This window comes from Acinetobacter zhairuonensis (assembly GCF_022601715.1).
Taxonomy (GTDB): domain Bacteria; phylum Pseudomonadota; class Gammaproteobacteria; order Pseudomonadales; family Moraxellaceae; genus Acinetobacter.
This window is the reverse complement of sequence record NZ_JAKVIM010000003.1, coordinates 1-57671: the sequence shown is the minus strand read 5'-3', so window position 1 is coordinate 57671 and position 57671 is coordinate 1. Positions and strand designations below refer to the sequence as shown.

Genomic DNA, 57671 nt, shown 5'->3' with positions numbered 1-57671 from the left:
ATCATCTTTTTTGCAGCCCATGAATACAGCGAATAAGTCAGCCCTGCAACCAAGCCCAGAATGACACCTAAAACTTTATGATCGGCAGATTGTTGTTGTAACTGACTAGTAGCATGTGTCTCTCCAAGCGAGAGTAATAGCACGCCTAAAACGCCAAAGAAACAACTTAAAAACCAACGCTTAGATAATGTTTTATGATCAAAAATACGCTCCAGTAATGCTGTAAATAGCGGTGCTGTACCAATAGAAACGACCGTACCAATGGTAATGCCTGCCAAATGCATGGAGCTATAAAAAGCTAAAGGATAAATGGCTACAGAAAGTGCACCAAGTAACAAGATACCTTTGTTGCTTGGAATATCTTGAAGATGCTTCGCAATTTTCTTTCTGGCTATGAGTGCTTGTAACAGTCCGCCACCACCCATTGCCAACGCCCCAATTGCCAATGGACTCAAATTGGGAGCAAAAGATGCAGCCGTACCTGTAGTTCCCCAGAGTACCGAGGCAACCAGTACCGCGATGAAGCCATAATGTGCACTTAAATCAAATTTCTGGCTCACGCGTTTAACTCCTGCTGCAAAAGGCGCTCGATCATTTGTTTCGCAGCATGTACCTTCGTGCCATTACCTTCCAGACCCGCGCGAGCAATCGAGCCCTCTAATACGAAGGAAATGAATAATGCCAATTCTTGTGCTTTATCTTGATCCTGAAACATTGCATTCAAATGCCCCGCCAAAATCTGCTCAACTTCCTCTTTATGTTTCTTTACTGCTAATCGCTCAGGACTTGCCGCTGGAAACTCTGCTGCTGCATTCAATAAACCACAGCCTCTAAACCCTTTTTCGTAGGCATATTCAGCATGGTCTTGATAAGCATCAAAGACAGCCATAATCCGCTCAAATGCTGTATGTGCATGGACTAAACGCTTGGCATACAAATCTAGCCATTCCTGATGTCTTGCTTGAATATAAGTTGCTATCAAATCAGATTTGGTCGGGAAATTATTGTAGAGCGACATTTTAGCCACACCCGCCCGATCGGTAATTGCATTGATTCCTGTATTGGCAATTCCATCGTTATAAAACAAGGTTGCTGCTGCATCTAAAATTTTTTCCTTTGCGGACTTATTACTCATGTCAATCGCCAAAATAGGTATACCGATCTACCTAATTTATAAAAATGAGCATGAAATTGCAATCTAGAATTTATGTACTAGAAAGGCATTAGCATTTTAATAGGTTAGATATGAAGGAAAAAGCTAAGAAAAAATCTCCTGCACTGTCATACAAGAGATTGTTTTTTAAACGACGAATATCATTCAAGCTGAAGTTAAGGCATGCTCTAAAAAGTGCAGATGATCAATCCCCCAGTAAATTTCATTTTGATTAAACCATGTAGGTGCCCCAAATACCCCACGCTGCACTGCTTCTTCAGTGATAGATTTTAATTGCTGCTTCACCTGCTCATCATCCAGCCATGTTTGCACCTGCTGCACGTCCAGACCTAAATCAAGCATTAGCTGTTTAAATTCTTGCGGATCATTAAGGTTTCGTGGCTCGCCAAACATGGCATGAAATACACCAGTCAATACAGTCAAAAATTGATCAGGTTGATATAACTGCACTGCCGTCACTAACCGCATTAGTTGTAAGGTGTTGATTGGGAAATAAGGATTCATTTGCATTGGAATCTGCCACAACTTCGACCAACGCTTTAAATCATTCATTGCATATTGTGCCTTGGCAGGGACCGTCATTGGACTGCTATTTCCTGTCGCTTTAAATACACCACCCAAAAGCATTGGTTTCCAGATAATTTTGGCATGCTTTTCAGCTGCTATTTTCTGAATTCGATGAAAACCCATATAACTATATGGGCTACCTAAATCAAAATAAAATTCAATGCTTTGCATTTAAAAAACTCCCTATTTATCATTTTAAAATCCTGATATTACCAACGTTCAATCCATGGTCTTAAATCTAACTCATGCGTCCACGCATCACGTGGCTGATGCGCCAAATGCCAATAATTTTCCGCAATGTGGGCTGGATTTAAGATTCCATCCTGTACTTTGAGTGCATAGATTTCGGGGAACGTTGTTTCAATAAAATCGGTATCAATTGCCCCATCCACAACCACATGTGCAACATGAATATTCTTTGGTCCCAACTCTCTAGCCATACTTTGTGCCAATGCGCGTAAAGCATGTTTCGCCCCTGCAAAAGCAGCAAAATTGGCAGCTCCGCGAACGCCTGCCGTAGCCCCTGTAAAAATAATGCTTCCCCGTTCGCGCTGTGCCATACGCTTGGCAACTTCACGCCCTACCAGAAAAGCACTAAAGCATGCCATTTCCCAAATTTTAAAATATTTACGTGCAGTTTCTTCTAAAATGCTACACGGCACATTCGCCCCTATATTAAAGACCATGACTTCAATTGGTCCTATGCTACTTTCAATCTGCTCAATTAATTCAATGACTTGATCTTCTTTACGGGCATCTGAAGCAAAACCATAAGCTTGCCCACCCATTTGCTCAATTTCGTTAATTAAAGGCTGCAACTTTTCGGCATTGCGTCGAGTCATACAGGCAATATAACCACCATGAGCAAAGCGTTTGGCAATTTCACCACCCGTTGCATCTCCTGCACCAATGATTAAAGCGACGCCTTTATTTGTGCTTCCCTGTGCATTTACTTGATTCATTGTAGTTCTCTTTTACATAACGATCGTTACTATAACGAATACTATGTTATAGTTTTCTAATCGTCAAACCTCATTAATGAGTCTACGTGATGCGATATAAGCCAGGCTACAAACAAGAAAAGCGTAAAGAACTGCTTCAGATCAGTGGTCAACTGGCCAAACAGCAAGGCTTTGCAGCCACTGGCGTTGATGGCTTTATGAAAGCTGCTGGCGTGACCAGTGGTGCCTTTTACTCACACTTTTCTTCTAAGCATGAGCTGTTGAAGGCGCTGGTAGAAACAGAAATGCAACAGAGTCTGGCGATGTGGCAAGAAAATCCACATGATGATCCTTCCGACTGGATTGAATTTGAGCTGAATCGTTATTTAAATATGTCTCACGTTCAACATGCTGACCGAGGCTGTGTATTACCAGCACTTGCCAATGAAGTTGCGCGCTCGGAACTCGATGTCAAACAGCTTTATCAGCAAGAGTTATTACGGGGTCATGCACTTTTTACTCAGCATTTAGGCTGTGAAATCAAAGCTTGGGGCGTGCTTTGCCAATTAGTGGGTGCAATCACCCTTGCACGTGGTATGGCAGATGAAAACCTACAAAAACAGATCATTGAATCAAGCAAAGCTTATTTAAAAGCCAGTTTCTTGACACAAGTTTAATTATTTCCGAATTTTGGGCGATTTGGTATATATTCAAAACCCACTCGTATTCACATAATTCAAAGTCTATGAAAAGCACTGCTCCCGATTTTCCCGAAACCATTTATGCCATTCAGCATCTTGCTTTTGAAGACTTAGGTGCATTAGAAGATACTTTTTATCAGCTTGGCTTTCGTGTGCGTTATGTCGAAGCAGGTGTCGATGACCTGAGTAAAGCCCTAGAGCATGAAGGACTCACTGTAATTTTAGGTGGTCCAATTGGGGTCTATGAAACTGAAGACTACCCATTCCTTACTCAAGAAATCGAACTACTCCAGCTGCGTCTCGCACGTAATTTACCGACGCTCGGAATCTGTTTAGGTGCACAGCTAATTGCGCATGCATTAGGCGCTAAAGTTTATGCAGGTGCACAAAAAGAAATTGGCTGGAGTAGTTTGGAGATTAAACCTGTCGCTCAAAACCCACTTGCTTCACTTCAGGATACTCCTGTTTTGCACTGGCATGGTGATACCTTCGATTTACCTGAACAAGCCGAACTTTTGGCAAGCTCTAACCTTTATCCAAATCAGGCGTTTAAAGTGGGCAATAACATTTTGGCATTACAATTCCATCTTGAGGTTGCCGCAGATGCAATGGAAAAATGGCTGATAGGTCATACCAGTGAATTACGCCATGCGAACATCAATATCCCAAGCTTACGCGCAGATAACCAACGTTTTGCACCGATGCTAGAACAGCACTCCCCACAAGTCCTACAATTTTTCATGCAACATATTGAATAAGATTAGTGGATCTCATAAATCCTGCATATCTTCAAAAATGAACAGACCTAAAAAAAGGCACTCATATGAGTGCCTTTTGCTTTCCCGAAGAAATCGTGGGGAGATTATTTCTTCGCAGGAACTGATGCTTCAGTCGTAATGTTAACTGTAATTTTATCACCTACATTCGGTACATACCCGCCTACACCAAATGCCGAACGGTCAAACGAAGTAGTCGCATTGAAGCCAATTGACTGGAGTTTCGTCATTGGATGCTCACCTTGCTTGTTCATTACTGCGTCAAGCACAATAGGTTTAGTCACATCTTTAACGGTTAAGTTACCCGTAATTTTATATTTGTCGTTACCTAAAGCTTCAACTTTAGTACTTTTGAAGGTGATGTTTGGATAATTTACTGCATCAAAGAATTCAGCTTTTTTCAAATGCTCATCTAATGCTTTGACATTGGTGTTTAGGCTTGCCAATGGAATCATCACATTCACAGAAGAGTTAGCAGGCTTATCATTGTCTACGTTGATTGTACCTTGAATATCGCTAAAGTTTGCAGATGGCGTTGAAAAGCCAAAATGACTCCAAGAGAATACCGTTGCCGTGTGTGTTGGATCAATTTGATATGCAACAGGTTTCGCCATAGAAAAAGTTGCAACTGAAGCAACTGCCAAACCCAAAGTCAATGTTTTTAAGTTCATGTGATTGTATCTCGTTTCAGAATGATTATTAGTGTATACCTTTCAAATTATAATTCACTGTTATGCATAAGACGATATGTTTCAAATTTAGAACAGTTTAAAGAATTAATATTATTATGGATTTTAGTAGAACGATTGCGACCTATTGCACATAAAATTAACATTTTGTATACCAACTTAGCATCTCTCAAATTGAACCTGATCTATTTACTTTTAGGAATATAAAATCCTCAGACTTTTAGCTGTTCGATCTAGCTCAGGTTGAGTTTTATCTGTGTTTATTATTGCGATATAAGTACCTGAATAGCATAAAAAAACGCCTCATAGTGAGGCGTTTTTTTAGTTAGAAATAACTGATTAAGCAGTCAATTCTTTTACCGCATTCACAACTGCTTCAGTAGTGATACCGAAGAATTGGAACAAGTCTTTTGCTGGTGCAGATTCACCATACGTCGTCATACCGATCACTTTGCCGTCTAGACCAACAAACTTCCACCAGTAATCAACATGCGCTGCTTCTACCGCTACACGCGCACGGATATGAGCAGGAAGAACAGCTTCACGATAAGCGGCATCTTGCTTCATGAATTCTTCAGCACATGGCATAGAAACGACACGCACACCTTCTAATTGCGCATAAGCTTCCATCGCTAAAGATACTTCTGAACCTGTTGCAATAATAATCGCTTTAAGTTCACCTTTCTCTTCAGCCAATACATAACCACCTTTCGCAACGTTCTCAATTTGCGCTTGAGTACGTGTTTGGAATGGTAAGTTTTGACGAGAGAAAATTAACGCCGAAGGACCATCTTTACGAGACAATGCAGACTTCCAAGAAACTGCCGTTTCAACGGTGTCTGCTGGGCGCCATGTATTGAGGTTTGGCGTGCCACGTAAAGAAGCAATTTGTTCGATTGGTTGGTGCGTTGGACCATCTTCACCTAAACCAATAGAGTCATGCGTATACACGTGAATTACGCGCTGTTTCATGAGTGCAGACATACGTACTGCATTACGCGCATACTCCATGAACATTAAGAATGTTGCAACGTAAGGAATAAATCCACCATGCAATGCAACGCCATTCGCCATTGCAGTCATACCAAACTCACGTACGCCATAGTGTACATAGTTACCTGCTGGATTATCTTGAACACCTTGGCAACCTTTCCAAAGCGTTAAATTAGAACCCGCTAAGTCAGCAGAGCCACCCAATAATTCAGGTAATAATGGACCAAATGCTTGTAATGTGTTTTGGCTTGCTTTACGTGTTGCAATCGTTTCTGCTTTAGCATTCGTTTCAGCAATAAAAGCATCTGCTTGAGCAATAAATTCAGCAGGTAAATCACCTTCAATACGGCGCAACAATTCAGCCGCTTCTGTAGGATATTTTGCTTGGTATTGAGCAAATACTGTATTCCAAGCTGCTTCAGATTCAGCACCTTTTGCTTTTGCATCCCAAGATGCATAAACATCAGCAGGAATTTCAAATGGACCTTCTGTCCAACCCAATGCTTCGCGAGTTAATGCAATTTCATCATTACCCAACGGCGCACCGTGACAGTCTTCTTTACCTTGCTTGTTAGGCGAACCTAAACCAATAATTGTTTTACAAATAATGATGGTCGGTTTTTGCGTTTCCGCTTTCGCTTCTAAAGTTGCAGCGCGAATCGCATCGTTATCATGACCATCTACACGAAGCACTTGCCAACCGTAAGATTTGAAACGTTGCTCTGTATCGTCAGAGAACCAACCTTCTACTTCACCATCAATTGAAATGCCATTGTCATCATAATAAGCAATTAATTTACCTAGACCTAAAGTACCTGCAAGTGAACACACTTCGTGTGAAACACCTTCCATTAAACAGCCATCACCTAAGAAACAGTAAGTGAAGTGGTCTACAACAGTCAGGTCTTCTTTGTTGAATTGCGCTGCTAAAGTTTTTTCAGCCAATGCAAAGCCTACAGCGTTGGCAATACCCTGACCCAATGGACCAGTTGTAGTTTCAATACCAGGCGCATAACCATATTCTGGGTGACCAGGTGTTCTAGAGTGAAGCTGACGGAATGCTTTTAAATCTTCAATTGAAAGATCATAACCCGTTAAATGTAACAATGCATACTGAAGCATTGAACCATGACCATTAGACAATACGAAACGGTCACGGTTAGCCCATTGTGGATTCGTTGGGTTATGATTCAAAAATTCACGCCAAACGACGTCTGCAATATCTGCCATCCCCATTGGTGCACCTGGATGTCCTGAGTTGGCTTTTTGCACAGCATCCATAGCCAATACACGAATTGCATTTGCAATACGACGTTCATTCAAAGGGGTTGTCATAGATCAGAGTCCAATTAAAACAATTTAAAGAAGATGAATATCACATTCAAAACTAGGCACTATTGTCTTAAAAAAAGTGAGGTGGGTAAAGCCTTATACACAATTTTTACCTATTAATTGATACTTATGTGGATTTGTAAACATGGTTATGTAAGTTTTGATTTTTAGGAACACTCTTATATTTCTTGATAAATCATCTAATTTAACACTATATCAATAGTACCTGATCCACGGAGAGCCAAACCACAGCTTCTACACCACCACCTTAAATTGATTTTATCTCCGCACATCGCTGCAAAATATAAATTTAAATAACGTTTTCCATGTACGTTTTAATTAACATAAATCCAAGTGTGTGCAACCACTAGCTCAAGTCAAAATAATCACCCTCGGAAAGCTCTACTCAGACAACAAGCTCAAAAAGTAAATCACAAGTAATTCAGCACCTTTCATCATCTTGCAAATCAAAATGTTTTTAGCACTTTGTAGTGTGATGAATTCATCAACACTAAGATTCTGTAGTATATTCTTTGATATATACATAATGCTCTCATCCCACTTGAGAATTAACAAGTAGCCCAATAACAATATAACATTAGAGGTTTTTTATGAGATTGACTCCCCTTTGCTCCATAGCCTTGCTGATGTTCGCGAGTAATGTAATCGCTGCTGAAGAAACAACCATGAATAATAATTCAGAAAAATTGGCAGATGACCCTACCAAAGTCACCACTAAACTGGGGGTTTCCTATGCCAACAATTTCGATTTTAACGATGATAATTATTCCTTTTCTGGCTCTTATGCTCTTGGTCAGGCAAAAAAACTCAATGCCCGTATTAATAGCGATGCCAGTGAGTGGCGCATAGGTGGCTCTTGGTTATTCCCTATCGGAATTGTGAATTTTAACTTTGGTAAAAGCGAATACACGAATGGTGCAAACCAGACCAACTACAGTATTGGCACCTTTGTACCTTTAAGCCATTTTGGCTTTCAACCTGCTGGTATTCAGATTTTCCCTACCGCGGGTTATACCTATAATGATGGTGAATCACCACGCTGTACCAACCCAAATGGGGATTGTGCGAATTTGTCAGATTTGGCTGGCATACCCAATGCTGAAAGTGGTTTTAGTATGGTTGAGGTTTCTGGAAGCAGCGGTTATTTAGGTGCCTTTGCTTTGAAACCATTTACACCAGAGCTAACAATGATGGGATTTGCCGTGGGAAGCTATGGCTCTGAAAATGATGCAGGTGAAAACTATGAAGGCTACTTTGCCGGTTTAGGTCTAGGCTATTTATTTCATAAACAGCATTCATTTAATGTGATGGCATTTATGATGGATAACAACACCTATTTAAATAGCCCAGATGAACGCTTAATTTTATCGTACACCTATCAGTTTAATTAACTCAAAGTACACTCCAATACAGCTAATCTCTTGCTCACAAACCAGACTGATCTGTTTCTAAAGCATCTCAGTCTTTTGTGAGAATGGTAGATACCTTTCATTTAATATTGCTTTACTCTGGCATATTTTGATTTATCTAAAAAAATCAGAATATTTATAGAGTCTTGAGTACTCACCATTCATAAAGATTATTCCCTCCTACATTGCAGCACCCCAAATAAATGCCTTAAATAATACTCATACCGCTTTATTTGCTGAGAAATACATTCAACATGTAACTGGCATATTTGTACTCCATATAAGCCATTTAGAATGTTTCTATTATTTAGATTCGGTTTAGTGTCGGAAAAATTAGATCAGATTGTACAATTTATCACCTATAAATATTGAGATTGCGTATATTTATCCCTTCTTTATCAGTTTTATAGATGCTTATATCAAATAAAAAGTCATTGAATTGAAATAAAATCATCCTTTTTTACACAAGTTAAGCTAGTCCTAAACTCTAACTCGATGTAACATATTGCGTCTTTAAAATTAACTGTGATAGGACTTATGCGCGAGTACGCTGTATTTACTTCGGAATCTGTAAGCGAAGGCCATCCAGATAAAATGGCTGATCAGATCAGTGATGCTATCTTGGATGCAATCTTAAAAGAAGACCCATATGCGCGGGTTGCTTGTGAAACGCTTGTAAAAACGGGTGCTGTCGTACTTGCTGGCGAAATCACAACAACTGCAAATATCGATGTTGAAGCTGTGGTACGCCAAACCGTAAATGGTATTGGTTACCACCACTCAGACCTCGGTTTTGATGGTTCGACTTGTGCAGTCATTAACATGATTGGTAAACAGTCTCCTGAAATTGCTCAGGGTGTTGACCGTCAAAAGCCTGAAGATCAAGGTGCGGGTGACCAAGGTTTAATGTTTGGTTATGCAAGCCGTGAAACTGACGTGCTTATGCCTGCTCCAATTTCATATGCGCACCGCTTAATGGAAAAACAAGCTGAATTGCGTCGCAATGGTTCACTGCCTTGGTTACGCCCAGATGCAAAAAGCCAAGTGACTTTTGCTTATGAAAATGGCAAGCCAGTACGTTTAGATGCTGTTGTTCTTTCTACACAACACGATCCGGAAATCTCACAAGCCAACTTAAAAGAAGCTGTGATTGAAGAAATTGTGAAGAAAATTATTCCTGCTGAAATGTTCCATGCAGACACCAAATTCCACATCAACCCTACTGGTATGTTTGTGATTGGCGGTCCTGTGGGTGACTGCGGTTTAACAGGTCGTAAGATTATTGTAGATACTTACGGTGGTATGGCTCGTCACGGTGGCGGTGCTTTCTCTGGTAAAGATCCATCTAAAGTTGACCGTTCTGCTGCTTATGCTGGTCGTTATGTTGCGAAAAACATTGTGGCTGCTGGCTTAGCAGACAAGTGTGAAATTCAAGTGTCTTATGCAATTGGTGTTGCTGAACCAACGTCAATTTCAATCAACACATTCAATACTGGCAAAGTGGCTGATGAACTGATTATTCAATTGGTTCGTGAACACTTCGACCTTCGCCCATACGGTATTACCCGTATGCTTGACCTGATTCAACCAATGTATAAGCAAACTGCTGCATATGGTCACTTCGGTCGTGAAGGTTCTGATACTGCATTTACTTGGGAAAAAACAGACAAAGTTGAAGCACTTAAGTCTTCCGCTGGTCTCTAATCTTCTCCATGTTAAAAAAGCTCACTTCGGTGAGCTTTTTTATTGTCCCTTAAAAATTATTTCTCAAACAAAATATTTCAAGCACTCTAACTCTTGATCAACAACCAAGTTAAACTCAAATGGTGATATTGAGTAAAAATTAAAGATAAATCCGATATTTAATTCAATACAACATCTCAAAAGCATGTCAAACCCCAACCCTGCACTCTAAATTTATTACTCAAAGTGATTTACACATCAGCATAGAAATTAGGCAAAAAAGAGCATATAAATAAAAAAATAGGTTTTTGCCCTTTAAAAAATTTAGCCTATCCCTATTAAATATTTATATGTTTACAGGAGTTGTCTCGTGAAGAAGGTTGTAAAAGCAAAAAATTTAATCGCATTTCGTATTTGGTTAGAAAAATTAGGTTATTCAGTAAAGAGCCTTGCTGATGAACGTGGTTTTACTTTTAGTTTTAAAAAAGAATATGGCTTAGTAACTTGTGATTTAGCGGGTAATTCGTTAGCAATGCAGCTTGGTGAAGAGTTTGAAGATCACTTAAAAGCTTAACAACAAAAGTAATTCAATAGCTTGTACACGTATTCATAGTTCTTCGAGTCGCTATTCCTATATTTTTAAGCCCTTCGGGGCTTTTTTTATTTATCGATGAGAAAGCCAATTTCATCAACTAAATTACAAATCTTTTAACTACAAAGACAGTAGAAAATCCAAGCTAACCACGTCTCTTCAGCTTAAAAACGAAGAAAAATAACGAAGCAAATCTTGGTGCCCTTTGATATTAAATGATTTTATTCATTTCACTTTTCTCTAGACGAAAAAAAACAAGGTTTTAACCTTGCTTTATTCTTCCCAGTTTAATAAGTGGTGGGGGCGAAGAGACTCGAACTCTTACACCTCGCGGCGCTGGAACCTAAATCCAGTGCGTCTACCAATTTCGCCACGCCCCCATACTGGGTTTCACATATAGTGAATAATTTGGCAGAGGATCAAGGACTCGAACCTTGACGAACGGTTTTGGAGACCGTCATGCTACCATTACACCAATCCTCTGTTACCTAAACACCATCAACTGATGATTAAGTGGTGGGGGCGAAGAGACTCGAACTCTTACACCTTGCGGCGCTGGAACCTAAATCCAGTGCGTCTACCAATTTCGCCACGCCCCCGATGGCTGTGTATATTATAGAGATCGCTCCCCTCTGGCAAGCCCTTTTTATGAAAAAAACTCTTGTTTGATTAAATATAAAACAAAAAATACGATTATGTACTTTTCTTAAGCAATTTCAGTCACTAAGGCATGTTTTATTGCATAAATATTGTCAAATCTAGCAGCTTTATGCTTTGCCAACATCTTCGACAAAAGCGGTTTAAATACTAAAAATTTATCAGGTAGTTCAACATTTAAACGCTGACAATGTAAATACGCCCAATCTGTATAATTTTCTGCGCTTAATTGCCGCCCAGCCAGCCATTCATAGAAAATAATACCTAAGGCATAAATATCTGTTTGTATTGTTTTGACTTCGCCATGAAACAGTTCAGGTGCCATATAGCGCGGGGTTGCATTCATTTCAGTTTGTACAGGCTGTCCTATCGACTGCACTTGCTCAAAATCAATCAATTTTAACTGCGCATCATATTTCACAAAATGTTCATGTTTTAAATCAGCATGCAACCACCCTGCTTTATGTAAAGCATCAAGTGCATCCAAAACATGTAGTAGGTGATGCTGAATAACTTGTACAGAACATGACTGCGGGCTAAATGCAAAATATGGCATAGCTTCGGGCAGAAGCAGTATCTGTGCTAAGGATTGCTCGTGTTCGACCTCTAGCCCTATTTCGCTTAACAACGCCTTAGATGTGCTTTTAGAGGGTAATGTGATCTTAGATAGTAATTCAGACGTCAGACATTGCTGATAAAATGCTAATTCACGCTGAAATCCCTTGAGGTAACTGGGATGACCCTGCTGCAACTGCATTTTTAACCAGTACATCTTTTTTTGATACTGAAATGAATAAAGCCTGCGACCATATCGCAGGCTATTGGGTTTAGTTGTTAAGGTTAAGCCTTCAATATGCTTAAAATCAGGCAATATGAGCTTGGACATGTGGCTGAGGATGTAATTGCTGATAATTAAGGAGTTCAAGTGCATGTTGAATAGTTTTGCCAATTCGAGCATGGGTTTCAATACTGGAAATTTTTGGCCACGTTGCGCGCTCACCTTCTCGTTGTAATAACTTAAACAAATGCGGACGTGGATTTTGTAGCATATAGCTATAATGGCGCAGACTGTAACGACCAATGATATTAACATCCCCATAGTAACGCTGATCAACCACACCATAACCATGATCCAGCAGACGGCGTACCGACGATATTTTTCCTACTCTTTCTCGGGTAAAATCCATCACCCCTTTAACAAAAACTTTTCCCTGACGGCGAATAACTCGCTCTGGCCAGCTCAACATATCACGGCGGAATCGTGAAATATCATCCTGCATAAACGGCACAATGTGCGGATTGACCTGACTGGCAATGCTGTAATTTAAATTATACAAGCGCGCCATTTTCTGTTGCGGAAGGTCACTACGCACACTCCCATCAACCCAACGCGTTGTCGCCATATATGGTGTATGCTCTCCATCGTAACGCTTACTGGTGAGCTTTACCGGCGGAAATAGAATCGGCACAGCACATGAAGCCAAAACAGCACTCCATACCAGCAAATCAGGAGAGGTATAGGTATTCATAATGCGAGCATCTTGCACAGCATCATAAGGTGCTACTGCAACATTCATATACAGTCCCGATTTCTTAAAGGCTTCCTCAAAAGTAAAATCACCTAAATTTTCAACAAGAAAGTTCTTCAAGTATTTGACATCTGCAACACCACCATTGCCTTTCAATAAATCTCTAAGTTTCCGAAAGTGAAAAGCCTCACTAAAAAAGTTTTCACCATTTAATATTCCAGAAACATTGGTGGGATTTGAGACACCCAGCATAGCCGTCATAATCGCACCCGAACTTGAGCCAGAAAGAACTTTGGGCATCAAATCTTGCTCAAGTAGTGCTTTACATACACCTGTATGAAAAAGCCCTAAGGTTGCACCACCAGAAAACATCAGTGCTGGTTGACCATAAGCCCTTTCACAATGCTTAAAAAAATCCAGTTTTTCGGCATAAGTAAGACATTCACATGAATCAGAAGCAATAAATGCCAAACTCGCACTCACCTCCTCCACGTAATCTTCAATGATGGTTTTCGTCCCGACTAAAGTTGCAGCGAATAGCATCGGATGGGCGATATTGGCAATATCGTAAGTTAAACCCTCACGTAACAAATACATTAAGTCGCGGGTACGGTGCTGATAACGATAACGCTTAAGTAATTTGAGGCGATACGAAATCATTTCCGCATCAAAGTATGGAGAACAATTGTCATATTTCCATTCTTGCGCCCCTGACTCTTGGTCAATCTTGAGTGCAATACTTTTCCACTCAGCATAGCTTTCCGCATGCTCTAATTGTCGTTTTAGTTTTTTTATACGATAGGCTTGATGCGGATTCATATCCTGTATGAATTCTTGAAATAACATAGCTTCCCTCAAAGACCTGCGCTTAAATATATTAACTTAACTTCTACATTTTCAATTTAACAATTTGGCTTAAGTGAATTACGATTCGATTAGCAATGATTGCCATAATACTATACAGTCTAAAACCAAGGCTGATGTTGGTCTTATTTGCTACTTTATCGTAATTATAAACTGAATGACTATGGCAACTCTCGAATTACCTGATACCATTTTACAATCCCTCACTCAAGTTCTGGCTCAATTACAACAGACACTTCCGACACTCAAGCAAGAACCTGATTTCTCAGCCCCTGCATTTAAGTGGCAAGATAAGCAACTCATTCCAATTTTTCATCCCAAGAAAATTGAACTAGATGATTTGAAAGGGATTGAACGTCAAAAAGCCAAAGTCATTCAAAACACGCTTCAGTTCCTCAATGGATTGCCAGCCAATGATGTCTTGCTAACAGGCTCACGCGGTACGGGAAAATCTTCAATTGTTCGTGCGCTATTAAGTCAATACGAAGCGCAAGGCTTACGTTTGATTGAGATTGAACGTGACGATTTGTCTGATTTACCCGAAATTCAGAAAATTATTCAAAACCGTCCTGAAAAATTTATTGTGTACTGTGATGATTTGGCATTTAACGCTGAAGATGAAAACTACCGTAGCTTAAAAAGCGTTCTAGATGGTTCATTACAGTCTGGCTCAAGTAATTTTATTATTTATGCGACCAGTAACCGTCGTCATTTATTACCTGAGTTTATGCATGAAAATACACCTGTAACGCGTGTCGATGTACCGCAATACACAGAACTGCATCCGCAAGAAGCGATTGAAGAAAAAATTTCTCTCTCTGACCGTTTTGGCTTGTGGTTGTCGTTCTACCCTATGGATCAGGCACTTTACTTAGAAATCGTAGCGCACTATTTAACGAAGTCAAATATGCCTATGACGGATGAGGCGCGTGCAGAAGCCCTTCGTTGGTGTCAGGCACGTGGACAACGTTCAGGGCGTGCAGCTTACCAATTTTCAAAACACTGGGTGGGTTCGCAACAGTTAAATCAACTCTAGTTGTATAAAGAAAGTTTATTTAACAAATACCGTGAAACAGAAATTTTTATACAAAAAGCCCAAGCCTATTAGTTTGGGCTTTTAAATTAAACTCAAACATATTTTTTACTCATAGAATTTTGATTTCGTATAAGTTGTATTCTTAAATTTAATAAAAAATATCATTCGAATGATCAATAGCCACAGTTTTTTCAGTGGCTTTACATTTGTCTGTAAAATTCCAATTTTATATTTTTATTTATGATTACTTTGTTCTTTAGTTTTCCAAAAAGAATATGCTATCCCAACAAATAAGATGATGAACGTAATGGATAATGATACAGGCGGTGGAATTTTAGCTACCCCCAATCCATCGGCTATAAAAATTTTTGACCCTATAAACACCAATAATACAGCTAATGCATATTTCAAATAATGGAAACGATCAAGCATTGCTGATAAAGCAAAATACAGAGCGCGTAGCCCTAAGATTGCAAAAACATTCGAGGTATAAACAATAAATGGATCAGTCGTAATCGCAAAAATCGCAGGAACACTATCTATCGCAAAGATCAGATCCACAAATTCAATCATAATCAGGGCTAGAAAAAGTGGTGTCATAAACCAGGCTAATTGATGAGTTTTGGGATCAATTATCTTCACCCAGAACCTATCTTCATGAAGCTGCTCAGTTACACGAAATCGTTTTCTAATAAATTTTAAAATTGGGGAATTAGCAACCTCATAGTCTTTCTCAACACTCAACCACATTTTTATCCCTGTGAATACGAGGAATGCTGCAAAAATATAGAGTACCCATGAAAATTGGTTGACTAGCGTTGCCCCCAACCCAATCATGATCCCTCTTAAAAAAATTACCCCTATAACTCCCCAAAACAAAACATGATGTTGATACATTCTCGGTATAGAAAAATATGAAAAGATCATGGCAATCACAAAGATATTGTCCATAGCCAATGATTTTTCAATGACAAAACCCGTTACATAGTTAATCCCCGCTGTTGGTCCGATATACCACCAAACCCAAGTACCGAAAAGCAAACCCAATGAGATATAAAATGCTGATAGTGCCAAACTCTCTTTAACACCGATCTCTCTCACTTTACGATGAAATACACCAAGATCTAGAAAAAGTAAGACAAGTACAATGAGGATGAAAAAAATCCACATCCAAATAGGTTTATCCAAAAAGTTCGAAAAAAGAATATCCATAGCATTACTCTTCTTATGCGTGTACTTCTATAAAAAATATGCTCTTTGCAGCCAAAACTTTTCAATACTGATTTTATATAAAGATGTATTCAAACATCATAAATCCATTCCATGTACCTAATGGTGATTAGGTTAAGTATTCTTGTTAGATAGCTTATCAATCGATAAATTAAAAATTTGAACATCAAAAAATGTCCCCAATCATTACGAATTCTTCTTTCTTCTCAACAAATTTGTCCCTATCAACGCGAAACTTAGATTAAAAAACAACCGTAAACCCAAAAAACACATAAAAATCAAGGCTTACACCCACCAGATTTATCCGCAATTTCTGTGGATAACCCTAGGGGTAACTACTTTGCAACTTTGTAATCCTAGGCTTACACGAATTAAGGAATATTACGGCTATTCCTATGTGAACAATATTTATAAGATGCTTTCATAGTGAACAGGATGTTCCAAAACATAAAACAATAATGATAAGTTCAGCACTAGGACGTGAGGTACGACAGGAGTTATACCTAGCACCACATACGAAAAAGCCCGACAGGACGTCGGGCTTTTTTACTATGAATCATTAAATCTATAAAGAGTTGATCACCCTCATAAGTTCCTAGATGTCCGCTGGATTGGTTAATTCTGTCATTGGCCAACGTGGTGTTGTGGTTACAGACAAACCATCTTGCTGACCTGCTTTTAAGCGCTGGTAGCCTGCAAATGCAATCATGGCACCATTGTCGGTACACAGTGCAGGTTCTGCATAGTAGACCTGCCCACGAATTTTGGTTAAATCTGCTTCCAGACGTTCACGTAAACGTTTATTCGCACTTACACCACCTGCAATCACCAATCGCTTCAAACCAGTTTGCTTTAATGCTTTAATCGATTTTTTAACCAAAGTATCCACAATCGCTTCTTGAAAACTTGCCGCGATATCCGCATCACGGTTTTCATCACCTAATTTTTTCATTTGTACAGATACGGCTGTTTTTAAACCACTAAATGAAAACTCCAAACCTTGATGTAACATTGGACGCGGAAAAGCAAATGCATTTGGATCACCCTGCTCTGCCAGTTTCGAAATATTTGGACCACCTGGATACGGCAAACCCATCATTTTTGCAACTTTGTCGAAGGCTTCCCCCGCAGCATCATCAATAGACTCACCGAGTAGCTCATATTGACCAATACCATAGGCTGCCATCAACTGCGAATGTCCACCAGACACCAATAATGCAACAAATGGAAACTCTGGCGGCGTTGCAGACAACAATGGTGCCAACATATGCCCTTCCATATGATGCACACCAATGGCAGGTTTATTGAGTGCAAAAGCCAATGCCCGACCAAACAATGCACCCGTCATAAGTGCGCCCATTAAACCTGGTCCACGCGTATAAGCAATCGCATCAATCTCTGACTTTTTCACACCACTGTCTGCGAGCAATTGATCTAACAAAGGAATAAGTTTACGAACATGATCACGAGAAGCCAACTCTGGCACGACGCCGCCATATTCTGCATGCAGCTTAATTTGACTATATAAAACTTGCCCGCGTAAGCCGTTTTCACTGTCATACAGTGCCAAACCTGTTTCGTCACACGATGTTTCTAAGCCTAAAACGATCATTAAACTGCCTACAACCTATATCAAATCCAAAGCGAAACCTATTATAGACTTGTGGTATGAGATGTAAATGAGTAAAATACTGACCTTCACTTGTGATCAAGGCAATCATGCCAAGATCTTATCCATAACTTAATGAGGATTCTTCATGCCACAAGTTAAATTGAAAGAAGGCGAACCAGTAGACGTAGCTATCCGTCGTTTCAAACGTTCTTGCGAAAAAGCGGGTGTTTTAGCTGACGTACGTAAGCGCGAATTCTACGAAAAACCAACTCAAGAACGTAAGCGCAAAAAAGCTGCTGCTGTTAAGCGTTACCAAAAGAAATTGGCGCGCGAATCAGTTCGTACTACACGCCTTTACTAAGATTTATTTGTGATTGATTGACTACCTGGAAAAATAAATGACTACTTTAAAAAGCCAAATAACTGAAGTTTTAAAAGCAACAATGCGTGCTAAAGAAATGGATAAGTTAACGGTCATTCGTAGTCTACAGGCAGCGATCAAGCAAATCGAAGTCGATGAGCGCAAAGAGCTTGACGATGTTCAAACTCTTGCGGTCATTGAAAAACAAATCAAGCAACGTAAAGAATCGGTTAAAGCCTTTGAAGGCGCTGGCCGAGATGATTTAGCTAGTAAGGAACAAGCCGAAATTGAAGTTTTATCTCAATTTCTACCAGAAGCTATGACTGAGGAAGAACTTGATTCCATCATTGAGCAAACTATTACTGCTCAAGAAGCTACTAGCATGAAAGATATGGGTAAGGTGATGAACTCTCTGCGTCCGCTCATAGCCGGGCGCGCCGATCCTGCTCAAGTTTCTGCAAAAATTAAAGCAAAACTCGCTTAATCTTTTTCAAATTTTTTCTTTATCGTTGAACTGCCTTAAACAAGACAGTTCTTAGATAACAGCCTTTAAGTCAAATTACACTGCACATTATATTTCTTCAAAATCATCATTTCTTTTGACGACATAACCTGCTGAATCACATCTCGCTTAGTCAGATTACGATATTGCACATCCAGTGAACTTCTATTTTTATCTGCTGCAGTATAAAGTTGATCGACATAACGCCCTACAATTCCACAATAACGTGTTTGTTGCTCAGCGCTAAAACTTGTCTGCTGTGGATTGAGTTGAGCAAAAAATTGACGAATATCCGTCTTGTATGATCGATTTATTTTATCAACCGCAACCACATAATCTTCGACACTCGCAAAAGCTGAACCACAAGAAACAGCAAGCCAAAGTGCTGCTACAAACTGGACTTTATTCTTCATTAGAACCATTAAAAATCAAAAAAAATGATTGAACATCATGATACAGCGCAGATTCATGCAAAACTAGCGCAGATTATTTTATTTGAATAAATTCAGGCTTATATTGCTTATATGCTTCCTCAGTTGGCGCAGGTATTTGCCCAATAGTTACTGTTCCCAAGCGCAATCGAATCACATCTGGCAGATCCACACGGTAGGAAAAAATAGGACTACCGCACTCCTGACAAAAAACACGTGCCTTATTGGGACTATGAAAATACTCTTTTAATACTTTCACACCACGCACAATTTCAAACAATGATTTTTGCAATGGACTATTCCACCCCGCAAAACCACCTTGCGCACGTTGACAGTGCTGACAATAACACAGAATTGTTTTTTCAATTTCCCCATGATAACGGTAACTGACCGTACCACATAAACATTGTCCTTCTATCATTTTATCTCTCCTATTCTTCTTATGTTATACAAGGAAAATTTCTATTTAACGCTCAAATTTTTAACTGGCGTTCCTTTTGCATCTGATCAATTCGCTGTTTAAGCAACTCCGACATTGCCGTATTGTCCTTGGCTAAACGTTGTGCATGCAATAGTGATTTTATAGCACCTTCTTCCAAACCACTCCAGTACTCCACTTCTGCACGATAACGCAATACATTCACTGCGCGAAGTGGTGAAGCTACATCAATATTCGCCGACTGTTGTAGCAAGCGCCATCCTGTTATATCTCGTGGATTTTGGTTAATAAAATTTTGTACCAAAGTACTGGCCTGAGCTGGTTGCTTCTGCCGAATCAAGACCTCTGCCAATTTATATACCAAGGCACGATTCTCAGGCATAATCCGCGCAGGTGAAGCAATGATCTGATAAGCATCATCTAATTTATTTTGCCCAAGATAAATATCGGTTTGAATTAAAGTCAATAAATTATGTAACTTATTTTGTTTTTTGAGTTGATCTAACTGTGACTGTGCCAACACATAATCACCCTGCTGACTATAAAATGCAGCCAAGGCCAATTGCCCTGCAAAATCCCCGCGCTTCGCCAAGTTTTGTAATTGCTGTTCTGTCGCCTGATTTGACACCACCAAGGTGTACAACTTTAATATTTCAAAATTTTCATCCCGCATACTGCTTTTCACTTGCGGCAACTGATTCGCCCTTAAACGCGCCTCACTCATACGTTCAGTCGTAAGAGGGTGTGTGAGCCAAAAATCAGGCAGAAAGCTAACTCGACTGGTGGCACGGTGCATCACTTCGAAGTAATCCGCCATACTTTGTGGGTTATAACCCGCCGCATACATGTATTGCATGCCTATACGGTCAGCCTCACGCTCCTGATTACGACTATAGGTCAGTTGCTGATCCATTAATGCGGCTTGCGAACCCATCATCACTGCAGCACCCGCATTACCATCGGCTTGTGAAGCGACCAACGCACCCACAATAATGCCTGCCAATGCCAACAGACTTTGCCCCTTAAATGCTTCCTGCGAGCGACTATAATGCCGCTGGGTCACGTGAGCGATCTCGTGCGCCATCACGCCTGCAACCTCATCCATATTGCGTGCAGAAGTAATCATCCCTGTATTTAAAGCAAATAGCCCACCAGGTACAGCAAAAGCATTAATTTGAGCATCATTGACCAATACCAAGCCAATCGGTTGTCCGAGCTGGGTCTGACTAAGAATATTTGAAAATACCAATAAAAGCTGATCTTCCAGCCATGCATTGTGCGCTATCGGTAATTGATGTTGCACTTCACGATAAACTTTTTCGCCAATCATTTTTTCATTTTGACGATCAATTAGACCTATTCCACTACCAATTTCAGGAACATTAAACTGAGGAGAAGATGAAAAATGCGTTGCATCTGCCCATGCGATATGAGCCACTACACACAAACTACCAATGACGAAAAACCGTTTCAATGTTACGTCTCAAAATCCTATTCGCTCTGAGCAGACTATAACATTGAAACAAAGAAGGATTTGCAATGATGTGTTATCAATATTTTAAAATTCAGGATTGACCAAATAACGTGGCTGACGCCCCTCTAAAGCATCCACCAAATTACGGTAAGCAAGTTCAGCCATCTTTTTCCGTGTCTCCGCAGTGGCTGACCCAACATGCGGTAAGGTCACTACATTATCCAACTGGAATAGCTCTGAGCTTTGTAATGGCTCTTTCTCATACACATCCAAACCAGCAGCAAAGATTTTTCGCTCTTTCAATGCCTGAATTAAAGCTTGCTCATCAATCACAGAACCGCGTGCAATATTCACCAACACCGCATGCGGCTGCATTAAGTCAAACTGCTCGGTAGAAAGCATAGCCTTAGATTCAGCATTCAAATCCACTGCAACCACAACAAAATCTGACTGTTGCAGTAATTCTTCGAGTGAGCGATATTGCGCATTTAGTGGCTGTGCCATTTCTAGTTTTTCACGACGGTTATGATACAGAATATTCATATTAAAACCGTAAAGACCGCGACGCGCTATCGCAGCACCAATATTACCTAGACCAATAATTCCCAGTGTTTTTCCATAGACATCTTGTCCAAATTGGGCTTGAGAAACTGTGCGCTTCCACTCACCAGTTTTGGTCCATTGATCTAAATGAGGCACTTTACGTGCGGCACTCATCAATAAGGTAAATGCCAAATCTGCAGTCGTTTCAGTTAATACATGCGGAGTATGACTTAACCAAATTTTGTTTTGACTCAAATAACCCACATCATAGTTGTCATAACCCACACTAACACTAGAAATGATTTTAAGTTGTTGTGCACCAGCGAGATTACTTTCATTTAGCAAACGCCCTGCACCAATCATGCCATCTGCATTTTGAACATGTCGCTGAATTTGTTGATTGACGTCGCCTTGCTTCGGATCAATCACCACCACATCATATTGGGCTTGTAAGCGAGTTAAAATTTCAGCATCAATTTGACTAAAAACAACAACTTTTTTATTCATCATTCATCCGTGTATTGAGTGATTTTTGCATAAACTGCCACAAACGCTTTTTCAAAATTGGTTGCTCCAGCATTTCCTGCAAGCTCGCCAAACGTTGTAGATCTACCTGTTGTAAATGAGAAATATCCCCTAGTGCAATCAGATCCTTGTCTACACCAATTGCATCGATAAAGCCCTGCACATAACTGCCAGCACCTCGTCCATCTTGCATTTCAAGCAAAGGAAATGGCCACTTTAATTCATGATATTCTGCAGGGATAGCCTGCTGAATGTTTACCCAAAGTTCTGACTGAGCCTCTGTTAACTGAGAGGCATCCAACACGATAAGGCAGGTAGCAAGACTGACTGCCTGTAATTCAAACGCTTCAATATGAATAGCAGGTTGTGGCTGCACTTCGGCTATAACTGGAGTTATCGGCTTAGGAGGTTGTTGAACAATTTCCTGCTCAACCTCAACAAACTGAGTTAATACATCATCAATATCTTGGATGTCCGGTTCACTGGATATAGGAACCACAATTTGACTTAGGGGTAACTCAGCATTAATTTCAGGTTGCGCCTGATCGCGCCATAAACCAGATGACTGAGAGTGATGCACACGCGCGACACTTCTAGGAATCCAAATATCGATTCCCATTGTTGCCAATATATCTCGCTGGTGCCCCATCATCTTTATGTTCAACATCTTAATCTTTGTCGCTATTCTAACGACATTCGCATTATTTTGCTGTGCTTTATTAAAGCACTCATTAATACCTATAAACCCTATATTTACATCTTAATCACATAATCATTAAACTATTTTTCTTCTGCATTTGCTCAACAATTTCCGAAGTTTCAAAACCAAAGCGCCAGTACAACAATTCCAAAACATCCAATTCATCTTGCGTAATGATTCGGTCATTCCATAAACACAACTCTGCAATTCCCAAAATAATCAGACGATCTCGTAACAGCAGCCCCGAAATATCATGTACGATTTCAGCAAGATCAATCGGTTCATCAGATATTTCTTCGTAGATATCTAACTCATCGATTGTCAGTATCTTTTTTAATATTCGCTCACGCACAGTGAGCTGGTTATCACTATTAATCTGCTGCACATGCAGCAATGCATCAATCAAACGTACGATTTGTGGTTTCACTTCATCCAAGGCTGTTGGGGTATGTACTGGTAACAGGTTTAATTCAAATTTAACCCGTTCCAACAACAATGCATCTAATAAGCCAATTTCCCCGTCTTCTTGAATAATTCGCGCTAGCTTAGTGACAAATTGACGTGCAATAGTTGCGGGCATACCCCCAATATTCGCACATGCTTCATGGAAAATAGATAAATGTACACGACCATCTAAATGCAGAAGTGCATCGATAATCGCACGACTAACTTCAGCTTCAGCAGGGATAAACTCACGATATTGACGAATCATTAGAATCGCCACCATCACCTCACGCGAACCGGTTGCGGTTTGTAAGGCACGCTCAATCAGCTCTGGACGCTGCATTGTTCTGCGCACTTCCGGATTTAAAGGCTTAATCGCATCTTTAATCGCGAAGCTAATCGGAGACAAACGCAGTAAAGGCAAAGGTTGTGGTGAACTCCATGGGGTGTGGTATTCCGCATTGGTTTCTTCAAATGAGCGAAAAAGACTAAATAATGGCTGATTTCTTAACCTTTTTAGGTTCTCTAATTGTAGATCTTGCACTAAACCAGGATTTAGCTCATAAATTCGTTGCTCAATATCTGGATGAATATTCATCCAGCTTTGTGGACTTAGAGAGTTCGCAAAACACATATGTGAAATCGATTCTGAGTATTCACTATGAATTTGCGAACCCGCATGATGCACATAAATACGTAATAAAGTTTGAATATTGGCATCATTCTGGATCAGACGTTTGGTCTTTAAATCGTTTCTAAAGGTTCGGCTACCCAGAGTGAGGTATTTAATGAATCTCGTCATTAACACCCCCATACTCCCGACCAGCCAAATCACCCCACCCAAGGCTACTAAAATAGTTTCAAATTTTTGTGGCTGATCATAACCCTGCCGACTAAACCCCAACTTCGCAACCTTGCTCCCCCATTGACTAAAGGTCGTAAGACCACTGTATAAAATTTTTAATCGGGTATTATCAGCTGTCTCACCAGATAAAATCTGATTAAACTCATGGCTCAACAAGCCAAACAACTCAGATTCATCTAAGTTTTGTAATGCACCCCAGGTCAAAATAATCGCAATATCGCGTGGTAAGAAACCCGCAGTCAGCGCATTTACACCCACTTCATCGGGTAACACATATACGGCTGGTGTATCAATCAAAAAACGCTCAGATAATTGTTCGGTAATTTTGAGTGCAACAAATTCTTCAGGCGTACTCTCAATCAGACTTAAACGTCTTGCGCGCAATTGTTTTGCAAGTGAATGCCCACCCGAACGAAAGACATAGAACTCATACACAATAGAAGAACCTATGATCAGCAATAATAAGCCAATGACATAGGGGCTGAGTTGATGCCATAAAATAGATTGGCTTTGATCAAAATAATAGACCAACAATCCCAAAACCGTATTGAGGATAAACATGGTCAAAAGAACAGCTACAGCACAGATACTGGCAGACCACATCATATTTTTATTTTCGATCAAAAAGCCACCCATTTCTTTCAATGTAAAGTTCCTTTATTACATTGTAATTCAGCCACATCATAAATGAAAAAGGCGGGAAATACCCACCTTTTTCACGCAAAATAATTGAAAATTATTGCTCGGTCACACCGGTTAAATCAACAGATGCCGCATCGATATTTACATCAATATAGCCATCTTTTGATTTTTTCGCTGTGTCATTACGCTTCTGTTCCAATTCATCCAGATATGCAGCATCAATGCCACCCGCCACGTAAACACCATCAAATACAGAACAGTCAAATTCTTGTAAATCGGGTACTTTGCTGGTACGGATAGCCGCTTTAAGGTCTTCCAAGTCTTGGAAAATCAAGCGATCTGCTTCAATAATTTCACGGATTTCTTCAACACTGCGTTCAGATGCAATCAGCTCCTTTTTCGCAGGCATATCAATACCATAAACGTTTGGATACTTCACCATTGGCGCTGCAGAAGCAAAGAATACTTTTTTTGCACCCGCATCACGCGCCATTTGAATGATCTCATTACAAGTGGTACCACGTACAATTGAGTCATCCACCAACAACACGTTTTTATCTTTAAACTCAAGCTCTACCGGGTTAAGTTTTTGACGAACCGATTTTTTACGCTGCTGTTGGCCTGGCATAATGAAGGTACGACCGATATAACGGTTTTTCATAAACCCTTCACGGAATTTCACACCTAACGTATTTGCCAATTCTAAGGCTGAAGTTCGCGAGGTATCTGGAATTGGAATCACCACATCAATGTCGTGCTCCTCCCCCCATTCACTCAAAATTTTGTGTGCAAGTTTTTCACCCATTTTCAAACGGGCTTTATACACCGAAATACCATCAATAATCGCATCAGGACGCGCAAAGTACACATATTCAAAAATACATGGACGGTATTGTGGGTTTTCAGCACATTGCTGCGTAAACATTTCACCATCTGCATTGATGAAAATCGCTTCACCAGGTGCAATATCACGCTCAACTTTAAAGCCAAGTGCGGTAATCGCCACAGATTCAGACGCAATGATATATTCCATCTCACCTGTTTCGGTTAAACGAGAACCGTAAATCAGTGGGCGAATACCATTCGGGTCACGGAAACCAACTAGACCTTGACCTGTAATCATGGCGACAACGCCATAAGCACCTTTACAACGCTCATGTACACGAGAAACTACGTGGAAAATATCTTCTGGCGCAGGAGCCAACTTGCCACGCTTTTGCAATTCGTGCGCAAAAACGTTGAGTAATACTTCTGAATCCGAATCGGTGTTCATGTGACGTAAATCTGTTTTAAACAGGTCATCATGAATTTCTTCAGCATTGGTTAAGTTACCATTGTGCGCCAAAGTAATACCGTAAGGTGAGTTCACATAAAATGGTTGCGCTTCAGCACTGCTCGCTGAGCCTGCTGTCGGATAACGCACATGACCAATACCGTAGTTACCCTGTAAAGCACGCATGTGACGAGTATGGAAAACATCACGTACCATGCCATTGTCTTTCCGAAGAAATAAACGTCCTTCATGGCAAGTTACGATCCCAGCTGCATCTTGTCCACGATGTTGTAACATCGTTAATGCATCAAACAACATTTGGTTAACGGGTGATTTACCAGCTATACCAACAACTCCACACATAGCAACCTCGCAGACAAGCTAGGATTAATAAAAAGGATTATTTGTTGAATTGCCTGAACGCGAATGATCTTTTGGCGTTGGTTCAGACAAGGAGTGGGAAGAATGCTGTGCACCTTCCGACTGAATATGTTCAAGCGCTTCGTGCGCTGCATCTTTCGATAGCTGGGCAGCCCGTGGCGCATAAGGCAATAAAGATTGAACCATTTTAGACTGTTTCCAATGCGGAGAACTTTCTACCCATGGACTTAAGCCTTGCATGGTGATTAAAACCACCATAAGTCCTTTAAGTGTTCCAAATGCCCCACCAGCTAGACGATTCAACGGACCTAACTTCAAGGTGCTTAATACGCCATTTAACAGTGCTGTAGCCAACCAAGTAAATACGATGATGACCAATACAATGAACGCAAATGCAGCTATTTTCTGAACCACAGGATCTTGACTGAGCACACTCATTGAAGGAGCTATAAGTGCGGCATATTTTGCACCGACTATCAGTGCAAAAATCCAACCCACCAAGTTCGCAAAGGCTTTAACAAATCCTTGTCGCAAACCGTTTAGCCCTCCAATGAGCAAAATGATCAGTATGAAGATATCAATGGTATTCATTTTGCAAGCATAGCATCGACACAATCTTTAATCAGTTTCGGTCCTGTATATATGAGGCCACTATACACTTGTACAAGTGTTGCCCCTGCATTTTGTTTAATCAGCGCTTGTTCACCCGCCAAGATTCCACCTACTCCAATAAGTGGTACTTGACCATTTAAAGCTTGGGCAAAAGCAGATAAACATGCGGTACTTTTTTCAAATACTGGTGCACCAGACAAACCACCAGCTTCATCACCCTGTGGTAAGTTTTCGACACCTTCGCGTGACAACGTAGTATTGGTCACAATCAGACCATCAATTTTATTGGCAATCAGTTGCTGCGAAATAAATGCAATATCTTCTGGAGTTAAATCTGGAGCAACCTTGAGTACTAAAGGTACATAGTGCTGATGTTCATCCGCCAACTCAAGCTGACGTTTCTTTAAGGTCACTAACAATTCAGTCAGCGCATCACCACTTTGTAAGCTACGTAGATTTTTTGTGTTCGGAGAAGAAATATTGACGGTAATGTATGAAGCGTAGTTATAGACTTTTTCCAAACAGATTAGATAATCATCTACCGCATTTTCTACAGGAGTATCGGCATTTTTACCAATATTAATCCCGAGCACACCCTTGAACTTTGCCGCCTTTACATTTTCAATCAGCTTATCTACACCATCATTATTAAATCCCATACGGTTAATAATGGCTTTTGCTTGTGGTAAACGGAAAAGACGGGGTTGCGGATTGCCCGCTTGTGGGCGCGGAGTAATAGTACCAATTTCAATAAAGCCAAAGCCAAGTGCCGCTAAGGCATCAATATAGGCACCATTTTTATCTAAACCAGCAGCCAAACCTACAGGGTTTGGAAACTCAATACCCATACAGGTCACAGGTTTTGCTGTAACATGCTGACGCATCACGCCCATCGCATGGGCTGATTTCAGTAAGGATAATGTTAGCTCATGTGCACGCTCTGGTGCTAAAGAAAACAACAAAGGGCGGGCTAGAGAATACAACATATCTAGAAAAGTCTACGGCTTTTTGAGTCGGTATATTATAGGCGTACCCCACCCAAAACACCATGCTTGGCAACTGTTTATTTTGACCTATTATTGTAGTGTCGCTGTTAATTTAATCTGCCCTGCACTGGACACAAATTCCATTTTTTTAATACTTAAACCCATCTGTGCCAATTGAGTGAGAAAATTCGCCAGAATTGCATAATTCGTATGGCTCACCACCACTTGGATTTGTTCACCCATTTGTTGCGAAGCCACACCTAACCCTTGTTGCTGTGCAGCACGCTGTACCTTGTCTGCTGCACTTAGTTGCACATCCCCTGCTGGCTTCATGGTCACTGCATTACTTTGCATCCATACCACCAGATCCTTAAGCTCGCTGACCCGCTGTTGCTGATATTCAGCAGCCTTATGCATGTACCACAATGCTGAACCCACAGCAGCAACCAGTACAAAAATCACCGTAAATACCACCATGATACGTTCACGAAGCGACAAGCGCTCTAAATAGTGTGCAATCAACTCTGAGTATGAAGCGAATGAGCTTTGAATTTTTTCTAATGCTTTCATTATTGTACTTTCACCGAGCCAATAACTCCCGAACCATTCGGCTGAATATTCCCCAGCTCAACCTTAAATCCTTGTTGATTCAATTGTTGTGTCAGATTTTGTAAAATAGCTGATGAATTCGCCTTGAGATCCAAATTTAGTGCACCTGCATCGTAAGAAACACGATCCGCGATAATTTTATTTTGCATTAACACAGGACCAACCCGACTAAGCAGTTGCAGCCCTGCATTTTGCCCTATTTGATTATTACGCATCTGAAATTCAAACTGACTTTTCAACGTCTGTTCTGTCACTGGATAATTTTGTCCAAACCAATATTTAAATTGAGACACAGCCTGAACAGCTGTTTCATCAGCCACTTTTTTATTTTTATACCAACGACTGGCATCATAACCAAACTGAACCACTAAAATTACCAAAAATAAAGCTACACATGCCTTCCAATAGCCCGAAAGCTTTGTATCTGACTTCAATTTCGGCAGAACATTAAAAGGATGTTGCTTGGTCTTCTTTAAAGGTGCAAAGGTGTATTGAAAGTTATTAATTTGATCTTGAGTGAGTCGGGCTTGCAAACTATTCAACTGCACATCAGTAATATTTGACACAACGTAATTATGTGTAGCGGTCTGATAGTCCAGATACAACGGCAAGTCATCTATGGAACAGCCCATCCACTCGCTTTCACGTGCCAGTAAACGACCATGTAGATAAAGTAAAACGGTTTGTTCAACACTCACAGGCTGCGGAGCTGCATAAAAATCGGGAATGAGTGCTACTATCTTGAGTGGCAATAGTGAAAGCGAATGTTGCCATGTTTCAACTAAATGCTGTGAAATACCCAATAAGGTCAACTGGTCTGGATTTTGAAAATGATGTAACACTTTCATACTATCTATCGGAAATACGATATATTCCTCTAACAGATATTTAATGCCTTCTTGCCCCAATTGCTTATATTGCGCTTTGTTCAACGTCTGTTGTAGCATTTGTATATGACGACTAGGGAAAAAAACCGTCACTTCTTGATGCGCAAAAGGTTGCAAGTCCTGAATCAATTGTTCAAGACTCACCGCAGCTTGCCAAGACTCCCCTTGCGACCACTGCCACGCCTCATTCGCTTCAGGCATCCATATATACAACATTTATTATTATCTGCCGTTTGGTGTCATTTAAGCTTGAGGGATAAAACGCTTTTGTACCGTGGATAAACCAGCCGCTATCACTGTTTGCTCGTAACAACGTGCTTCAGCTAGTGAAAAGGGATGAAATGGCTCATTGGTAAGTAATTCTTCAATATGCGCCACAACATTCATATGACAAACAACGACTATCGACTCATAAGGCAGATGCGATAACCATTCCACTGCAACGCGCGCATCGTCATCTGGTTTAATCGCATTACATAATAAAACGGGCACACCCTTAAAATGAGTTTGAATATGCGCTAGTGTCTCTTGCGCTCTTAATAATGGGCTGACAATGAAAATATCAGGCTGAACCAGATCTTTTAAATAATTTGCGGTTTCTTGTGCTTGCTGATGACCACGTGCTGTTAACGGACGCTTGATATCATTTCCATCTAGTGCTGGCGAAGCTTCGCCATGACGGACCAAAGTAAGTTGCATAAAATTTCCTTATTATTTCAGAGCACACCACTGTATTGTAAAATTAAAATCAGTAGGTGCTCAGTTTTGAAGTATATACAATATTTATGACAATTCTAATGCATTCAATTAATTAAACTTAGACTTCATGATGTGGCAAAACAAACTCAACATCACTGCGATGACCATTTTTCATTAATGACACTGCAATAGATAATGGCGGCGCACCTTCAAAAATCACATCATAGAGTGCACAGGTAATCGGCATATACACATCCAATTCTTCCGCTCTCGCACGTACCTGAACGACGGTGTTAATCCCTTCTGCAGTTTGCCCCAACTCTTTGGTGGCTTGCTCCAAAGTTTTCCCTTTCCCCAAAGCATAACCAATTTGGTAATTACGACTAAGTGGACTATTACAAGTCGCAAATAAATCACCCACGCCCGACAAACCAAGGAACGTTAATGGATTTGCACCCAACTTCACAGCGAAACGACTCATTTCAGCCAGTGCACGGGTTAAAATCATGCTTTTGGTATTTTCACCTACATTGTAGGCAGCAGCCATCCCCATTGCGACTGCATAAATATTTTTTAGCGCACCACCCAACTCAACGCCATGCACATCATCACTAGCAAAGACACGAAATAATGCACTGTGTAAGGCTTGCTGCACAGCATAGCGTACAAGTTCCGAATCACTCGCAATGACTGTACCCGCAGGCTGACCTGCAACAATTTCTTTTGCCAAATTCGGACCAGAAAGCACACCAAATGGAACTTCAGGTAATTCCTGCTGAATAATATCGCTCATAAAGCAGAAGGTATTTGCTTCAATACCTTTGGTTAATGACACCACAGCTTGCGAGCTAATAAACGGACGAATCTGTTTTAATACATCACGAAATGAATGACTCGGAATAGCCACCAAAATAATATCGCGATCGCGTACTGCTGTTTCTACATCTGATACTGCAACCAAGCCAGTCTCAAGTTGAAAATCTGGTAAATAACGCTGATTGATATGGGTACGATTAATTTCTTCTGCAATCGCTGCATCACGAATCCAAATCATGGTATCACAGCCATTTCGCACAGCCGTATTCGCCATGGCTGTTCCAAAACTCCCCCCACCCAATATGGTTACACGTAAAGCAGTTTTGCGATCAATTTCAACAGGTTCTACCAAATCACTAAAATTTAATTCAGACATTTATTTTTATATCCCAAAGCAAACACCAAACTTATTTATTCCAAGAACTTACATAATCTGCAGTACTAATTTCAGTACGTGGTGGAATCGCTTTTGCCGCCGTACCCACATAAATAATTCCTGAAATGAGATCGTGCTCAGATAGCCCCATAGCATGCTTTAATAATTTTGATTCGACTACTGCACCACTACGCCACATGGTTGAAAAACCTTGTGCCTGCAAAGATAACAAGAAATTTTGAATGGCTGCACCAGTACTTAATGTTTGTTCAAAATAAGGAACTTTGGCATGTTCTTGAAATTTTGTCAGCGCCAAAACCAGTAAAGGCGCCCGAAATGGGTGATGCTTGACCCGATCCAATTGCACCTGATCTTGTTCGCCTAAATCTGCGAGTGCTTGGGATAATAATTGCCCAAAGGCTTCTCGCTGCTCTGGCTCTATCACCACGAATTGTGTTGGTTTTAAACGGTGATGATCAGGCGCTGTCAATGCTGCCTGAAATGCTTTTTCCAACTGAGCTGCATTCGGTGCAGGTTCTACAAGATGCCCTATAGACTGACGTTGATGAATATTTTGATGAATGAGGTCTGCAGTTAAATCCGTCATTGACTTTAAGATCTATACATAAATACTCCTGCAAGAGTATCACAATATTTTCATATTGCTCTAGCAGACTGAATAAATTGTCTTTCTAGCCGCTTTTTCACAGAGCAGCAAAATAAAACTGCACTTTTTATACAACACCCTGCCGCACAATCATGAACACTATGTGGTAGAACTTCATAATTACAGATGGGAAAAATATGAATAAAATTTTAACCTTAAGCACTACCGCTTTATTCACCCTATTATTAACAGCTTGTGCATCTAGTCCAACTTCATCTACCGTCATTCAAAAAGAAAATAACCAATTTGAAGTAACTGGTTTGGGTAAAACCAGCATTATTTCTAAAAATAATGCCGTGGAAGCCGCAAATAAAACCTGTAAGAGCTCAACACCCATCGTTGTTACCGAGAAAACTGAATACAATGGCGCTTTAAAAGGTGTCGTAGATGCTAAAACTGGAGAGATGATTCAATCTGCTGCTGACGTGATTGGCAGTATTGCTGGCACCAATACCAGTATTGCCAAAGATACCGATTATCAAACTGTAGTGACTTTCTATTGCAAAAGTTAAGTCAACATAATTTATAAGCAATAAAAAAGGTTAGTCTTCAACCTAACCTTTTTTTGATTTTAGGTACGAGATTAACAATAACCTTCCAATCGAGTTAACGGTAATTTCTGACCAATCGCCTTTTCAATTTCTGGCAAGTGGAAAGCATCATCTTCAGAAAGAAAACTAATACTGACGCCACGCGTACCCGCACGACCTGTACGTCCAATACGATGCACATAATCATCTGACTGCTCAGGCAAAGTAAAGTTCACAACATGCGATACACCATCCACATGAATCCCACGACCCGCAACATCTGTTGCGATCATGATGTTATGCTGGCCATTTTTAAATTGGTCCAACATTTTAAGACGCTTATCTTGTGCAATTTCACCAGAAAGCATCACCACTTTATAACCATCGCGCTTTAAACTGTCATATAACTTACGCACTTGATCGCGACGATTGGCAAAAATCATAACCTTTTCAATTGGTTCATCACGAAGAATATCTTGTAGTAGTTTATATTTATCCGTCTTCGCAACCATATACACACGTTGTTCTACATCTGCATTAGTTTTCTTTTCAGGCTCAATTTCTACAGTCACAGGTTCAAACAACCATTGCTGAGCCAAGTTAAGCACATCATAGCTAAAGGTTGCAGAGAACATTAAGGTTTGACGTTGTTCTTTACGTGGTGAATAACGCACAATTCGCTTAACCGATGGAATAAAGCCCATATCCAATAAACGGTCTGCTTCATCAATCACTAAAAATTCAATTTTGTCCAACCAGACTTCTTTCTGTTCCACAAAATCAATCAATCGCCCTGGTGTTGCCACGATAATATCGACAAAGCTTTTATCTAATTGTGCTTTTTGCTTATCGAAATCAACCCCACCCAATAATGTCACCAAGTGCAGATTGGTAAACTTGGTCAAAAGTTTAGCATCACTTTCAATTTGCAACGCCAGTTCCCGTGTTGGTGCCAGAATTAAGGCACGTGGCTCACCACGGAAACGCTGTTCTTGAATTGGATTATTCAGCAAATCATTAATTACACTGACCAAGAAAGCTGCTGTTTTTCCTGTTCCAGTTTGTGCACGCCCAATGGCATCATGCCCAGCCAAAGTAAATTTGAGCACCTTTTGCTGGATTGGCGTCATTTCCTTAAACCCTAAAGCATCAATCGCTTGTTTAAGTTGAGGATGTAAATTTAGGGTTTCAAAACCAGATGACATAAATACTTGCTCAAACTAATGAATAAAGAAAAACGAGGTCATTATAAACAAAAAACGCCCCAATATACATTGAGGCGTTTCGAAGAATCTTTAGCGTATTAGTCTAAAGGTTGAACTTCTTCAGCTTGGAAGCCTTTTTGACCTTTTACAACGCTGAATTCAACACGTTGGCCGTCACGAAGTGAACGGTGGCCTTCGCCTTGAATAGCACGGAAGTGAACGAATACATCGTCACCGCCATTGCGTTGAATAAAACCAAAACCTTTAGTGTCGTTGAACCATTTAACTACGCCTTGTTCACGAGCTGTCATAAGTTAATCCTCATTGTATTTAAAAGAAGGACCACCCGGTGTTGCAAACAGCAGAGCAAACAAGGTTTAAAAACATTTATTATTTCTAAGCTTGTAATCATTCTGTATAACTATTAACAAAATCCCGGTTACATCCAATTGTAGAGCATGGGTTTAAAACAATTTATAGTTGTGATAAATCCTCAATACGGCATCGAGCTTAACATGGGTTTATGACAATTAATAGAATTTTTTTTACTTATTCCACATCAAATTAAGTAATTTTTTTTTCAATACTTATTTAACACCAAGATAAACATAAATATAGTTTCACTGTGTTTTAAGTTGGGATTTGGCACCAAATTTGCTAATATTCAATGGTGTTTCCTGAAACTACTCACTCCATATGTCGAATCAAAGCGAATGTGACCTCATTATTGATGCGATGGGAAAGCCTTGCCCTATGCCATTACTCATGCTGAAGCGTTCATTAAAAAATTCTCCGCATGGTCGGGTCTTGCTCAAATCCTCCGATCCGCATAGTCAGATTGATGTGACGCGCTATTGCCAAATGCATCAAATGGCTTGTGTTGTGCAAAGAATTTCAGAGCATGAATACCATTACTTAATTGAATCTTAATTATTTTCAATTAAACTAAATGGTTTCAATTTGGCATAAAAAATTACATAACACTACCCAAATTTCCTTAATGTGTGAGCGTATTGGCATTAAGATGAAAGGTAGTGGAACATCAATGTCCAATTTTATAAGGAGTACCTATGAGTGACAGCAGCAATCAATTGATGCCCCTGTCATTATCTGCACCAGGTGTAAACCTTGGGGCATATATTAGTACTGTCAATCAGATTCCAATTTTAACAGCCGAACAAGAAAAAGAGTTGGCTGAACGTTACTACTACGACCAAGACCTTGATGCCGCTAAAATGCTGGTCATGTCGCATTTACGTTTCGTGGTACATATTGCACGTAGTTATGCAGGTTATGGTTTACCACAAGGTGATCTCATTCAGGAAGGTAACCTTGGCTTAATGAAAGCCGTAAAACGTTTTGACCCGAATATGGGTGTACGTTTGGTTTCCTTTGCAGTGCACTGGATTAAAGCTGAAATTCATGAATACGTAATTCGCAACTGGCGTATTGTCAAAATTGCGACCACAAAAGCACAACGTAAATTATTCTTTAATTTGCGTAGCCTAAAAAAATCTAGCAAAAAGCTGACGCTCGAAGAAGCAAAGTCAATTGCTAATGACTTGAATGTGACCCCTGAACAAGTTATTGAAATGGAAGGTCGCTTAACGGCTTATGATGCAGCTTTTGAAGCACAAGGGGATGATGACGATGAGGGTTCAACACATGTCGCGCCTGCGTTGTACTTAGAAGATAATCGCTACGACCCTGCACGCTTGGTTGAAAATGAAGACTACGAGGAACAAAGCACCTCGGCTTTACATGAAGCCATGGAGCAGCTAGATGATCGTTCACGCAATATCTTGCAACGCCGCTGGTTAGATGATGACAAGTCCACCCTGCATGAATTAGCTGCAGAATATAATGTTTCGGCTGAACGTATTCGTCAGTTAGAAAAAAATGCCATGGAAAAAATTAAAGTTGCAATGTCATCCAACTAAATTCTTTCGAACCTTAAAGGGCACAACTTCTATGTTGTGCCCTTTTTGTATGAACGCTTTGAACAATGTCACATTTCGCTTTTTTACCTTACGCAGAATATGCTAAGGTTATGCGCAAATTTGTTCAGGTCATCATGGCTTATGTGGATCGCAATCTCTGCACTTAATTTAGCAATTGCTGTCATGTTAGGCGCTTTTGGTGCTCATGGTTTAAAAGCCCGTGCAACCGAAGCCCAATTAGCTTGGTGGCAGACTGCAACAGATTATTTTTTCTATCATGCATTGGGCTTATTGGCGCTCGCCATTTTGGCAAAAGTAGTTCCTCAACTTCCAATTAAAGTGAGTTTCGCCCTCATTCAAATTGGAATTTTCTTCTTTTGCGGTTCTTTGTATGTCATGGCTTTGGGTTTACCTCGCGGCTTAGGTGCCATTACACCCATTGGCGGTGCGCTTATGATTGCTGGGTGGCTAGTTCTGGCTTGGAATGCTTATAAATACGCCAAATAAAGTCGCAGATTGTTGGGAATTAAAACATGCAAATTTTTCTAAATGGTGAAGCGAAAGAGACTTCTTGCCTGAATCTTTTACACCTGGTTCAAGAATTAGAACTGGAAGGCAAACGCTTTGCCGTCGAACAAAATGAAATGATTATTTCTAAATCTAAACTCGAGCAAACCCCCATTTGTGATCAAGATCGCATTGAAATTATTCATGCCGTTGGTGGCGGCTAATTCGGAGCTCCCATGGAAGATACCCCTCTTATTGTAGGTTCAAGAACATTTCACTCACGTCTGTTAGTGGGCACGGGGAAATATAAAGATTTAAACGAAACTGACTTAGCCATTCAAGCCAGTGGTGCTGAAATTGTCACGGTGGCGATTCGTCGTGTCAACATCGGACAGCACCCTGATCAGCCAAATTTACTTTCAGTTATTCCACCTGAAAAATACACCATTTTACCAAATACAGCTGGCTGCTTTGATGCAAACAGTGCAATCCGTACCTGTATGTTGGCGCGTGAACTCTTAGATGGTCACAACCTGGTGAAACTGGAAGTATTGGGTGATGAGAAAACACTTTATCCAAACATTACCGAAACCTTAAAAGCTGCACGCACCCTGATTGATGATGGCTTTGAGATTATGGTTTACACCTCGGATGACCCAATTGTGGCGCAAGAGTTGGAAAGCATGGGCTGTGTAGCGATTATGCCTTTAGGCAGTTTGATTGGTTCAGGTTTAGGTATTTTAAACCCACATACCATTTCAATTATTAAAGAAAATGCCAAAGTTCCAGTGTTGGTAGACGCTGGTGTGGGTACGGCTAGTGATGCTGCGATTGCGATGGAACTCGGCTGTGACGGCGTGCTGATGAATACGGCAATTGCTGCTGCACAAAATCCAATTTTAATGGCTTCTGCGATGAAGAAAGCCGTTGAAGCAGGACGTGAAGCCTTCCTTGCGGGGCGTATGCCACGTAAGCGCATGGCGAATGCAAGCTCTCCTGAAACAGGTTATTTCTTCAAATAAATAATGACTAAAATGGATTCTTCGGAATCCATTTTTCTTTTAAACTTTTCTTATAATAAGACGATGAATCACATGCTAAAAACAATACTTACACTGACTTTAATCAGTTTCAGCACAGTTACCTTAGCGGCCTCAGACAAATCAGCTTATACCAAGTTTATCCCCCAAGGCTGGACAGTTTTAGAAACAGTCACTGGAGATTTAAACCGTGATGGTAAAGCAGATACTGCATTCATTATTCAGCAGAATGATCCAAACAATATCAAAAGCCATGAAGGTTTAGGCAGTGAGCGCTTAAATCTAAATCCAAGAAAACTGTTAGTGTTATTTCATACAGCGCAGGGTTATCAACTGATTACTGAAAATGACTCTCTTCCAACTGAGAATGATGAAGAATCCCCTTGCCTTGCAGACCCATTAGAAGATGGAGGCATTGCCATAACGAAAGGACTACTGAAAATAAACCTACATTATTGGTTAAGCTGCGGCTCATGGTACGTCACCAATAACAGCTATACTTTCCGCTTTCAAAATAATAACTTTAGCTTGATTGGTTTCGATAGCAATGATTTTCATCGTGCTTCAGGCGACATCACCGAGAAGAGCATTAATTTTTCAACAGGCAAAGTGAAAACCACCACTGGTAAAAATGAATTTTCAGACACTTCGCAACCTGTAAAAGTTCATTGGAGCTCTCTTAAAAATAAGTACCAATTTACACTACAAGACATCGATTTTAGTGAATATACGGAATACCAATAAAAAAATGCCTCTTGATGAGGCATTTTTTAAACGTAGAATTAAGACTTAGATTTCATACATTAAGGAATTAAGCCTTCATCACGCATCGCCATTTGTACAGACTGACGTTCAGCCACTTTATTGCGAATTGCGATAATATTCTTATACGGCGTTAAATCATGATGAATGTAGTTTGACCAGTTTGTTAGCACGAATAAGTAAGCATCTGCAGGTCCAAAATTATCATCCACTAAATAATCATGATCCGATTCAGCAATAGCTTGATCAATATGTGTCAATAATCGATCAATTTCTGCATAGGCTTTGGCTTTAGCCTCTTCTGACAACGGTCCACAAAATAATACTGCATAGGCATCATGTAATTCAGAATTCAAATAACCCAACCATTCTAATACTTTGGCACGACCTAAACCTGATGGTGGAATCAAGTCCTGTTTTGGATCGTGTTGTGCCAGAAAAGGTAAAATTGCAACATTTTCAGTGAGAATTAAACCTGGATTAATTTCCAGTGCTGGTACATAACCTTTCGGGTTAATTGCATAATAATCTTCACCTTTTTCTGTTTTATGGTTTTTTAGGTCTACACGAACCAGATCAAAATCGACATTAATTTCATTTAGAATAATATGCGATGCTAATGAAGATGCACCTGGGGAATAATAAAGCTTCATATATAATCCTTGTTATCTAACTCTTTAATTTTTTAAATGCCTTCAAACAAACTTTCAAGCGTTCAGACCTGTAAATTGCAAAAAAGCGTAACGACCTATAAATAGTACTTCTTGAATATTGTTCAATTTTTACAATTTTTCAAGACAATCTCGTGTGCTTTTTTATTGTTAGATGTTTTAACATACACATTCTTTAAATTTAATGAAATGTAGTAGTGATTAGCCTTAAAAGATCAGAATGGTTATCAAATATTCGTACTGATGTACTTGCGGGTATTGTCGTGGGTTTAGCCCTTATTCCCGAATCTATCGCCTTTTCCGCTATTGCGGGTGTTGACCCTCAAGTGGGTTTATATGCTTCTTTCTGTATAGCCGTCAGTATTGCTTTTTTTGGTGGGCGCCCTGCCATGATTTCTGCGGCAACAGGTGCAATGGCGTTATTGATGATTACCCTCGTGAAAGATCACGGGCTACAGTACCTGTTTGCAACCACCGTTTTGACAGGTTTGATTCAGATTATTGCAGGCTATTTTAAAGTCGCGAAACTGATGCGCTTTGTTTCTCAGTCTGTGGTCTATGGTTTTGTGAATGCCTTAGCCATTTTAATTTTTGTGGCGCAAATCCCTGAAATACAAAAAATGGACTATATTGGCTACGGCTTTGTCGCATTAGGCTTGGTGATTGTCTATCTATTCCCTTATATCCCTAAAATTGGAAAATTGCTGCCTGCCCCACTGGTCTGTATCATTTTACTGAGCTTAGTGGCACTGGTTTTTGGTGCAGACATGCGTACAGTCAGTGATTTGGGGCAATTCCCAGATACGCTACCTGTATTTTTAATTCCAGATATTCCACTGAATCTTGAAACCTTAAAAATCATCTTCCCTTATGCCATCACTCTAGCCACCGTTGGCTTACTCGAAACCATGATGACCACCACCATTGTGAATGAAGCAACAGGTACAGAAGGTGATCGCCATAAAGAATGTCGTGGTCAAGGTTATGCCAATATTGTCAGTGGTTTTATGGGCGGTATGGCTGGCTGTGCTATGATTGGTCAATCGATTATTAATGTCAGTTCTGGCGCACGTACACGACTCTCTACCCTTGTCGCAGGTGTATTCTTGCTGTGTCTGGTGGTGTTTTTAAAAGACTGGCTGGCGTATATTCCAATGGCAGCACTGGTTGCGATTATGATTATGGTGTCCTTTACCACTTTTAACTGGGATTCGGTCAAGCAGTTTAGTAAACATCCGAAACAAAGTAATATCGTGATGCTGAGTGTGGTGGTGATTGTATTGGCGACGCACAATCTAGCTCTCGGTGTATTTGTCGGAGTCTGTCTGTCTGCCCTGTTCCTTGTGAACAAACTGGAAAGTGAAGTGAAGGTGCAAGCTCAGCAACTGAATACTGAAACGCTGCAATATCAAATTTCAGGACAGATCTTCTTTAGCAGTGCAGAAAAATTCTATCAATTCTTTGATTTTTCGACTTCTGCCAAGCGTGTCATTCTTGATTTAACCCATGCGCATGTCTGGGATATTACTTCGGTGAATATGCTGAATACTGTCGTGCAAAAGTTTCGAGATCAAGGCATTGACATTGAAGTGGTCGGTTTAAATGAAGCCAGTAGCACTTTGATTGATCGCTATAATCCACTGTAAAATTGGTGATGCATTGAAAGAGCTGGTTATCCAGCTCTTTTTTATTTTGTAGTGGACAACACTCAAGACTCTCATTCAAGCCAAGTACTGTAGGATGAGATTCACGCTGACAAACTCAAAAACAATTTAATTACCGAAATATGGGTAAAAAATTTGACTTGCCAGTCTCAGGATTTAAAATACCGCTTTCGAATTTTTACATTTGCCAAAGTTATGTCAACCGATCTATTAGAACCGCAAGTCGTCGAGCTAGACAACTTGAATGAGCATCGTGAAATTGTGACGTATATGCGTCGCTCTGCTCCGCTGAATACTTCTCAACGTACTGCGCTTGAACAATATGGTCACTTAATTTTGGAATATCCAGTCGGTGATTTGCGTCAGCATTTTGAACATCCTGAGCGTCCACTGACGGTTGAAATCGGCTTTGGTATGGGCCGCTCACTGGTGCTTATGGCAAAAGCCAATCCAGAACGCAACTTTGTCGGGATTGAAGTTCACATTCCTGGTATCGCGCAGTGCGTATATGAAGCAGGCATGGCTGAACTGAAAAACTTACGTGTTTTAGATGCCGATGCAATTCAAGTGTTACGTGAAATGCCCGACAACAGCATCAACTGCGTGCAATTGTATTTCCCTGACCCTTGGCAGAAAAAGCGTCACTTTAAGCGTCGTTTCGTTTCACATGACCGTATGCCACTGGTTGAGCAGAAGCTGGAAATGGGTGGAACATTCCACGCAGCAACGGATTGGGAACCGTATGCAGAGTGGATGCTTGATGTATTAGACAACCGTCCCAATCTGGAAAATCTGGCAGGCAAAGGCAATAGCTACCCGCGTCCTGAATGGCGTCCACAAACTAAATTTGAACGTCGTGGTTTGGAAGCTGGTCACAAAATTAATGACTTTATTTTCAAGAAAATTAAGTAATTCATCTTAGTAAATTTTTCTCAAGCATGATCTAATGCATGCTTGAGATTCCCTTCTCTTTCCTCAAGCTAATTATTATGCTTGATGTCGCTGCATAATCTGCTGACTAATTAAGGCATACACTTCAGCTAAATCTGGTCGTTGCAAATCCGCCAATATCGACTGATGCATCTGTAAAATATTCACATCACCGCGTACCGCAGGTCCTGTCTGCATGATTTTAGGATCATTCTGCGTGGCTTTAGCCGCTGTTTCCAAAATCAATGGATAGAGTAAGCTAAAATCTACCTGTGTCTGATCGACAATTTGCTTACTCATGTCATAACAGTAATTGGTAAAATTACAAGCAAACACAGCTGCCAAATGTAGACTTAAACGTTGCTGCGAACTATAGGCATAGACACGTTCACTGAGCTGTTGTGCTAGTTGCAATAAACACTGTTGATCTTCTTCAATTGCTGCCTCCACAAAGAGTGGCGTTTGCTTCCAGTCAAGTTCGCGCTCCAAGCTAAAAGTCTGTAAAGGATAAAACACACCTGAACGTGGATGATGTTGCTGCAATCGCTGTAGATCGGTGCTACCCGAAGTATGTACAATCAGCACATTTGGCAATAACGGTGCGACTTCTGCAATCACAGTAGCAATGGATTGATCACTCACCGCAAGAATCAACAGATCAATCTCTGGATTTAACTCGCTAAGCGATGGACACGCTTGTGCTACCACATGTGCAGCTAAACGCTGTGTTTTTTCCCAAGTCCGACTATAAACCTGTACGATTTGATGTTGCTGCTTCAAAACGGATGCCAAATGGTAGGCAACACGGCCTGCACCAATAAAACTAATTCGCATGTCTGTTCTTACTCTTCATTTCTGCTGCAAGCATGCCAATAAAAAAAGGACGAATCAATTCGTCCTTTCCATTTCAAAGTAGTTTCTGATCAATTAAAAACATTATTCAGATAAACGATACGCTCAGAAGTTTTTTGATTAAAACATTTGGTGTATTGCATGTCCTGATTTTGTGCTTTCATTTGCTCATCCCAATAATCGTGATGCTGTTGATAGGTTTCACGATCTTTTTCAGGAATATTATAAACGCTCGTTTGTGCAAGCACTTTACAATCTACATCACGCTTTTCAAACCAATCGGACTGGTCTTGTTGCAACTGCACTTTTTGCTCACTGGTGAAGTTATCCCAAGTTTGATTCAAACGCTCCACCACCTTTGCTTGATCGGTATTCAGCTCTTTTTGACGGATATCCATAGATTTCTGTGCCAATTCTTGTTGTTCAGTATATTTTTGTTCTTGCGTATCTCGCATATTTTCATAATGTTGATTCTCTTCTTCATAAGCAGCAAGTAATACCGCTTTTTCAGTGATATAAACTAAACCATCTAACACTTTATTTTCTTTGGGTAACTGGAGTTGATTACCTTCTTTATCGGTTTTAATCAACTGATAATTAAATGATCCTTTAAGTTGGTCTTTCTGCAAGCTCAAACCATATGCTTCACTTTCAAGTAAATCATTCAAGGTGTCATAGCGATCACAATCACATTCTTCGGTTTTATATGCATTTTCAGCACGTTGCTGCAACCCTTTCGGCATTTTCACAATTAGCTCACTACGGCATTCTAATTGTTTAGACGTGTCTGGTTGTTCAGTCACTGTGGTAATGCTTTTCACTTCAAATTGAATATTCTGAGTAATGGTATCAGCTAGGTTTTTATCTGCCTGATAGTAATTTGAATCACGTAAAGCTTTATCTAGTTTTTTCAGATAATCTTGCTGTAGTGCTTTCTTCATCTCTTTCAATTTTGCCTCATTGCTACAGTCCCATTCATTGACGACGGGAACTGCCTGTTCTGCTTCTGCGCTGTCTTTCTTTCCTTTAAAGAAATCACAACCCGTTAAAAGCATACTGCTACACAATGTTGCAAAAACCAAAGTATTGGCAAATTTATTCATATAAAGCCTAGTGTCTGTTTGTTATTTTTCGAGGCGTATTTAAGCAAATTTGTGATAAAAAAACGAGTATCTGCCCCATGAAAGATTTTCAATCATAAAAAAGGGGCGATTCAGCCCCTTTTTTAGTTACATGAATTTCGGTTAAAAGGTTTTGTTTACACTCATGCCCACACTAAAATTACGTCCATCGGCAGGTTCAAAGAAACGACTATTACCATCATTCACAATCACTGAACCGACATAGTTACGGTCAAACAAATTATCGACACGTGCATAAGTATTGATTTTCCAGTCTTGATTCACCCATAAATAGCCAACATTTGCCGCTACAACGGTATAACTTGGCGCTGTATCAGAGTTGATATCATCAACATAGATTTTATCCATATAGCGTGCTTCTAGTCCTGCTTGAAAACCTTGTTCAGGTTGCCATGCCAAACTTGCAAACGCCTGATTTTTAGCTATACCTGGAATATAGGTCCCTTTCTCAATCAGAGGTTTGGTCGTCGTGGCAGGAATATCGGCATCAAAGGTCGCATCTAAATAGCTATAACTGGTGCGAATATTCAGCGCTTGCCAGAGTTGCTTTTGCCACGATAGTTCTAAGCCTTCACGTAAGGTTTGTTCCGCATTACGGAAGGTACTACGTCCGCCATTGGCATCATCAGGAACGATGTCATCTTTGGTTTCGGTATGGAATACGGCAAAAGTAAACAGTCCAAATGGGTTTTGTGATTTTAATCCAAATTCAGCAGTATCACTGGTCGCTGGTTTTAAATTAAAGTTAATACCTGAAGTTCCCACCGTAGGATAAGCCATCTCGGTAAAGGTCGGAGTTTCAAACCCTTTACCATAACTGGCATAAGCATAAAGTTCAGGCAATATATCCCAACCTAAAGCAACGGTTGGTAGTAACTTTTGGTAGTCGGTGTTACCACTATCATCGCCATTTGCTGAGGTGATGTAATGATCCTCAGATTCATAATGGACATTGCTATAGCGTAAGCCTGCATCTAAATGCCACTGTGGTAAAAACTGCCACTTGGCTTGGAGGTAGGGATCCAGATTCCATAAGGTATTGATTTCATCACGACGTAGCGAGCCTTTCACACCATAACGCCCAGACGAATCAAAGTTTTCATACCCCTGACGATCTTCTCGCATTTGATCGAATGCTAAACCAGCGATGAAGGTTGTATTCGGCAACAATTCTTTGCCTGTCCAACGTAAATCCGTACCGTAGTAGTCTCGATCAAAATCAATCACGCCACCTGCATGACGAGGATTTTTTTGTGCACTACTCGGAATAGACTGATATTGCACCACTTGACGATTACCCAAATAGAACATCGCATAGAGTTCGTTCTGATCATTCAGCGGTTTGGTCCACGTCAGTCCTGTCTGGGTCTGATCAATACTTTTACGCACATCGTAAGTATTGCTACTGTCATTGACCTGTTTCGGATTGGCTTTCCATTGTTCACGTCTTAAACCTTGAGGATCATCTGCCTCAATTTTGGTACGGTTCATGAGCCAATTAATTTTGCTGCCATCCTCCAAATTCCAAGTCAGTTTGGCATTGTTCAACACTTTTTGCGCTGCACTATGATCGCGGAAACCATCAGTTTCGAAATAGGATGAACTAATCACATAAGCAGGTTGATTGGCTTGGTCTGAGCCACCTTGCAATTGGATGTTTGCCTGCTGCTTGTGGTGGCTACCTGCATTAAAACCAACTTGAATGGAATCTTGACCTTGACCTTCTTTGGTTTGGGTTAAAATTGTGCCACCCGATGAGTTGCCATAAATGGCAGAAAATGGACCTGTCAAAACTTCAATATTGTCTAAGCTATCTAAATCGATATTCGAGCTTTGCCCCTGACCATCAGGCATGGTGGCAGGAATACCATCGACATAGAGGCGTATGCCACGTACACCAAATGTGGAACGTGCGCCAAAACCTCGCATCGAGATTTGCAAATCTTGCGCGTAATTTTCACGATTATTAATTTGTAAGCCTGCTACACCTTGTAACAGCTCAGAGATATTCACATTCGCGTTATCTTGCGCCTGAGGAGCTTGAATTTTCTGTATAGAAGCGGATGTCTGTAACAGATCGCTTTCAGCGCGAACTGCTTGAACTTTAATGACTGGAAGTTGTTGGTATGCTGTTGTGTCTTGAGCATGCAATGCCATCGACTGCAATATTACAGCAGTCAATAATGCATATTGAAAGGGAAATGGAGTCATATTGAGTAATCTCACAAGATATCCTTTTCTTATCATCTTGGTGGAGTGAAAAAAAGCCCCTCTAGTACAGAAGGGCTTTCCCTATACGCTTATCTATTATTCACCTAGGCTATAAGCAATCACATAATCGCCATGATCTGGTGACTGACGTGCACCACCAGCAGAAACGACGACATATTGTTTGCCTGTTTTAGGTGAAATGTAGCTGATTGGTGTACCCTGACTACCCACAGGCAAGCGTGCTTTCCATAATTCTTCACCATTTGAAGAATTAAAGGCACGTAAGTAGTAATCCTGTGTTGCAGCGAAGAAGACTAAGCCACCTTGTGTCGCCATTGGACCACCAATGGTAGGCATACCAATTGGTGCTTTTAAGCCCATTTTAATGCCCATGGGACCTGTATCTTCTACAGTACCCAATGGAACCTGCCACGCAATTTGACGAGTTTTCATGTCAATTGCAGTCATGGTACCGAATGGTGGTTTTTGACACGGAATACTTAACGCAGACCAGAAGCGATTTTTGTTGACTTTGTATGGTGTGTCCTTCATTGGAACGGCACCCATACCTGTATTCACTTTTTCACCACCATTGGCTTGAATGGCCAAATCTTCAGGGGTTTGTTTAATCAACTGAATCCAAAGCCCTAAACGCATGTCATTCACAAACATATAGCGATGGGTTGGATCAAATGCGATTGAACCCCAGTTCATACCACCGAGCGAACCTGGGAAGCTCAATGATACATCGGTCCCTGGTGCAGTAAACAAACCTTCATAACGCATTGATTTGAAGCTAATACGACACATCAATTGATCGAATGGTGTTGCACCCCACATGTCAGATTCAGTTAACGTTTGATTACCAATTTGTGGCATTTCAATCGAACGTGGTTGAGTCAAACTGTATTGTTCATCTGGAATATCTGCTGCTTTCACTGGTTGCTCAATGACTTTAGTCAATGGTTTACCCGTTACACGATCAAGTACAAAGAACTGACCAGACTTAGTACCAATCACCACAGCAGGTTTGGTCGAACCATCTTTCAATGGGAAATCAACTAAGCTTGGTTGCATTGGTAAATCAAAGTCCCATAAGTCATTATGAACAGTTTGATAAACCCACTTTTCTTTACCTGTGGTCGCATCCAATGCCAATACCGAAGTATTGTATTTATGATCCAAAGGTTGACGGTTTGCACCCCAAAGGTCTACAGATGAACTACCCATCGGTAAGAACACAGTATTCATTTGTGGGTCATACGACATCGCAGCCCATGAGTTCGCCGAACTACGCTTATAGGTTTCACCTGGTTTTAATACATAGTTTGGATCTGGGTTACGCGGATCGAATGCCCAACGCAACTGACCTGTAATGACATCGTAGGCACGAATTACACCGCCAGGCATATCTGCAGCAACGTTATCGGCAATACGGCTACCAATCACAATTGAAGTACCAGCGATGGTTGGAGCTGAAGTGACCTCAAAGCGTGGCGCTTTGGTACCATCACCTAAACCTTCAAGCAAATTCACCGTACCATCAACACCGAAGTCTTTACAGCGTTCGCCTGTATCGGCATTGACTGCAATTAAACGACCATCAGGTGTGTTGGTATAGACACGACGTGGACAAGCTGTGTTAGACGCTACAGCAGTCACTGCAGTCGCACCTGCCAAGGTAGGCTGAACCAATGCTTGGGTCGAATCAAAATAAGCTACACCACGGCAACGTTCCCATGCATCGGCTTTAGAATTGACTTCAGCTTTCCAGATTTGCTTACCAGAGTCTGCATCTAACGCAATAATGTTGTTATGCGGGGTACACAAAAATACTTTGTTGCCAACCTGTAATGGTGTCATTTGATCTTCTGCACCATTACCTGAACCGGTGGTCATATCGCCCGTTTGGTAACGCCAAGCTTCTTTTAACTTGGATACGTTATTACGGTTAATTTGATCTAACGCAGCGAAACGGCTACCGCCTGCATCACTACCGTAATGATCCCAATTCACCTGTTGTTTATTGGGTTCAACAGGTACAAGTGGTAATTCCTGACCTGATGCTTCAACTGTTGGATGTGGAATGAACATGCCGTACATACCACCCAACATACCCAAAACAGTTAAGCCACCTACGATATAGGCAGGTGCGTTCATTGCTGTTTGTTGCTGGTATTTACGAATTGAAGGCAGAGTAAATAGTACTGCAGCAAATAAGCCTGCTGGGAACATCAGGCGTGAATGTAGTGGCCAGAATTCCAAGCCAGTATCAATCAATGCCCAAATGACAGTACCAATAAAGACTAAACTGAATAATCCAACCCCGAGGGCTTTTCTTCTAAAAATGAAAATCGCTGAAACGATGGTCACCAAGCCTGCAATAAAGAAGTACCAAGAACCACCTAAACTGATGAGCTTTCCGCCACCAATTAAATAAAATAGGCCTGTTAACAATAAGGCCAAGCCAAGGATAAAGCACCATATTTTAAATATGGGTTTTGGCTTAGTTTGAGTGTCAGACATACATCTTACTCCAAGTGCCGTGGGTTTAAATGATCACTCCCTCTCTCCTTTGAGTATCATTTATCATCACGAATAAATTCTCGTGCTTCCGCAACTAGGTGTTGCGAAAGTCACGACCAAAGTGTTTAAACTGAACAGCACTAATGCTTATATTTTAATCATTTTTTAATTTAAGTGCTGTTAAAAATTAACTTTCATGCTCAAACCAGCCACCCAAGCATCCTCTACTTCTTTCACCCCTGTCGGTTGGTAGATGTATTGCAGGTTCGGTCTAAGCATGACCGCTGGAGACCATTGGTAGGTATAGTTCAGCTCGACATTCAGCTCATCGTGTTGAATTGGCACATAGTCACTGGCAATGGCATCGTAACTGTAATAACCACGACCTTCATTGGTGGCAATTTGTTTATCTGTGACGCGATCATTGACCACGTAATTTGCAAAGCCTAGACCAATCGAGTCGTTCGGACGGCTATCAAATGGACCTTTGTACCAAAGTGCCAGTTGTTGTGTACTTTCCACTGAAGTCGTGGCTTTATCATTCACGACGCCATTAAAGCTAATGTATAAACCACGCTTCGGATCGGTACCGTGTTGCGTGAGTTGTTGCTGAGCATTCAGCCAGAAACTGTATTTGCCATCTTGCATTTGACCACTGCGAATATCTTTTGCTTCAGCCGTGGAATACAACGCACCGACTTTATATTCACCTGGCAAACGATTAAATGCAGCTAGCTTAGGTTTCCAAGCCAACTCTAAAGGAATCGTTGCTCCCTCAACATTGTTCATATCGAGGTTAAAGCCATCACTGTTGGATTGTGTTTTGACATTGTCTGGGTTGACTTCATACACACCCAAACCGAGTGACCATGCAGGTGCAAATTGATACTTCAGGTTGCTCCCCCAAACCCCGACAGGCCAGTTGTACCAAATTGAACCAATCGATTTACCTAACTGACCACCGCAAAGTAGTAAGTTCTGGAATTCACATTGTGAGCTGTTAAAGTCATCTGACATGCCCATACGACCAATCTTGAATTGGACTTTGTTATCATCAAATCCAGTTTTGATCCATGCTTGGGTTAAACGCCAGATTTTTCCACGTCCGTAAATTTCTTGGGTATTGCCTAAAGTACTCGCTCGCGGATCTTTGATACGCTCTAAAGTTAATGAGTTACCATCACGTTTGGTAATCATTAAACCTGCTGTGGTATTTTCCCAGCCCGCAATTTTGTTTAAGTCAAAATTGGCACCTAAGGTCAGTTGCCCAGCATTTTCCAAAGTATTGTCATCGTTATAACCACCATCAAGATTGGTTGCCGCCTGACTCATAATTGCAACTGTAAACTTATAACCTTGGTCTTCGAGTTGCTTACGCTCTCCGTTCCAGTCCCCAAACAACCATTGTCGATCAGCCGAATAAAATTCATTTGCTGAAGCCAGTTGGCAAGTCAAAAGTGCCAAAGATAATGTGCCAAGTTTTAATAGTTGTTGCATACCAAACATCCTTTTTTATGAGGAAAGCTCAACCCAAGTGAGCTTTCCATGCAGTTTTTATTACTTAACACGAACGGCTGGGCTAAGCTCTGAAGTAGCACCCAAATGATCAGTCACATTGGCTGTCACACTTGCTGCACCACTCAGTGCTTTCCAAGTTGCTTGACCTTGACCTTGTGCATTTGTTGTTACCACTTGCGCACCTAAGTACTGTTCAGCTTCTTGACCATTCGCTTGACGGTTGGCAAAGAATTCAACGTGATAACGCTGATTTGGTTGCCCTTGGACTGTCGCTGTAATTTGTCCTTTGCTATAGCTTAAACGCGGAGCTTGGATATTTTGGTTTGGCTTAGCATTACAACCTTCTTGATTTGGCTGCGTGCAAGTCTTTTGAAGTTTGGCATCTTCAATGACCACACCGCCCCCACGAGAACCAACGAAACCTGCATGTTCTAGTGCTGGTACAGCAAACACGATGGCACCTAAACGTTGATCTGGTACACATGAACCACCAGCTTCACAACGCTTAATGTCTTTACCATTGTTCCAGATGAGGTTTTTGGTCAAAGTCGTACGAGCATTGGCATCTTTTTCAGAACGCACGGCAATTCCTAAACGGTTACCGTGAACTTTATTGCTGTCAAAGATGTTGCCATCACCAGTTAAGTTAAAGCCAATCGAGTTGTTGATCAGCTCGTTATAGGCAACGTAATTACGTTTACCCCAGTTAATTTGCAAACCATCAGAATAGTTTTCAAATTTGTTACCCACTACAGCGTTGTCATTTCCCCAAAGAATTTCAATCCCTTGAGATGGCTCTGGATTGGCTTTGGTTGAAGTAAATAGGTTATTGGCAACAAGGTTAAATGCGGCACCACGAGTCAGCTCTAGACCATCACCATTGTCCACAAACAAGTTATTTAAAACTTTGTTGTTATTGGTGGTGGTTGAAGTTGGATTACCTTTACCATCATCACCAGTCAACATCACGCCTGAACCACCGTAGTTATTACTGATACGGTTATGCTGAATGAGGTTGTTGCTCGAACGGTTAATCAGGACACCGATACAGAAACGGTGGATATCGAGTCCTTTTAAAGTCACGCCATTCACATCTTGTAAAACAAGACCCGGTAAAGTCATGGTACGAACATTGGTACCATACTGTTCAGGATTTGCACCTGGACAGGCTTTCGCACCTTCACCTTTGATGTAGTTTGAACCATCAATGGCAATAAACTCACCGGTTTTGTCCCACTGGGTACCAATAATTTTCACTGAAGATTTGATTGGCGGTAAAGCTTGATTCAGCTTAATCACATAAGGGGCTTTTCCGACTGCCTGAATCTGAATCTCATTTTCTTGTGCAGCATTGGCATTGGATTGTTCAATTGCCCAACGTAATGAACCTTTTGCACTATCGTCCTGATAACGATCAACCACATAAGTTTCTGCACTGGCTAAACCTGAAGCCACTAGGCCCAAAGCCAAAGTCGTTAAACGTAAAGTTGATGATTTCATAATCAAATCCTTTTATATCTGGAAGTCTTAAGGTGTAGGCTGAACAGTTTTAAGGAACTGTTTGAGTTGGGTCACATCAATTTGACCAGGCGCTGAAGCCTCACCAATCATTCCAAAACTTAGACTTCCGCCCATATTGGCAGTTGCAATACGGGAAATTGTGCCAAGTTGCCCCATCGACATGGTGAGTAATGGTTTTTTACTTTTTTCACTCACTGCGAGAGTTGCATTCATCAAAGTCATCACATCTTGTTTAGATTTCGGCATTACCGCAATTTTCAGGATGTCTGCACCCATTTGGTCTTGTTTGAGCAAACGGTTTTCAATTTCTTGTTGTTCTGGCGTTTTATTAAAATCGTGATTCGACATAATCACTAACACATGTTTATCATGTGCCAACTTGGTTAATTTCTCAACAATTTTTGCATCACGGAACATTTCGATATCCAGTAACTGCATAAATGGTGCTTTCAAATACTCACGATAAATTTTTTCATAATCTTGATCGGAAACCGTCATTTTCCCACCTTCGTTATGGGTACGAATGGTCGCAATCAAGGGTTTATCTTTCAGGATCTGATTCAACTGCTGACCCAAAGCAATCACTTTCTTGTTATCAGCAGAAAATTCGAGTAAATCAATGCGGAATTCTGCTAAGTCTGCATCAGGATTGCTGGCAATCACTTTCGCCTGTGCAATCGCTTGTTCCGCAGTTTTTGCAGTAATTGGTACGATGGTTTTAACAGGTAAATCGCCAATATTGACGTTTTTCACTACATAGTGTTGTGCCTTAGATTGAGCCACTTCAGCCGCAAATGTCGCTGGCATTGCTGCTAAAATAGCAGTGCTTAAGCATAATTGCATCGCTAACTTTTTGATCGTAATCATTACAGTTCCTTGTATTTTCAAACTATTGCCTGACTTCATCATCAGCCGCAAACATACGTGGGATTCATGCAATGGGACATGGAGTCACCACGTATAAACTTTTATCTATTAGGCTAGTGCAAGACATCTTGCACTATACCTTCAGGAGTTTAGATATCGAAAAAGACCGTTTCATCTTCGCCTTGAATGCGAATGTCAAAGCGGTATACCACTTCACCATCACGTTCTTCGCGTTTTGCAACTAAGGTTTGACGACGTGGCGCCCACTCAATGCCTTTCAATACTGGATCTTGCGCATTGGCTTCTGCTTCATCTTCAAAATAGACACGAGTGTTCAACCCGATGTTGATACCACGTGCGAAAATGATCAGTGCAATATGCGGTGCTTGAGTTGTGCCCTTACGACCTGGAACTGCGCCCGGTTTGATGGTATCGAAGCTCCAGAAACCTGTATCGAAATCTGCACCCGTACGTCCCCAACCAAGGAAGTTTGGATCAGCTTGTTTACCTTGGCAGTCCGCAGCACTTGGGTAAATGCCATTGGCATCGGCTTGCCAAATCTCAACCAATACATCACGTAGCGGTAAACCTAAACCATCAAAGACTTGACCTTCCAAGCGAATACGCTCGCCCAAAGTGTTCTCTTTCACCAATTGGTTGTTGAAGTTATTTTCAAATACTTCAATGTTGGCTTGTTTTGGTAATAAACCAATGTGTACGTATGGCCCACCTGTTTGAGATGGAGTTTCATGCAATTCTTGAAAATTCCAATTGTTCATGTTGTTCTCCCTAAATTAAGTCAAATCATTTTCGAAATAAGTCGCACGACGACCACGTAACGTGATGTCAAAGCGGTAACAACGACTGTCTGCTTCAATGAAGTTGCTCTTGTCTTCTAAAGCAATCAATGCACGACGTTGTTCTTCCGAAGGAATGGTTTTAATAATCGGACACGAATCAATGAGCGTATCGCCTTCAAAATAGAACTGAGAAATTAAGCGTTGTGCCCAACCATCCGCAATTAAAGAGAAATGGATGTGCGCAGGACGCCATTCATTAATACGGTTACGCCAAGGGTAAGGACCTGGTTTAATGGTACGGAACACAAAATAGCCATTGGCATCGGTCATCATACGACCACAACCACCAAAGTTCGGATCCATCGCACCAATAAACTGGTCATTTGGATGGCGATAACGACCTGATGCATTCGCTTGCCAAACTTCGAGCAAGGCATTTTTCACAGGGCGACCAAACTGATCACGCACATAACCATGCACAATAATACGTTCACCAATTGGCAAACCTTCTTTGGCATAGTTCAAAATCAAATCGTTATCTTTAGGACCAAATTGATCCGCACTAAAATGTGGTGCTGTCACTTCAGTCAAAGTTTCTGCAATTGAGATCAACGCATTTTTAGGCGAACGCAATACACTGGTTTTATAAGTTGGTGTATATGCTGGCGGATGATCATCGGTATTACGTTGTGCATATGCACCTAAAATAAGTTGCGACATTTGAAGTCCCTCTTAATCTTGTTCCATTACTCTTGGTTCGTTTGTTCTTGGTTTAACTTTTTCGGCGCAATGCCCAAATCCGCAAAAACCTCTTCTGCCATATGCATGGCTGCGTTTGCTGCAGGTAAACCCGCATACAATGAGCTGTGCAAGATCAACTCTTTTAAGTCATCCTTGGTCACGCCATTGTTAAAACATGCGCGTAAATGCATACGCAGTTCATCTTCCCGCCCCAATGCCAACAAAATGGCAATGGTGACTAGACTACGGGTGTGGCGTGGTAGACCTGGTCTAGACCACACTTCACCCCATGCAAAACGGCTAATAAAGTTTTGAAAATCTTCGTTAAAATCATTCAGGTTCTCAATTGAACGATTGACATGCTTTTCGCCTAGCACTTCAGTTCGGACTTTGATCCCTTGTTCATAACGTTGTTCATCATTCATCAGAGAAACCTCAATTAAGTTGCATCAGTATGAGCAACAAGTGATTTAACAAAAATTGCGACAGCTGCTGCGGTTGCTGGAATCATGAGTAAGCTCAAAATTGCTGTAAATGACCAGTCATTACCTAGTAATACCGCACCGATCCAAGCACCAAACACCGCACCAAAACGACCGATTCCAGTCATCCACGCCACACCTGTTGCACGGCATTGGGTTGGGTAAAAACGTGCACTTAGCGCTGGCATAGCAGATTGCGCACCATTCATTGCAACACCTGCGCAGAGGACTAAAATTGCAAGCAATGTTGGGTTGGCTAGACTTTGTCCCACAGCAACTACAAACAAACCTGCAACTAAATAGAAGCCAGAAATAATGCGATTCGGGTTGAAACGGTCCATCGCCCAGCCAATGAATAAGGCACTGAGTACCCCACCAAATTGGAATAAACCACCAATAAATGCTGCACGCTCCATTGAAGCACCTGTCTCACGCATTAAGGTTGGTAGCCAGCTGGTGAGTAGATAGATCATCACCAAGCCCATGAAGTAGGTTAACCAAAGTAAAGCGGTACCCTTGACATATTGCTTAGAGAACAGCATGCCAAATACGCCTTTCTTTTCCGTCCCTGCAATCTGTTCTTCAGGTACATGAAACTCGGTCACACCCTGAACTTGTGCAGGTGCAATACGCGATAAAATTTGATGAACTTTAGCGTTATCACGACCTTTAACAATCAAGAAACGGTACGACTCAGGTAAGAAGAAAATCACCAAAAACATGAGAATTAAAGGTGACCAACCGCCAAGTAAAAACAGGCTATGCCATCCAAAATTCGGAATGAGCCAACTACTGATAAATCCGCCTGTTGCCATACCCAAGTTGTAACCGCAGAACATGCAGGTCACGAGTAATGAACGCGAACGTTTTGGGCAATACTCAGAAAATAAAGTGGTTGCGTTCGGCATTGCCGCACCCAAGCCAATACCCGTTAAAAAGCGTAAAACAACCAAAGTATCTAAATCAGGAGCATAAGCAGATGCTAGCGTGAAACCACCAAAAATTAGCATGGAAACACTTAAAACCACTTTACGACCAAAACGGTCAGCAGTTGGACCAGACACCAGAGCCCCAATAATCATGCCGCCTAATGCAGCACTCATGACTGGACCCAGTTGTGAACGGTCAATACCCCAGTCTTGTGCTAAGGCTGGCGCAATAAAACCCATTGCCGCAGTATCAATACCATCAACAAAAACAATTAAAAAACATACAATTGCGATAAGCCACTGATACTTGCTAAGTGGTGCTTCATTAATCAGTGCCTGTGCGTCTATACTCGTTTTTTGAGTAGCGTATTCCTGAGACGCCATACCTGCCTCCTTAGGCTGAAAGTCCTTTTTAAATCCTTAAACTATTGAATCGAACCAATGAATTGACTGAGGGTTTGATTAAACAGCTCAGGTTGTTCAATATTGGAAAGATGCGATGCGTCAATCACCGCCAATTCACTATTTTGAATCTGTTGTTGCATGAAAATGCCATCATCAACTGTCGTTACAGGATCCAAAGCCCCTGCAATTACTAAAGTTGGAATGTTAATATTCTGAATCTCGTTGCTCAAATCGGCTTGTGCCAATGCACGGCAAGATTCAGCATAGCCCAGTGCTGGGGTTGTTGCTAAAGACTGGATCGTACGTTGCGCCAAAGCATCATGTTGATAATCAAACTGTTCGCTGAACCAACGGGTATGCGTAGTCTTCACCAAGTCCGCAATACCATTCGCTGTTACCGCATCAGCACGTGCATTCCAACCTTCCGCAGTCCAAATTTTGGCTGCTGAATTGGCAACCGTAATGCTATGAAAACGATCTGCGTGATGAATACCCAACCACAAAGCGGTCATACCGCCCATGGAAATTCCACAAAAATGTGCTTTTTCAATGTTCAAACCATCGAGGATATCAATCACATCTTCAGCAAGATTTTGTACAGTGGTCTGCTCAATCACATCGCTATGCCCATGACCACGTGTGTCATAAGTTACAACTTTAAAATGCTGTTCAAATGCTGCAACTTGAGGTTGCCACATGCCCTTGTCTGTGCCGAGTGAATTTGAAAATACAATCGCAGGCGCATTTTCTTGACCGCTAACATATACAGCCAAACATTTGCCCTGACGATTGGTCATTGTAATATTCACTTTGCCTCTCCTTTTGCTTCCTGCAACACCGCATCAATCTGGTCTTGAATATTGCCAAGATAAGATTCGGGTTTAAAAATTTCTGAAATCTGAGCTGCGCTAAACAAGTCTTTAACTTGATCCAATTCCGCAATCTCATCTTTTAAATGCACACCTTTTGCAACAGCGGTTTTACACGCAGCTTCCACTACATGGTGCGCCTGTAAACGACCCATGTGTGGTGCCAATGCCATCATTACAGCTTCTGCCATAATTAAGCCTTGGGTACATTCCAAATTACGCTGCATGTTCTCAGCATTAACTTCCATGCCCTGCAATACATCCAATGTGCGCTCTAAAGCACCTGCACACAGTTGGAAAATCTCAGGAATGGCGAGCCATTCTGCATGCCAAGCACCCAAGCTGCGCTCATGCTCCTGCACCATGCTTTGGTACAAGCTCGACATCAACACAGGTACACGGTTCGCTGCTGCCAATACAGATGCCGCTGCAACTGGATTACGCTTGTGTGGCATGGTTGATGAACCACCACGACCTTTTGCAGTGGGTTCAAAGATTTCTGCAATTTCTGTTTGCATCATCAACGACCAATCACGTGCCATTTTGCCCAAGCTCCCTGTTACCATCGCGATAACACTCGCCACTTCGACAATACGGTCACGCTCGCCATGCCAAGTACAGCTTGGAACTGAAAGTTGTAACTGTGCTGCAAATGCCTGAACCACTGCTGTGCCTTGATGCTGTAAAGATGCCAATGAACCGACTGCACCACCCAATTGAGCAGTAAACACACGCGTTTTCATGGCTTCAATACGCACTAAATCACGATGAAATGCCGAAGCCCAGCGCGCTAATTTATGACCCAACGTAATCGGCAAACCTTGCTGCAACCAAGTACGACCAATCATGACTTGTGCACGATACTGTTCTGCTTGAGTCAAAGCTGCGCGATAACATTGTTGAATTAAAGCCTCAACATGTGTCATTGCTGCGCGACATTGCAAAATACATGCGGTATCCAGAATGTCCTGACTGGTTGCACCCCAGTGAATATAACGGGCAGCATCTTCATCTGTTTGTTTTGAAATTGCTGTCAACTGCTTCACAAATGGAATTGCAATATTGCCCGCCAAACCTGTTGCGACAGCCAAAGCATCAAAATCAATCTGATCGAGAGCAGTTGCTGCAGTGTCTGAGATTGCTGTTGCAGCAGATTCTGGAATGACACCGACTTGAGCTTGGGCTTTCGCCAACGCGACTTCAGCTTGAATCATGTAAGACACCAAAGCGCGATCACTGAAAATTTCAGTCACTTCATTTTGGTAAAATAAGCTGGCGTATAACTGGCTCATGATGGTCTTTCCCTATTCTGCTTTGCTAATCCGATTAAACCCGCTGAATAATCAGCGCAATCCCTTGACCGACCCCAATACACATTGAACATAGGGCATAGGTGCCACCGGTTTGTTCTAACTGGTTCAGAGCTGTGGTCACTAAACGTGCGCCCGATGCACCCAGTGGATGACCAATCGCAATCGCACCACCATTTGGATTCACTTGCGTAGTATCGTCAGCCAGACC

The 57671-nt window shown here is 41.1% G+C and carries 56 protein-coding genes, 3 tRNA genes and 2 pseudogenes (1 of these 61 running past the window's edge); 17 read left to right on the top strand and 44 right to left on the bottom strand.

The window, feature by feature from the left end; all coding sequences use genetic code 11:
* The 4 genes from MKI85_RS03340 to MKI85_RS03325 all read right to left on the bottom strand — a co-directional run.
* A protein-coding gene (locus MKI85_RS03340) for a DMT family transporter (RefSeq protein WP_241624969.1) crosses the window boundary here: on the bottom strand, positions 1 to 560 show its 5' portion. It extends 391 nt beyond the left edge of the window; 560 of the gene's 951 nt are visible here — the first part of the coding sequence; the start codon lies at positions 558 to 560; its stop codon lies beyond the left edge, outside the window.
* Complete coding sequence (locus MKI85_RS03335; RefSeq protein WP_241624967.1) at positions 557 to 1135, bottom strand: TetR/AcrR family transcriptional regulator; 579 nt, start codon at positions 1133 to 1135, stop codon at positions 557 to 559. Before MKI85_RS03335 ends, MKI85_RS03340 begins: the two co-directional genes overlap by 4 nt.
* A 183-nt stretch (positions 1136 to 1318) precedes the next feature.
* Positions 1319 to 1912, bottom strand: a complete 594-nt coding sequence (locus MKI85_RS03330) for a 2-hydroxychromene-2-carboxylate isomerase (protein WP_241624966.1) — start codon at positions 1910 to 1912, stop codon at positions 1319 to 1321.
* Between the two features lie 38 nt (positions 1913 to 1950).
* Positions 1951 to 2703: an SDR family oxidoreductase gene (locus MKI85_RS03325; protein WP_241624963.1), complete on the bottom strand. Its 753-nt coding sequence runs from the start codon at positions 2701 to 2703 to the stop codon at positions 1951 to 1953.
* Between the two features lie 89 nt (positions 2704 to 2792).
* On the opposite strand from MKI85_RS03325, the gene MKI85_RS03320 reads away from it, so the two are divergent.
* Together MKI85_RS03320 and MKI85_RS03315 are read left to right on the top strand one after the other, a co-directional pair.
* Complete coding sequence (locus MKI85_RS03320) at positions 2793 to 3359, top strand: TetR/AcrR family transcriptional regulator (RefSeq protein ID WP_241624961.1); 567 nt, start codon at positions 2793 to 2795, stop codon at positions 3357 to 3359.
* A 68-nt stretch (positions 3360 to 3427) separates the two neighbouring features.
* Positions 3428 to 4141: a glutamine amidotransferase gene (locus MKI85_RS03315; protein WP_241624958.1), complete on the top strand. Its 714-nt coding sequence runs from the start codon at positions 3428 to 3430 to the stop codon at positions 4139 to 4141.
* 104 nt (positions 4142 to 4245) lie between these two features.
* On the opposite strand, the gene MKI85_RS03310 is transcribed toward MKI85_RS03315, so the two are convergent.
* A complete protein-coding gene (locus MKI85_RS03310; protein WP_241624956.1) occupies positions 4246 to 4830 on the bottom strand; it encodes a YceI family protein in 585 nt (194 codons plus the stop codon).
* A 357-nt stretch (positions 4831 to 5187) separates the two neighbouring features.
* Positions 5188 to 7176 (bottom strand): transketolase, encoded by a 1989-nt coding sequence (gene tkt / locus MKI85_RS03305; protein WP_241624954.1) that lies wholly within the window; start codon positions 7174 to 7176, stop codon positions 5188 to 5190.
* Positions 7177 to 7859: 683 nt separating this feature from the next.
* Between tkt and MKI85_RS03300 the strand changes: the two genes are divergently transcribed.
* The 3 genes from MKI85_RS03300 to MKI85_RS03290 all read left to right on the top strand — a co-directional run bounded on the left by MKI85_RS03300 (position 7860) and on the right by MKI85_RS03290 (position 10860).
* The gene (locus MKI85_RS03300; protein ID WP_241624952.1) at positions 7860 to 8585 is read left to right on the top strand and encodes a hypothetical protein; all 726 of its coding nucleotides are present in this window, start codon (positions 7860 to 7862) and stop codon (positions 8583 to 8585) included.
* A gap of 555 nt (positions 8586 to 9140) precedes the next feature.
* Entirely contained in the window at positions 9141 to 10307 is a 1167-nt protein-coding gene (gene metK / locus MKI85_RS03295; RefSeq protein WP_241624951.1) for a methionine adenosyltransferase, read from the top strand.
* A gap of 349 nt (positions 10308 to 10656) precedes the next feature.
* Positions 10657 to 10860 carry a hypothetical protein gene (locus MKI85_RS03290; RefSeq protein WP_241624949.1) on the top strand — a complete coding sequence of 68 codons (204 nt, stop codon included), beginning with the start codon at positions 10657 to 10659 and terminating at the stop codon, positions 10858 to 10860.
* Between the two features lie 313 nt (positions 10861 to 11173).
* Here MKI85_RS03290 and MKI85_RS03285 read toward each other — a convergent pair.
* From MKI85_RS03285 to MKI85_RS03265, 5 genes are all read right to left on the bottom strand, one after another.
* Positions 11174 to 11258 (bottom strand) — tRNA-Leu (locus tag MKI85_RS03285).
* 29 nt (positions 11259 to 11287) lie between these two features.
* A tRNA-Trp gene (locus MKI85_RS03280) sits at positions 11288 to 11361 on the bottom strand.
* Positions 11362 to 11392: 31 nt separating this feature from the next.
* Positions 11393 to 11477: transfer RNA gene (locus tag MKI85_RS03275), tRNA-Leu, on the bottom strand.
* A gap of 107 nt (positions 11478 to 11584) precedes the next feature.
* Positions 11585 to 12421 (bottom strand): serine/threonine protein kinase, encoded by an 837-nt coding sequence (locus MKI85_RS03270; protein ID WP_241624947.1) that lies wholly within the window; start codon positions 12419 to 12421, stop codon positions 11585 to 11587.
* Entirely contained in the window at positions 12399 to 13910 is a 1512-nt protein-coding gene (locus tag MKI85_RS03265; RefSeq protein ID WP_241624945.1) for a DUF3336 domain-containing protein, read from the bottom strand. The genes MKI85_RS03270 and MKI85_RS03265 overlap by 23 nt, the downstream gene beginning before the upstream one ends.
* Before the next feature lie 181 nt (positions 13911 to 14091).
* Here MKI85_RS03265 and MKI85_RS03260 point away from each other — a divergent pair, with 181 nt between their 5' ends.
* Complete coding sequence (locus MKI85_RS03260) at positions 14092 to 14964, top strand: ATP-binding protein (RefSeq protein ID WP_241624943.1); 873 nt, start codon at positions 14092 to 14094, stop codon at positions 14962 to 14964.
* A 234-nt stretch (positions 14965 to 15198) separates the two neighbouring features.
* Here the strand turns inward: MKI85_RS03260 and MKI85_RS03255 are convergent, their stop codons facing one another.
* Together MKI85_RS03255 and tsaD are read right to left on the bottom strand one after the other, a co-directional pair.
* On the bottom strand, positions 15199 to 16176 hold the full coding sequence (locus tag MKI85_RS03255) for a TerC family protein (RefSeq protein WP_241624942.1): 978 nt from the start codon (positions 16174 to 16176) through the stop codon (positions 15199 to 15201).
* 613 nt (positions 16177 to 16789) lie between these two features.
* Positions 16790 to 17806 (bottom strand): tRNA (adenosine(37)-N6)-threonylcarbamoyltransferase complex transferase subunit TsaD, encoded by a 1017-nt coding sequence (gene tsaD, locus MKI85_RS03250; protein WP_241624940.1) that lies wholly within the window; start codon positions 17804 to 17806, stop codon positions 16790 to 16792.
* A gap of 145 nt (positions 17807 to 17951) precedes the next feature.
* Here tsaD and rpsU point away from each other — a divergent pair, with 145 nt between their 5' ends.
* Together rpsU and MKI85_RS03240 are read left to right on the top strand one after the other, a co-directional pair.
* Positions 17952 to 18167: a 30S ribosomal protein S21 gene (gene rpsU / locus MKI85_RS03245; RefSeq protein WP_001136722.1), complete on the top strand. Its 216-nt coding sequence runs from the start codon at positions 17952 to 17954 to the stop codon at positions 18165 to 18167.
* A gap of 37 nt (positions 18168 to 18204) precedes the next feature.
* A complete protein-coding gene (locus MKI85_RS03240; RefSeq protein ID WP_241624938.1) occupies positions 18205 to 18651 on the top strand; it encodes a GatB/YqeY domain-containing protein in 447 nt (148 codons plus the stop codon).
* Between the two features lie 65 nt (positions 18652 to 18716).
* On the opposite strand, the gene MKI85_RS03235 is transcribed toward MKI85_RS03240, so the two are convergent.
* The 14 genes and pseudogenes from MKI85_RS03235 to MKI85_RS03170 all read right to left on the bottom strand — a co-directional run bounded on the left by MKI85_RS03235 (position 18717) and on the right by MKI85_RS03170 (position 31978).
* Entirely contained in the window at positions 18717 to 19082 is a 366-nt protein-coding gene (locus MKI85_RS03235; RefSeq protein ID WP_241624936.1) for a hypothetical protein, read from the bottom strand.
* A gap of 73 nt (positions 19083 to 19155) precedes the next feature.
* Positions 19156 to 19521: a GFA family protein gene (locus MKI85_RS03230; protein ID WP_241624934.1), complete on the bottom strand. Its 366-nt coding sequence runs from the start codon at positions 19519 to 19521 to the stop codon at positions 19156 to 19158.
* A gap of 52 nt (positions 19522 to 19573) precedes the next feature.
* Positions 19574 to 20929 (bottom strand): annotated as a pseudogene (locus MKI85_RS03225) (M48 family metalloprotease); the annotation flags it as partial.
* Between the two features lie 168 nt (positions 20930 to 21097).
* On the bottom strand, positions 21098 to 22063 hold the full coding sequence (locus MKI85_RS03220) for a 2-hydroxyacid dehydrogenase (protein WP_241624932.1): 966 nt from the start codon (positions 22061 to 22063) through the stop codon (positions 21098 to 21100).
* Positions 22056 to 22748: a hypothetical protein gene (locus tag MKI85_RS03215; protein WP_241624930.1), complete on the bottom strand. Its 693-nt coding sequence runs from the start codon at positions 22746 to 22748 to the stop codon at positions 22056 to 22058. The genes MKI85_RS03220 and MKI85_RS03215 overlap by 8 nt, the downstream gene beginning before the upstream one ends.
* A gap of 97 nt (positions 22749 to 22845) precedes the next feature.
* Positions 22846 to 24726 (bottom strand): M48 family metalloprotease, encoded by a 1881-nt coding sequence (locus tag MKI85_RS03210; RefSeq protein WP_413351796.1) that lies wholly within the window; start codon positions 24724 to 24726, stop codon positions 22846 to 22848.
* 100 nt (positions 24727 to 24826) lie between these two features.
* Positions 24827 to 26368 (bottom strand): amidophosphoribosyltransferase, encoded by a 1542-nt coding sequence (gene purF, locus MKI85_RS03205; protein ID WP_241624926.1) that lies wholly within the window; start codon positions 26366 to 26368, stop codon positions 24827 to 24829.
* 24 nt (positions 26369 to 26392) lie between these two features.
* Positions 26393 to 26977 carry a CvpA family protein gene (locus tag MKI85_RS03200; RefSeq protein ID WP_241624924.1) on the bottom strand — a complete coding sequence of 195 codons (585 nt, stop codon included), beginning with the start codon at positions 26975 to 26977 and terminating at the stop codon, positions 26393 to 26395.
* Positions 26974 to 27984 (bottom strand): quinone-dependent dihydroorotate dehydrogenase, encoded by a 1011-nt coding sequence (locus tag MKI85_RS03195; RefSeq protein WP_241624923.1) that lies wholly within the window; start codon positions 27982 to 27984, stop codon positions 26974 to 26976. Before MKI85_RS03195 ends, MKI85_RS03200 begins: the two co-directional genes overlap by 4 nt.
* Positions 27985 to 28074: 90 nt before the next feature.
* Positions 28075 to 28554, bottom strand: coding sequence for a type II secretion system protein GspM (gene gspM, locus MKI85_RS03190; protein WP_241624921.1), 480 nt, complete (start codon positions 28552 to 28554; stop codon positions 28075 to 28077).
* Complete coding sequence (gene gspL / locus MKI85_RS03185) at positions 28554 to 29696, bottom strand: type II secretion system protein GspL (protein ID WP_241624919.1); 1143 nt, start codon at positions 29694 to 29696, stop codon at positions 28554 to 28556. The genes gspM and gspL overlap by 1 nt, the downstream gene beginning before the upstream one ends.
* Positions 29697 to 29723: 27 nt before the next feature.
* The gene (locus tag MKI85_RS03180) at positions 29724 to 30179 is read right to left on the bottom strand and encodes a SixA phosphatase family protein (RefSeq protein WP_241624917.1); all 456 of its coding nucleotides are present in this window, start codon (positions 30177 to 30179) and stop codon (positions 29724 to 29726) included.
* Between the two features lie 118 nt (positions 30180 to 30297).
* Positions 30298 to 31371: an NAD(P)H-dependent glycerol-3-phosphate dehydrogenase gene (locus MKI85_RS03175; RefSeq protein ID WP_241624914.1), complete on the bottom strand. Its 1074-nt coding sequence runs from the start codon at positions 31369 to 31371 to the stop codon at positions 30298 to 30300.
* A gap of 31 nt (positions 31372 to 31402) precedes the next feature.
* Positions 31403 to 31978 (bottom strand): nitroreductase family protein, encoded by a 576-nt coding sequence (locus MKI85_RS03170; RefSeq protein ID WP_241624912.1) that lies wholly within the window; start codon positions 31976 to 31978, stop codon positions 31403 to 31405.
* Between the two features lie 197 nt (positions 31979 to 32175).
* On the opposite strand from MKI85_RS03170, the gene MKI85_RS03165 reads away from it, so the two are divergent.
* The gene (locus tag MKI85_RS03165) at positions 32176 to 32550 is read left to right on the top strand and encodes a hypothetical protein (RefSeq protein ID WP_241624910.1); all 375 of its coding nucleotides are present in this window, start codon (positions 32176 to 32178) and stop codon (positions 32548 to 32550) included.
* A 71-nt stretch (positions 32551 to 32621) separates the two neighbouring features.
* Here MKI85_RS03165 and rhlB read toward each other — a convergent pair whose 3' ends face one another.
* Together rhlB and MKI85_RS03155 are read right to left on the bottom strand one after the other, a co-directional pair.
* Complete coding sequence (gene rhlB, locus MKI85_RS03160) at positions 32622 to 33773, bottom strand: ATP-dependent RNA helicase RhlB (protein ID WP_241624908.1); 1152 nt, start codon at positions 33771 to 33773, stop codon at positions 32622 to 32624.
* 98 nt (positions 33774 to 33871) lie between these two features.
* Entirely contained in the window at positions 33872 to 34084 is a 213-nt protein-coding gene (locus MKI85_RS03155; RefSeq protein ID WP_005177104.1) for a cold-shock protein, read from the bottom strand.
* A gap of 385 nt (positions 34085 to 34469) precedes the next feature.
* Here MKI85_RS03155 and MKI85_RS03150 point away from each other — a divergent pair, with 385 nt between their 5' ends.
* The 6 genes from MKI85_RS03150 (at position 34470) to MKI85_RS03125 (ending at position 38004) form a co-directional block, all read left to right on the top strand.
* Entirely contained in the window at positions 34470 to 34703 is a 234-nt protein-coding gene (locus MKI85_RS03150) for a sulfurtransferase TusA family protein (protein ID WP_241624906.1), read from the top strand.
* A 140-nt stretch (positions 34704 to 34843) separates the two neighbouring features.
* Positions 34844 to 35713, top strand: a complete 870-nt coding sequence (rpoH, locus tag MKI85_RS03145; RefSeq protein WP_241624904.1) for an RNA polymerase sigma factor RpoH — start codon at positions 34844 to 34846, stop codon at positions 35711 to 35713.
* Between the two features lie 141 nt (positions 35714 to 35854).
* A complete protein-coding gene (locus MKI85_RS03140; RefSeq protein ID WP_241624902.1) occupies positions 35855 to 36220 on the top strand; it encodes a DUF423 domain-containing protein in 366 nt (121 codons plus the stop codon).
* 26 nt (positions 36221 to 36246) lie between these two features.
* Positions 36247 to 36444 (top strand): sulfur carrier protein ThiS, encoded by a 198-nt coding sequence (gene thiS, locus MKI85_RS03135; protein ID WP_241624900.1) that lies wholly within the window; start codon positions 36247 to 36249, stop codon positions 36442 to 36444.
* A 12-nt stretch (positions 36445 to 36456) separates the two neighbouring features.
* Positions 36457 to 37242, top strand: coding sequence for a thiazole synthase (locus MKI85_RS03130; RefSeq protein WP_100243144.1), 786 nt, complete (start codon positions 36457 to 36459; stop codon positions 37240 to 37242).
* A 72-nt stretch (positions 37243 to 37314) separates the two neighbouring features.
* The gene (locus MKI85_RS03125) at positions 37315 to 38004 is read left to right on the top strand and encodes a hypothetical protein (protein WP_241624898.1); all 690 of its coding nucleotides are present in this window, start codon (positions 37315 to 37317) and stop codon (positions 38002 to 38004) included.
* Positions 38005 to 38063: 59 nt separating this feature from the next.
* On the opposite strand, the gene MKI85_RS03120 is transcribed toward MKI85_RS03125, so the two are convergent.
* Positions 38064 to 38675, bottom strand: coding sequence for a glutathione S-transferase N-terminal domain-containing protein (locus tag MKI85_RS03120; RefSeq protein WP_241624897.1), 612 nt, complete (start codon positions 38673 to 38675; stop codon positions 38064 to 38066).
* 215 nt (positions 38676 to 38890) lie between these two features.
* On the opposite strand from MKI85_RS03120, the gene MKI85_RS03115 reads away from it, so the two are divergent.
* Both MKI85_RS03115 and trmB read left to right on the top strand, forming a co-directional pair.
* Positions 38891 to 40339 (top strand): SulP family inorganic anion transporter, encoded by a 1449-nt coding sequence (locus MKI85_RS03115; RefSeq protein ID WP_241624895.1) that lies wholly within the window; start codon positions 38891 to 38893, stop codon positions 40337 to 40339.
* 213 nt (positions 40340 to 40552) lie between these two features.
* Positions 40553 to 41269, top strand: a complete 717-nt coding sequence (gene trmB / locus MKI85_RS03110; protein ID WP_100243162.1) for a tRNA (guanosine(46)-N7)-methyltransferase TrmB — start codon at positions 40553 to 40555, stop codon at positions 41267 to 41269.
* 75 nt (positions 41270 to 41344) lie between these two features.
* On the opposite strand, the gene MKI85_RS03105 is transcribed toward trmB, so the two are convergent.
* From MKI85_RS03105 to MKI85_RS03040, 14 genes and pseudogenes are all read right to left on the bottom strand, one after another.
* Positions 41345 to 42121, bottom strand: coding sequence for a Rossmann-like and DUF2520 domain-containing protein (locus MKI85_RS03105; protein WP_241624893.1), 777 nt, complete (start codon positions 42119 to 42121; stop codon positions 41345 to 41347).
* Positions 42122 to 42210: 89 nt separating this feature from the next.
* Positions 42211 to 43242, bottom strand: a complete 1032-nt coding sequence (locus tag MKI85_RS03100) for a DUF1311 domain-containing protein (protein WP_241624891.1) — start codon at positions 43240 to 43242, stop codon at positions 42211 to 42213.
* A 141-nt stretch (positions 43243 to 43383) separates the two neighbouring features.
* Entirely contained in the window at positions 43384 to 45492 is a 2109-nt protein-coding gene (locus MKI85_RS03095; RefSeq protein WP_241624889.1) for a TonB-dependent receptor, read from the bottom strand.
* Positions 45493 to 45588: 96 nt separating this feature from the next.
* On the bottom strand, positions 45589 to 48018 hold the full coding sequence (locus tag MKI85_RS03090) for a glucose/quinate/shikimate family membrane-bound PQQ-dependent dehydrogenase (protein WP_241624887.1): 2430 nt from the start codon (positions 48016 to 48018) through the stop codon (positions 45589 to 45591).
* Positions 48019 to 48198: 180 nt separating this feature from the next.
* Positions 48199 to 49515: a carbohydrate porin gene (locus MKI85_RS03085; RefSeq protein WP_241624884.1), complete on the bottom strand. Its 1317-nt coding sequence runs from the start codon at positions 49513 to 49515 to the stop codon at positions 48199 to 48201.
* 60 nt (positions 49516 to 49575) lie between these two features.
* Positions 49576 to 51036: a NosD domain-containing protein gene (locus tag MKI85_RS03080; RefSeq protein ID WP_241624882.1), complete on the bottom strand. Its 1461-nt coding sequence runs from the start codon at positions 51034 to 51036 to the stop codon at positions 49576 to 49578.
* Positions 51037 to 51063: 27 nt separating this feature from the next.
* Positions 51064 to 51924 (bottom strand): type I 3-dehydroquinate dehydratase, encoded by an 861-nt coding sequence (gene aroD / locus MKI85_RS03075; protein ID WP_241624880.1) that lies wholly within the window; start codon positions 51922 to 51924, stop codon positions 51064 to 51066.
* Positions 51925 to 52073: 149 nt separating this feature from the next.
* Positions 52074 to 52703, bottom strand: coding sequence for a protocatechuate 3,4-dioxygenase subunit alpha (gene pcaG, locus MKI85_RS03070; protein ID WP_241624878.1), 630 nt, complete (start codon positions 52701 to 52703; stop codon positions 52074 to 52076).
* A 15-nt stretch (positions 52704 to 52718) separates the two neighbouring features.
* A complete protein-coding gene (gene pcaH, locus MKI85_RS03065) occupies positions 52719 to 53444 on the bottom strand; it encodes a protocatechuate 3,4-dioxygenase subunit beta (RefSeq protein WP_241624876.1) in 726 nt (241 codons plus the stop codon).
* 26 nt (positions 53445 to 53470) lie between these two features.
* A complete protein-coding gene (gene pcaC, locus MKI85_RS03060) occupies positions 53471 to 53890 on the bottom strand; it encodes a 4-carboxymuconolactone decarboxylase (protein WP_241624874.1) in 420 nt (139 codons plus the stop codon).
* Between the two features lie 14 nt (positions 53891 to 53904).
* Entirely contained in the window at positions 53905 to 55260 is a 1356-nt protein-coding gene (locus MKI85_RS03055) for an MFS transporter (protein ID WP_241624872.1), read from the bottom strand.
* Positions 55261 to 55301: 41 nt separating this feature from the next.
* Positions 55302 to 56090, bottom strand: a complete 789-nt coding sequence (gene pcaD, locus MKI85_RS03050; RefSeq protein WP_241624869.1) for a 3-oxoadipate enol-lactonase — start codon at positions 56088 to 56090, stop codon at positions 55302 to 55304.
* Positions 56087 to 57442 carry a 3-carboxy-cis,cis-muconate cycloisomerase gene (gene pcaB, locus MKI85_RS03045; RefSeq protein WP_241624867.1) on the bottom strand — a complete coding sequence of 452 codons (1356 nt, stop codon included), beginning with the start codon at positions 57440 to 57442 and terminating at the stop codon, positions 56087 to 56089. Before pcaB ends, pcaD begins: the two co-directional genes overlap by 4 nt.
* 34 nt (positions 57443 to 57476) lie before the next feature.
* A pseudogene (locus MKI85_RS03040) lies at positions 57477 to 57671 on the bottom strand (acetyl-CoA C-acyltransferase); the annotation flags it as partial.

What these genes read in the sequence shown, in the direction of transcription:
- MKI85_RS03335 (WP_241624967.1), bottom strand. Translation starts at nt 1,135, where the DNA reads ATGAGTAATAAGTCCGCAAAGGAAAAAATTTTAGATGCAGCAGCAACC.
- MKI85_RS03330 (WP_241624966.1), bottom strand. Translation starts at nt 1,912, where the DNA reads ATGCAAAGCATTGAATTTTATTTTGATTTAGGTAGCCCATATAGTTAT.
- MKI85_RS03325 (WP_241624963.1), bottom strand. Translation starts at nt 2,703, where the DNA reads ATGAATCAAGTAAATGCACAGGGAAGCACAAATAAAGGCGTCGCTTTA.
- MKI85_RS03320 (WP_241624961.1), top strand. Translation starts at nt 2,793, where the DNA reads ATGCGATATAAGCCAGGCTACAAACAAGAAAAGCGTAAAGAACTGCTT.
- MKI85_RS03315 (WP_241624958.1), top strand. Translation starts at nt 3,428, where the DNA reads ATGAAAAGCACTGCTCCCGATTTTCCCGAAACCATTTATGCCATTCAG.
- MKI85_RS03310 (WP_241624956.1), bottom strand. Translation starts at nt 4,830, where the DNA reads ATGAACTTAAAAACATTGACTTTGGGTTTGGCAGTTGCTTCAGTTGCA.
- tkt (WP_241624954.1), bottom strand. Translation starts at nt 7,176, where the DNA reads ATGACAACCCCTTTGAATGAACGTCGTATTGCAAATGCAATTCGTGTA.
- MKI85_RS03300 (WP_241624952.1), top strand. Translation starts at nt 7,860, where the DNA reads ATGAATAATAATTCAGAAAAATTGGCAGATGACCCTACCAAAGTCACC.
- metK (WP_241624951.1), top strand. Translation starts at nt 9,141, where the DNA reads ATGCGCGAGTACGCTGTATTTACTTCGGAATCTGTAAGCGAAGGCCAT.
- MKI85_RS03270 (WP_241624947.1), bottom strand. Translation starts at nt 12,421, where the DNA reads ATGTCCAAGCTCATATTGCCTGATTTTAAGCATATTGAAGGCTTAACC.
- MKI85_RS03265 (WP_241624945.1), bottom strand. Translation starts at nt 13,910, where the DNA reads ATGTTATTTCAAGAATTCATACAGGATATGAATCCGCATCAAGCCTAT.
- MKI85_RS03260 (WP_241624943.1), top strand. Translation starts at nt 14,092, where the DNA reads ATGGCAACTCTCGAATTACCTGATACCATTTTACAATCCCTCACTCAA.
- MKI85_RS03255 (WP_241624942.1), bottom strand. Translation starts at nt 16,176, where the DNA reads ATGGATATTCTTTTTTCGAACTTTTTGGATAAACCTATTTGGATGTGG.
- tsaD (WP_241624940.1), bottom strand. Translation starts at nt 17,806, where the DNA reads ATGATCGTTTTAGGCTTAGAAACATCGTGTGACGAAACAGGTTTGGCA.
- rpsU (WP_001136722.1), top strand. Translation starts at nt 17,952, where the DNA reads ATGCCACAAGTTAAATTGAAAGAAGGCGAACCAGTAGACGTAGCTATC.
- MKI85_RS03240 (WP_241624938.1), top strand. Translation starts at nt 18,205, where the DNA reads ATGACTACTTTAAAAAGCCAAATAACTGAAGTTTTAAAAGCAACAATG.
- MKI85_RS03235 (WP_241624936.1), bottom strand. Translation starts at nt 19,082, where the DNA reads ATGAAGAATAAAGTCCAGTTTGTAGCAGCACTTTGGCTTGCTGTTTCT.
- MKI85_RS03230 (WP_241624934.1), bottom strand. Translation starts at nt 19,521, where the DNA reads ATGATAGAAGGACAATGTTTATGTGGTACGGTCAGTTACCGTTATCAT.
- MKI85_RS03220 (WP_241624932.1), bottom strand. Translation starts at nt 22,063, where the DNA reads ATGAATAAAAAAGTTGTTGTTTTTAGTCAAATTGATGCTGAAATTTTA.
- MKI85_RS03215 (WP_241624930.1), bottom strand. Translation starts at nt 22,748, where the DNA reads ATGTTGAACATAAAGATGATGGGGCACCAGCGAGATATATTGGCAACA.
- MKI85_RS03210 (WP_413351796.1), bottom strand. Translation starts at nt 24,726, where the DNA reads ATGGGTGGCTTTTTGATCGAAAATAAAAATATGATGTGGTCTGCCAGT.
- purF (WP_241624926.1), bottom strand. Translation starts at nt 26,368, where the DNA reads ATGTGTGGAGTTGTTGGTATAGCTGGTAAATCACCCGTTAACCAAATG.
- MKI85_RS03200 (WP_241624924.1), bottom strand. Translation starts at nt 26,977, where the DNA reads ATGAATACCATTGATATCTTCATACTGATCATTTTGCTCATTGGAGGG.
- MKI85_RS03195 (WP_241624923.1), bottom strand. Translation starts at nt 27,984, where the DNA reads ATGTTGTATTCTCTAGCCCGCCCTTTGTTGTTTTCTTTAGCACCAGAG.
- gspM (WP_241624921.1), bottom strand. Translation starts at nt 28,554, where the DNA reads ATGAAAGCATTAGAAAAAATTCAAAGCTCATTCGCTTCATACTCAGAG.
- gspL (WP_241624919.1), bottom strand. Translation starts at nt 29,696, where the DNA reads ATGTTGTATATATGGATGCCTGAAGCGAATGAGGCGTGGCAGTGGTCG.
- MKI85_RS03180 (WP_241624917.1), bottom strand. Translation starts at nt 30,179, where the DNA reads ATGCAACTTACTTTGGTCCGTCATGGCGAAGCTTCGCCAGCACTAGAT.
- MKI85_RS03175 (WP_241624914.1), bottom strand. Translation starts at nt 31,371, where the DNA reads ATGTCTGAATTAAATTTTAGTGATTTGGTAGAACCTGTTGAAATTGAT.
- MKI85_RS03170 (WP_241624912.1), bottom strand. Translation starts at nt 31,978, where the DNA reads ATGACGGATTTAACTGCAGACCTCATTCATCAAAATATTCATCAACGT.
- MKI85_RS03165 (WP_241624910.1), top strand. Translation starts at nt 32,176, where the DNA reads ATGAATAAAATTTTAACCTTAAGCACTACCGCTTTATTCACCCTATTA.
- rhlB (WP_241624908.1), bottom strand. Translation starts at nt 33,773, where the DNA reads ATGTCATCTGGTTTTGAAACCCTAAATTTACATCCTCAACTTAAACAA.
- MKI85_RS03155 (WP_005177104.1), bottom strand. Translation starts at nt 34,084, where the DNA reads ATGACAGCTCGTGAACAAGGCGTAGTTAAATGGTTCAACGACACTAAA.
- MKI85_RS03150 (WP_241624906.1), top strand. Translation starts at nt 34,470, where the DNA reads ATGTCGAATCAAAGCGAATGTGACCTCATTATTGATGCGATGGGAAAG.
- rpoH (WP_241624904.1), top strand. Translation starts at nt 34,844, where the DNA reads ATGAGTGACAGCAGCAATCAATTGATGCCCCTGTCATTATCTGCACCA.
- MKI85_RS03140 (WP_241624902.1), top strand. Translation starts at nt 35,855, where the DNA reads ATGTGGATCGCAATCTCTGCACTTAATTTAGCAATTGCTGTCATGTTA.
- thiS (WP_241624900.1), top strand. Translation starts at nt 36,247, where the DNA reads ATGCAAATTTTTCTAAATGGTGAAGCGAAAGAGACTTCTTGCCTGAAT.
- MKI85_RS03130 (WP_100243144.1), top strand. Translation starts at nt 36,457, where the DNA reads ATGGAAGATACCCCTCTTATTGTAGGTTCAAGAACATTTCACTCACGT.
- MKI85_RS03125 (WP_241624898.1), top strand. Translation starts at nt 37,315, where the DNA reads ATGCTAAAAACAATACTTACACTGACTTTAATCAGTTTCAGCACAGTT.
- MKI85_RS03120 (WP_241624897.1), bottom strand. Translation starts at nt 38,675, where the DNA reads ATGAAGCTTTATTATTCCCCAGGTGCATCTTCATTAGCATCGCATATT.
- trmB (WP_100243162.1), top strand. Translation starts at nt 40,553, where the DNA reads ATGTCAACCGATCTATTAGAACCGCAAGTCGTCGAGCTAGACAACTTG.
- MKI85_RS03105 (WP_241624893.1), bottom strand. Translation starts at nt 42,121, where the DNA reads ATGCGAATTAGTTTTATTGGTGCAGGCCGTGTTGCCTACCATTTGGCA.
- MKI85_RS03100 (WP_241624891.1), bottom strand. Translation starts at nt 43,242, where the DNA reads ATGAATAAATTTGCCAATACTTTGGTTTTTGCAACATTGTGTAGCAGT.
- MKI85_RS03095 (WP_241624889.1), bottom strand. Translation starts at nt 45,492, where the DNA reads ATGACTCCATTTCCCTTTCAATATGCATTATTGACTGCTGTAATATTG.
- MKI85_RS03090 (WP_241624887.1), bottom strand. Translation starts at nt 48,018, where the DNA reads ATGTCTGACACTCAAACTAAGCCAAAACCCATATTTAAAATATGGTGC.
- MKI85_RS03085 (WP_241624884.1), bottom strand. Translation starts at nt 49,515, where the DNA reads ATGCAACAACTATTAAAACTTGGCACATTATCTTTGGCACTTTTGACT.
- MKI85_RS03080 (WP_241624882.1), bottom strand. Translation starts at nt 51,036, where the DNA reads ATGAAATCATCAACTTTACGTTTAACGACTTTGGCTTTGGGCCTAGTG.
- aroD (WP_241624880.1), bottom strand. Translation starts at nt 51,924, where the DNA reads ATGATTACGATCAAAAAGTTAGCGATGCAATTATGCTTAAGCACTGCT.
- pcaG (WP_241624878.1), bottom strand. Translation starts at nt 52,703, where the DNA reads ATGAACAATTGGAATTTTCAAGAATTGCATGAAACTCCATCTCAAACA.
- pcaH (WP_241624876.1), bottom strand. Translation starts at nt 53,444, where the DNA reads ATGTCGCAACTTATTTTAGGTGCATATGCACAACGTAATACCGATGAT.
- pcaC (WP_241624874.1), bottom strand. Translation starts at nt 53,890, where the DNA reads ATGAATGATGAACAACGTTATGAACAAGGGATCAAAGTCCGAACTGAA.
- MKI85_RS03055 (WP_241624872.1), bottom strand. Translation starts at nt 55,260, where the DNA reads ATGGCGTCTCAGGAATACGCTACTCAAAAAACGAGTATAGACGCACAG.
- pcaB (WP_241624867.1), bottom strand. Translation starts at nt 57,442, where the DNA reads ATGAGCCAGTTATACGCCAGCTTATTTTACCAAAATGAAGTGACTGAA.